This is a genomic window from Streptomyces sp. NBC_01463, assembly GCA_036227345.1.
GTDB lineage: Bacteria > Actinomycetota > Actinomycetes > Streptomycetales > Streptomycetaceae > Streptomyces.
This window is the reverse complement of sequence record CP109468.1, coordinates 5122556-5179027: the sequence shown is the minus strand read 5'-3', so window position 1 is coordinate 5179027 and position 56472 is coordinate 5122556. Positions and strand designations below refer to the sequence as shown.

The window sequence follows — 56472 nt, the reverse complement described above, 5'->3', positions numbered from 1 at the left end:
ACCACTCGGTCGAGTGAATGGCCCCTTCACTCAAGGAGCTTGGCGAGTAGCGTCGATCACGCCAACGGAAAGCCGCTGGCGCTCACACAACTCTCTGAACCGGAGTGAACATGGCCATTCGTCAGGGTGCTACGGAAAACTGGACGAAGTCGTCGTATTCCGGGGGCAACGGCGCCTGCGTCGAAGTCAAGTCCCCTCTTGTGCAGGCGATTGCCGTACGTGACTCGAAGGCCCCCGAAGGCCCTTCGCTCACCTTCGTCCCCGGCGCCTGGAACACGTTCGTGCGCGATGTCGCCAAGGGTGCCGTCGACGCCTGACCGATGTTTCCTTCACGCCGTATCGCCGCATCGATTCAGGTGCTGCCGGCAGCCCTCTCGTCCGGTTCGCCGTCCTGGCCGAGGGGGCTCCCCGCGCGACTGCGGGGAGCGGACCCACCGCAGTCGCACCGCCCGGCACCCGAATCAGTGCGACCGACCGACGCGGCCGATCAGGACAGCTGATCAGCGCAGCTGATCGACATACCGATCCGTGCCCGGCACGGTCGGGACGAACGGCGCCACCAGTTCCACCCGCCCCAGGCCAGATTCCGCAACCGTCGCGTCGAGCCCGGCGAAATGCTCCGCCCAGCACGCCCTCGGGTCCTCCTGGAGGAACCAGAGCAGGGTCAGCCGGGTATCGACGCCCTCGACCTGCTTCACATAGGTCATCCGGTCGCCCGGCAGCGGGGTGGGACGGAACACGGTCACCATCGCCGCGGGCGACCCGCTCAGCCGCTTCGGCAGGTGCCGGGAGCGCAGCCACTCCAGCAACTCCGCCCGCTGTTCGGGCCCTTCGGCGTCGATCACCTCCAGCACCAGCCCGTGGTACGGATGATCGAGCGCGTGGAAGTCCCGGGGCCCCGCGGCCCCGTCCCGGTAGACGGTCGCCTCGTGGTCCTGGAACGCCGTGAAGACATGGGTGCGGTCCTGGTAGACCCGGCCGTCCCGGTTGAGCCGCTTGTTGATCCCGACGGTCCACTTCATGTGGTCGTCGTAGCGCCCGTCCGTCACCCAGTACGTGGACAGATAGCACCCGGCGCCGACCGGCTGGGCGATCGCGGACTTGTCCGGGTAGCGCAGCCCCTGGAGCTCCCGGGTGGCCACCCAGCGGCGGCCCGCGAACATCCAGGGCATGGCCATCGCGCCGGCGTAGTAATGATCATCCTCGTACCATCGGTTGTACGCGAACTCGTGGCCCGGGTGCGGTTCCACCATGGTGATCAGGGCATGGCCGGGATGCACTCCGTACGGCCCCAGCGCGGCCAGTTCGGCGTACGTGTCGCTCCGCGTCCCGCCGCCCTCCCGCACTCCCCCGCCCGGCGCCTCATCGCCCCGCACTCCCTCGTTCTTCGCTCCCTCGCTCATGCCGTTCCCCTTCCGTACTCCGCCGGAGGGACCTACTCTGACGCCCCGTCAGAAGAACTGCCAGAGCCAGGAGGCGCCGATGTTGCTCACGGGGAAGACCGTCATCGTGTCCGGGGTGGGCGCCGGGCTCGGGCACCAGATCGCGGCCACGGTCGTACGGGACGGGGGCAACGCCGTCCTCGGGGCGCGTACCGCGGCCAATCTCGCGAAGTCGGCCGCCGAGATAGATCCCGAGGGCCGCCGCACCGCGCACCTCGCCACCGACATCACCGACGAGGCGCAGTGCGAGGCGCTCGCGGCGCTGGCCGTCGAGCGGTTCGGGGGGATCGATGCGGTGGTTCATGTCGCCGCCTGGGACAGCTACTTCGGCGGGGTCGAGGATGCCGATCTGGACACCTGGAAGGCGGTCATCGACGTCAATCTGCTCGGCACCCTGCGGATGACGCGCGCCTGCCTGCCCGCGCTGAAGGAGCGGGGCGGATCGGTTGTCCTCATCGGTACGCAGTCCGCGGTGGCGGCACCGTCCCAGGTGCGGCAGGCGGCGTACGCGGCCTCCAAGGGTGCGCTGACCTCGGCGATGTACTCCATGGCGTGGGAGTTCGGGGCCCACCGGATCCGGGTGAACACGGTGCTCCCGGGCTGGATGTGGGGGCCGCCGGTGCAGGCCTACGTGCAGTTCACCGCGCACACCGAGAGCGTGCCCGAGGCCGAGGTGCTGGGGAGGCTCTCGGAACGCATGGCGCTCCCGGAGCTGGCCACGGACGGCGATGTGGCGGAGGCCGCGGTCTTCCTGGCCTCCGACCGGGCGCGGTCGATCACCGGGCAGTCCCTGCTGGTCAACGCCGGCGAGCTGATGCGCTGACGCACTGGCACGCGGGCCGGCTCACGTGCGTGACGCACGTGCCGCAGGGAGTTCGGCAAGGTCGGTTCTCCTCCTTCTCGGCCGCACGGGACCCGCATCCCGTGCGGTCTTTCGGCGTTCCTGGGCGTTCGCTTGATTCTCTGCACAGCCTGACGAAGTGCCCGCTCATCGTGTGGCCGCCGTCACGTTCACTACAACGCCCCCGTGGGTCAAGAACGAGTAAAATCGTTCGGCTTACTGATCCGCGTTCACATCTCTGACCGATGGAGACCTTGACCGGGGTACCGAACAGGCGGTTCAATCCCCGAAGTCCCCGCTCCCGCACGGGGGCCCCGCTGAGCGGCCGTACTGACGAAGTGCGTACCCGTTCACAAGGCGGACCCCAGGAGGGGGCACATGAACAGTCTCGACTGGGTCGTGCTCATCGGCTACTTCGGCGTGATGATCGCGATCGGACTCTGGTCCCACAAGCGTGTCGACAACGTCAGCGACTTCTTCACGGCCGGCGGCAAGATGCCGTGGTGGCTTTCCGGCATCTCGCACCACATGTCCGGCTACAGCGCCGTGATGTTCACCGGCTACGCCGGCATCGCGTACCAGTACGGCGTCACGTCCTTCGTGACGTGGTCGCTCCCGATCGCCATCGGCATCGGGATCGGCGCCAAGCTCTTCGCACCCCGGCTCAACCGGCTGCGGTCGCGGCTGCACGTCGCCTCGCCGCTCGAATACCTGAAGAACCGCTACAACATCCAGACCCAGCAGGCGCTCGCCTGGTCCGGTCTGCTGCTGAAGATCGTGGACGTCGGCGCCAAGTGGGCGGCCATCGCCACCCTGCTGTCCGTCTTCACCGGCATCACCCTGACGCAGGGCATCTTCATCACCGGCATCATCACGGCCATCTACTGCACGGTCGGCGGCCTGTGGGCCGACGCGCTGACCGAGCTCGGGCAGTTCGTCATCCAGCTGTTCGCCGGTATCGCGATGCTCGTCACCGCGATGAGCAAGCTCGACGGCTTCAGCACCCTGTGGACGGTCTGGGACAAGCTGCCCGAGGGCCACACGGACCCGACGGCCGGTCCGTACACGGTGACCTTCCTGCTGGCGTACCTGTTCATCAAGACCTTCGAGTACAACGGCGGCATGTGGAACCAGGCCCAGCGCTACATGGCCACGGACTCCGCCGCCTCCGCGACCCGCTCGGCGCGGCTCTCCGCGATCCTGTGGCTGGTCTGGCCGACGGTCCTGTTCTTCCCGATGTGGTGCGCCCCGCTGCTCGTCGACGCGCAGAAGCCGGACGCCTCGGACAGCTACGCGCTGATGACCGAGCAGCTGCTGCCGCACGGTCTGCTGGGCCTGGTCGTCGTCGGGTTCTTCTCGCACACGATGGCGATGTGCTCCTCGGACGCCAACGCCATCGCGGCGGTCTTCACCCGCGACATCGCCCCGGTCTTCTCCAAGGCGGCCCGCAACTGGAACGCCCGGGCCGGTCTGCTGGCCGCGCGGCTCTCCACGCTCGGCTTCCTGGGCCTGTCCATGGCGCTGGCGACCCAGATCAACTCGCCGACGTTCAAGGACATCATCTCGGTGGTCATCAAGTGGGTCGCCGGTCTGATGGGTCCGATCGCGATCCCGTTCATGCTGGGTCTGCTGCGCAGGTTCCGTAAGTCGGGACCGACGGCGGCGCTCACCAGCTGGGCGGCCGGTCTGCTGGCGTTCTACTTCACGAACTACAACTTCGACGGCTCCGTGAAGACGGACGTGGCGCTGCAGTACCAGGTGGCGCTGCCGCTGGCGATCTCGCTCGTGCTCTACATCGTCATCGGCTTCATCAAGCCGGAGGACACCCCGGAGCGCGACGCGATCATCGAGCGGATCAACACGGACGGCGACGGCCCGGCGGCCGCCGCGGCCGTACCGGCCCAGGCCGGTCCGGGGGATGTGACGGTCACGGAGGGCGTGAAGGACTGACGCCTGCGGGTGTACGGGGGTGAGGGGCGGGATTGCGTACGGTGGCGGCGGCCTCCGTGCGTGGACCCGCCCCTCACCTCTGCTCCCGGGGGCCGGCCGCTCTCAGCCCCGCGGGTAGCGGGCCAGCCAGCCGGGAGCGGCGGTGGAGGGGCTGTGCAGGGCGGGTCCCTGTGTCATCTCCATGGCGAAGTCGTCGGCGAGTTCCAGGAGCGTGGCGCGCCCCTCCAGTTCGGCGAGCCAGGCCGGCGGCAGCGCGGTCTCGCCGTGCAGCGCGCCGAGCAGCGCCCCGCACAGGGCCCCGGTGGCCGCGGAGGGCCCGCCGTGGTTCACGGCCAGCCGCAGCCCGTGCCGGATGTCCTCACCGACGAGGGCGCAGTACACGGCGACGGCGAGGACCTCCTCGGCGGAGTCCGTGGCCCCCAGCGACTCGATGAGTGCGGGGCCGGGGATGCCCTGCCGCACGGTGCCGAGGGCCTGTTGGAGTGCCTCGGTGACGGGTTCGTGGCCCTCCCGTTCGGCGAGCAGTCCCAGCGCGTGCTGCACCGAGCCGTCCAGCGTCTCGCCGCGCGCCAGGCCGTGCACCATCACGGCGAGGGCGCCCGCGGAGAGCAGGGCGGTGGGATGGCCGTGGGTCTGGGCGGCGCATTCGACGGCCAGTTGCAGCACGAGCTGGGGCTCCCAGCCGACGAGCAGTCCGAACGGGGCGGAGCGGCTGACCGCCGCCGAGTCGTGCGCGGTGGGGTTCTTGGGCCGGTCGAGGGTCCCCATGACGGTGTCGCCGAAGCCGCCCAGGCACTCCCGGGTGGGGGCGCGGCGGCTGTAGAGCCACTCCTGCCCGGCGAGCCAGCCGTTGTCCTTGCGCCGCTCGTCGGGGCCCCAGTCTCGCTGGGTGGCGGCCCAGCGCAGATGGGCCTGGTGCACGTCGGTGGGCGGGTGCCAGGCGCCGGTGTCGCGGCGGACCTGGGCGCGGATCAGCCCGTCGACGGTGAACAGGGTGAGCTGGGTGACCGCGGTGACGGAGCCGCGCCCTCCGTGGGCGGGGACGAAGTCGGTGACGGCGTCGGCCCCGTGGGCGGCGCGGATCTCCCCCAGCGTGAGGCCGCTGACGCCCGCGCCGAGTGCGTCGCCGATGGCGCCGCCGAGCAGTGCGCCGCGTACCCGGCTGCGGAAGTCCTGCTGCTCGGCACGGCCCCAGACGGCTGTGGTCGCTGAGCTCACCGTGCCCCTTCCCGTCTCCTTCTCGCCCTGTCCAGCGGGCGGCTTCGCAGCACTGTAATCGAACGACCACGGGGCCGAAGGGGCGGAACGGTATGTACGAAGTGGCTCGTTCGGTTCAGTTTTGCGCGGCATTCTCCGGGGATTCCCACCGCGTGCGGCGCCCCTGCCGTGCGCACCGCTGGACCGCGAACCGGCTGCGTCCGTACGGAGCGTCGAGGTGTCGGAGGCCTTCCCCGGGGCGGGTGGCCGGGCCAAATCCCGTTGCTTCGCGCGATCACCCGGCGCGATGATCGCGGGATGGCATCCCCCCACCACGACGGCAGGGCCGGCATCGACGCCGGGCTCGTCCAGCGACTGATCTCCGCCCAGTTCCCGCAGTGGAGCGGCCTGGCGGTGAGACCGGTGGAGGTCGACGGGTGGGACAACCGGACCTACCGTCTCGGCGAGGCGATGACCGTACGTCTCCCGACGGCCGCCGGTTACGTCCCCGCGGTGGAGAAGGAGCACCGGTGGCTGCCGGTCCTGGCTCCGTCCCTGCCCGTCGCCGTGCCTCCGGTCCTCGCCCTGGGTGCGCCGGGCGAGGGCTATCCGCACCCGTGGTCGGTCCGCCGCTGGCTGCCGGGCGAGACGGCTGCCCGGGGCCGTGTCGACGACCTGGCGGGCTTCGCGGTCTCCGTGGCGGAGTTCGTCCGCGCCCTCCAGCGCTGCGATGCGACGGGCGGCCCGCTCGCGGGTGCGCACAGCTTCTACCGGGGCGCCTCGCCCGCCCATTACGACGAGGAGACCCGGCGCTGCCTGGCCGCGCTGGAGGGCCGGGTGGACACGGACCGGGCGCGTGCGGTCTGGGACGCCGCCCTGGCCACCGAGTGGCGCGGGGCGCCCGTCTGGTTCCACGGCGACATCGCCTCCGGCAATCTCCTGGTCGAGGACGGTGAGCTGTCGGCCGTCATCGACTTCGGCACATCGGGGGTCGGCGATCCGGCCTGCGACCTGGTCATCGCGTGGGGGATGTTCTCCGGCGAGAGCCGGGAGGCGTTCCGGCAGGCGGTCGGCCAGGACGGGGGCACCTGGGCCCGCGCCCGGGGCTGGGCCCTGTGGAAGTCGTTGCTGAACCTGACGGGGGACGACGGCACGGATCCGCGGTGGACGGCCGACGAACAGCGCGTGGTCGACGCCGTGCTGGCCGACCACGAACGGTTCGCCTGACCCGGACGCCGGGCCGCGGCACCCCGCTCAGCGCAGGTCGTGCAGATAGATGTGGAACGGGTCGCGCACGAACCCCTCGGCCTCGTACAGCTGTTGCGCGGCGTGGTTGTCGTACGCGGTGTCCAGCTGCACGCCGCTCACCCCCGCCTCACGTGCCCGGCGCAGCACCTCGCGCAGCAGTGTCCGCCCCACTCCGGCGCGGCGGCCGGCGGGGTCCACGTACAGGTCGCTGAGCAGCCATCCGGGTCCCAGGTCGAGCGAGGACAGCACCGGGTACACCTGGGCGAACCCGACCGTTCCCACGTCGGGGACCGAGGCGAGCAGGATCAGCGAGTCGTCCGCCTCGATGCGCTCGGCGAGGAAGGCCCGGGGCCGGCCGGGGTCCTGAGGGGTCACCTCGTAGAAGTCCAGGTAGGCGGCGAACAGCCCCGCGGCCGTGTCGAGGTCCGCTTCGCCCGCGACCCGCACCGTGGCGGGGGCGCTCTGTGATCGCTCCGGCTGCTGACTGCTCACTCGTGTCTCCTCACCCCGGCCGGTCCGGCCGGTCCGGCACCTGTCCGGACGCCGTCGCCCGAGAGGGCCGCCGCACCGTCCGGGACGGAACGGCAGCCTACTCAGACGCCCGGACCTGCGCCTTTCCCCGGCCCCGTCTCTCAGCTCTCCAGCACCGGCAGCAGCTCCGGAAGGTGTCCGTCGGAGGCGGCGGCGGCCGTGACGCGCTCCTGCGGCACCTCTCCGTACAGCGTCGTGCGCGGCTTCGCCGGACGGCCGGCTGCCTCGGCCACGGCGACCAGGTCCTGCACGGACTTGTACGAGCCGTAACTCGACCCGGCCATGCGGGAGATGGTCTCCTCCATCAGCGTGCCGCCCAGGTCGTTCGCGCCCGAGCGCAGCATCTCGGCCGCGCCCTCCGTGCCGAGCTTCACCCAGCTGGTCTGGATGTTGGTGATGTGCGGGTGGAGGAGGAGGCGGGCCATCGCCGTCACTGCCCGGTTGTCGCGGTCGGTCGGGCCGGGGCGGGCGATGCCGGCCAGGTAGACGGGCGCGTTGGTGTGGATGAAGGGCAGGGTCACGAACTCGGTGAGGCCGCCCGTCTCCTGCTGGAGGTCGGCGAGGGTCCTCAGGTGGCCGAGCCAGTGGCGGGGCTGGTCGACATGGCCGTACATCATCGTGGACGAGGAGCGCAGGCCCACCTCGTGGGCGGTCTTGATGACCTCCAGCCAGGTCGCGGTGGGCAGCTTTCCCTTGGTGAGGACCCAGCGGACCTCGTCGTCGAGGATCTCGGCAGCCGTGCCGGGGATCGAGTCGAGACCGGCCTCCTTGGCGGCGGTCAGCCAGTCGCGGATGGACATGCCGGTGCGGGTCGCCCCGTTGACGACCTCCATCGGGGAGAACGCGTGGACGTGCATGCCGGGGACGCGTTCCTTCACCGCCCGGGCGATGTCGAAGTACGCCGTGCCGGGCAGGTCCGGGTGGATGCCGCCCTGCATGCAGACCTCGACCGCGCCGACGTCCCAGGCCTGCGCGGCCCGGTCGGCGACCTGGTCCAGGGAGAGGGTGTACGCGTCGGCGTCGGTGCGCCGCTGGGCGAAGGCGCAGAAGCGGCAGCCGGTGTAGCAGACGTTGGTGAAGTTGATGTTGCGCGTGACGATGTACGTGACGTCGTCGCCGACCACGTCCCGGCGCAGGGTGTCCGCGATCCGGCACAGCTCGTCGAGCGCGGGCCCGTCCGCGTGCAGGAGGGTGAGGGCCTGTGCGTCGGTGAGCTTCGTCGGGTCGGCGGCGGCCTGGCTCAGCGCCCCGCGCACGTCGCCGTCGATACGGGACGGGACCATGCCGGGCGCGGCGGCCTCGCGGAGCGCCTCCCAGTCCCCGTACACCTCGTCGAAGTCGTCGCGGCGGTCGCCGGTGCGGCCCTCGGTGTCGATGGTGCGGTGCAGATCGGTGCGGCCCGAGGCGTTGAATCCCTCGTCGGGTTCCTGCCAGGGCAGTCCGGCGGGGATCGTGCCCTCCTTCGCGAGCCCGGTCTCCGGGTCGGCGAGGGCGCGGACGTGCGGGAGCAGGCGCGGATCCAGCCAGGGTTCGCCGCGCTGGATGAACTCCGGGTAGATGGTGAGCCGTTCACGCAGCGCGAAGCCGGCCTCGGCGGTCTTCGCGGCCAGCTCGTCGATGTGCGGCCAGGGGCGCTCGGGGTTCACGTGGTCGGGCGTGAGCGGCGAGACGCCGCCCCAGTCGTCGATCCCGGCGCCGATCAGCAGCGCGTACTCGGCGTCGACGAGGTTCGGCGGGGCCTGGATGCGGGCGGACGGGCCGAGGATGTGGCGGGCGACGGCGATGGCGGCGGCCAGCTCCTCCAGCTCCGCGTCCGGCATACCGCGCATCGCGGTGTCGGGCTTGGCGCGGAAGTTCTGGACGATGACTTCCTGGATGCCGTGGTAGGCGCGGGCGTTCCGGCGCAGCTCGAAGAGGGAGTCGGCTCGCTCCTCGTACGACTCGCCGATGCCGATGAGGATGCCGGTGGTGAAGGGCACGTTGGACCGGCCGGCGTCCTCCAGGACGCGCAGCCGTACGGCCGGTTCCTTGTCCGGGGAGCCGTGGTGCGGGCCGCCGGGCTCGGACCACAGCCGGGTCGCGGTCGTCTCCAGCATCATGCCCATGGAGGGCGCGACGGGCTTGAGCCGCTGGAGATCGGTCCAGGTCATGACGCCCGGGTTGAGGTGGGGCAGCAGCCCGGTCTCCTCCAGGACGCGGATCGCCATGGCGCGTACGTACGCGAGGGTGCCGTCGTACCCCTCGGCCTCCAGCCACTCCCGGGCCTCGGGCCAGCGGTCCTCGGGCCGGTCGCCGAGGGTGAACAGCGCTTCCTTGCAGCCCAGCTCCGCACCCTTGCGGGCGATGTCGAGGACCTCGTCCGGGGACAGGAACATGCCGTGGCCCTCGCGGCGCAGTTTGCCGGGGACGGTGACGAAGGTGCAGTAGTGGCACTTGTCGCGGCAGAGCCGGGTCAGCGGGATGAAGACCTTGCGGGAGTACGTGATCACGCCGGGGCGGCCCGCCGCCGCCAGGCCCGCGTCGCGCACCCGGGCGGCCGAGGCGGCGAGATCCGTCAGGTCGTCGCCGCGCGCCTGGAGCAGGACGGCGGCCTCGGCCGCGTCGAGGGCGACACCGTCTCGGGCACGCCTGAGGGCACGTCGCATGGAGTTGGTGGTGGGGCGTCCGCGCTGAGGATCGGTCATGAACCGAGCATACGAGCGAGTAGCCGGCCGGTGACCGGCCGGATCTCCCGCAGGTCACCCGCACCCCTGCGGCCCGGGCCGCGCGGCGGCCCGCTCCCCGCAGGCTCGGCCCGTAGGCTCGGCACGGTGATGGAAACGATCGTCTTCGACATCGGCGAGACACTCATCCGCGACGACCGCTACTGGGCGTCCTGGGCCAACTGGCTCGGCGTCCCGACGCACACGCTGAGTGCGCTGGTCGGGGCCGCGGTCGTCCAGGGGCGGGACAGCGCGGACGCGCTGAGCATGCTGCGCCCCGACATGGACGTCAACGAGGCCTCGCAGGCCAGAGCCGCCGCCGGGCGCGGCGAGCACCTGGACGAGTCGGACCTCTACCCGGACGTCCGGCCGGCACTGGCCGAACTGCGCGCGCTCGGCGTGCGCGTGGTGGTCGCGGGCAACGGGACGGTGCGGGCCGGGGAGCTGCTGCGGGCGCTGGACCTGCCCGCGGACGTGGTCGTCACCTCGGACGAGTGGGGCGTCGCCAAGCCGGACCCGGAGTTCTTCGCCCGCGTGCTGGAGGCGTCCGGGGCGGCCCCGCACGCCACGCTGTACGTGGGCGACCACCCGGCGGGCGACCTGTTCCCGGCCAAGTCGTCGGGCCTGCTGGCGGCGCACATCCGGCGGGGTGCGTGCGGGTACTGGTGGGCGGACCACCCGGACGTGGTGGACACGGCGGACTTCCGCATCAACGCGCTGACCGACCTGCCGGCTCTGCTGAACAAGGTCCCGGACCCGCCGCGGCCGAGGGCGTTGCGGGCCCTGTAGCCGCACTTCCCGGCCGGCCCGGCCCCCGTCAGCCGAGGATCAGGGGCAGCCGTCCGGCCAGCGGGCCCAGTGCGGCCGTCTCCGCGTCCGTCGGGGCGCGCCGCCCCGTGCCGGTCAGCAGTGCGTCCTTGTCGGAGAACGACGAGGGGAACGCCGCCCCGGCGATCGCCTCCAGCAGCTCCCGCGACCGGGCCAGCCCCTCGGCCGGCGGGTCCGCCGCGTCCGGGAGAGGGGCGATCAGGTCGAGGTGGTGGAGCGTCCACTCCAGGACGTACGTGGTCAGGTACTCGTCCACGGTGTAGACCTCGTCGCGCGTACTGACCCGGGCCGCCGGATCCGCCAGCCCGGCCGCCCGCCCGGCGGCCGAACCCACGTCGTCCAGGTGGAACTTGAGCAGCCACGGCTCCTCGTACGCCGCCGCCAGCCGCACGGTCAGCGCGTCGAGCGGGTCGTCGCCGGTGGGCGGTGTTCCGGTGACCTCCCAGTACGTGACCGCGTCCCGCGTCGGCTCCGCGTCGGCGGGCGTGGCGAGGGTGATCAGGACGTCCTGGGCATCGATGACGAGGTGGCACACCAGGTCCCGGACGAGCCAGCCGGCACAGCCGGACGGCAACGCGAAGTCCGCGTCGGAGAGTTCGGCGACCGCGGTACGCAGGGCGGCCCATGAGCGCGAGAAGTTTTCCACGGGCGCAAGCTAGCAGCGCGGGGCGCCCGTGTGCATCGCCTGCGGCCCGGCGGGCCGTCGGAGCCGTACCGGTGGGCGGACGCGCTGCCGTACGGCTACCTGTAGCACTCCAGGATCAGGGGCAGGTCCTCGAGCCACTCCTGGAGGCGGGCCCGTTTGCGGGCGGCGAGCAGGCACGGATGGGTGGTGCCGTTGTGGAGGCGGACGACGACCCTGAGGTGTTTGGGGCCGTCGGGCGCGTACTCGACCGCGCTGATCTCGGCCCAGGTGAACTGCAGATCGCCCACCGGCGTGCCGAGCTCGACCCCGACGGCGTCGATCAGGAGAGAGCTGTCCGGAGCGACGGCGATGAAGACGGGATCGGAGCCGGATCCGGCCTGGGAGCTGCCGGGGCCGGCGTGGCCCGCGGGGGTGCTCTGTGTCGCGGCCCGGTGCAGCGGGGCGGCGTCGAAGGGGGCGTAGGAGGGCAGTGGTGGTACCGCCACGGTCGGGGTGTACGCCGGGCCGCCCGGCACGAAGAGGTCCAGCAGGCGCTCCGGGGTGGGCCGCCGGCCGGGTTCCTTCTCCAGGCAAGCCGCCACGACCGGCCGTACGCCCTCCGGCACCGCCGCCAGATCGGGTGCCTCGTGCACCGACCGGTACATCAGGCCCATGGGCGTGCCTGCCCCGAACGCGCTGCCGCCCGCGGCCGCGACCAGCACGGCACCGAGGGCGAACACATCCGCGGCCCCGCTGACTTCCTGCCCCTGTGCCTGCTCGGGCGCCAGGAACCCCGGTGTCCCGAACGCCGTACCGGTGGCCGTCAGACGCGTCGACTCCAGCGCCCGCGCGATCCCGAAGTCCAGGACCCGCGGCCCGTCCGAGGCCATGATGATGTTTCCGGGCTTCAGGTCACGGTGCACCAGGCCGCAGCGGTGGATCGCCGCAAGCGCCTCGGCGAGCGCCGCGCCCAGTTGCCGCAGCCGCGCCTCGCCCATCGGGCCCTCGGCCTCGACCAGCCCGGCGAGCGTGGGCCCGGGGATGTACGCCGTGGCCAGCCAGGGCGCCGCAGCTGCCGGGTCCGCGTCCACCACCGGTGCCGTGTGGAAGCCGCCCACACTCCGCGCGGCCTCGACCTCGGCACGGAACCGCTCCCGGAAGTGCGGGTCGGTCGCGAGCTCCGAGCGCGCCACCTTCACGGCGACCGCGCGCCCCCCGCGTGATCGCGCCAGGTAGACGACGCCCATCCCGCCGGCGCCCAGCTCCCGCTCCACGACGTACCCGCCGATGCGCTCCGGCAGGCCCGAACCGTCCGCCCCGTACCCCATGTGCTGGCCGCCTCCCCCAGTGATCCGGCGGCTCAGTATGGCCCAGCCCTCGCCCCCGGGGTCAGCCGACGGGAGTCTCGTCCACCTTGAAGTCCATGCTGACCTTGCCGTTGACGACCGACTTCGCGGTGACCGTCACGCCGTACTGCTTGCCATCCGCCGCCAACTGGCAGCGGATCACGGCGTTCACCCGCGCCGGGAGGTCAACGGGGCAGGAGAACGCGTCGGGTGCCTGGCCGACCTGAGCCGTCAGGGCCGCCTTCCCCTGCCGGGCGACCTCCGTCCTGCTCACCGACGGCCCGCCGGCACCCGCGCTCGCCGAGTCGCTGGGCTGCGGATCCGCCGAGTTGCCGGCTGCCGGAGCGTCGTCGACCTTGAAGTCCATGTCGACCTTGTCGCCGTCGACCGACTTCGCGGTGACCGTCATCCCCTGCTTCGTACCGTCCGCGGTCAGCTCGCAGCGCACGGTCGCACCGACCTCCGCCTTGAGATCGTCCTTGCAGGTGACGTCGTCCGGCTGCCGGCCCACCTTCTTGCCCAGGGCGGTCGAGGCCTGCTGTGCGACCTCGTCCTTCTTCACGACCTTCGAGCCCACACTTGCCGAACAGCCCACGGCGAACGCCACTGCGAGCAACACCCCTGCCGCTCGCACGGTGATCCGCTTACCCGTCGGCTGTCGCACTGGGCCCCCAAGTCAAAAGTTGTACATGTCAAGCACCTGGACGCGCAGAATCGCAGTTCCGGTTCCCGGCCCCGGCCTGCGTGATCGCGATACGGGATCCCTCCGCCGGAGGTGCGTCCGCAGGGCGGCCAGGCGCAGAACCCGCGAGCAGGCGGGGTCGCTGTCCGTGTGAGCCACGGGCCGCGGATGGCGCTTCTGCCTGATGCTGAGCGCGACCCAGGCGACGAGGGACATCCCGGTCACGCCCCAGAGACACGTAGGGCCACCACGCGGGCGAGGCACCTCGGTCGCCGTCGTCGACACCGGATTCAACCGTGAACCCGGGGGCACCCTGAACTCCATGACCCGTGGGAGGGGGAAGAACTTCTGCTACCTGACCGACGCACTCGGCAGCGTGGTCGCCATGACCGACGACACCGACACGGCGGCAGGAGCTTCTAGGGGGCTATCTTCTGGAATTGCATCCGAAGCCCGCCTGTTCGCACTGCTCGATATGGTCACACGAGGGCTGCTGGGGCTAGTCGTGCCGCGGGGTTGGTTCGCGTCTGACCGATAGTGATACCCGCTCGGAAAGTAGGGCGCCGGTACATCCTCCTGCCGCCGCAGGGCATCACCCTGAGATCATCGGAGGGCTTTTTCCATGTTTAAGAGTTTCAACTCATGAGACTTTCGGCCATAATGCCTCCCTCGGCCGCAGGGCTTCCATCCTGGGGTATAGCACTCGTGATTATTGTGTTCGTCCTGGCGGTTGCCTTTGTCCTGACGCGTCGTCGATGAAGTTAGGTCGGTCGGCGAGGTCGGCCAACCACGGGCGAGGGACCGTGCGATGCGTCCAGAACCGCGCCCCGGACGGTGCGCGGCCGCAGGAAAGACACCACGCTGCGCGGATCGTGGCAGTACTGCTACGGCCCTGCCGGTCGTGAGCCGGGACAAGGGTCCACTCGAGCTTGCCGGCCTGCACGCCAACCTTGCGGCAAGGCCGGTGAGCGACGATCAAGCTGTTGTCAGCCGCTGAATCTAAGGTCGGCCCTATGACATCAGACCTGGTCCCGGACTCATGGAATCGCATAGACGCGTGGCTGCGCGAGCACGCGCCCCGCACTTCTGCCACGCTTCGGCCGCCCGCAGGAGACGGGGAGATCGCAGCAGCGCAACAGGAACTGGGGGTCACCTTTCCTCCGGACCTGGTCGCTTCACTCCTCCGGCACAACGGGGCGCTGGAGGGGCCTGAGGCTTTCCGGTTCAGTACGGGTGACCGGCTGCTCGGAGTGAGCGGAATCCTCGGGGATACCGAGTTCATGCGCGGCATCGAACAAGGCCCCGACGGGGAGGCCGAGGACTACTGGCTCCTCGGCTACGTAAAGTTCGGTTCCTATGACGGGACGTCGGACGGTCTCCTGATGGATTGCCGTACCGAGCGGGACCACTTCGGTGCGATCGGACGGTTCTTCGACGAGACCGGCACCAGGTTTGGGCAGGCCGGCTCGCTGGGTGGGTATCTGGCCGAACTGGCCGACTTGCTTGAGCGCGGCCAGGAGGCTGGTGTCGTCACCTTCAACGGCCGACTGTTCTGGGAGGCGCCTCTGCCTGCCAGGCCGCAGCGCAGTGCCGACGAGCCCCTTCCCGCACCGGATGAGCAGCTGCCAGAGCTGGACCTGTCCCACAGTCCCACCGACCTCCTCCACGTGAGCCACCTGGACGGACATGAGGAACTCGGTGCACTGATCGCAGTCCTGCCGTATGAGCAGGTGGTTGAGGCCGCGCGGAAGCAGCTGCGCAGACTGGCGGTCGAAACGGGGCTGAACAACTACCCGGAGATCAAGACAGCCCTGGACGCGTGGGAGCGTGGTGTGGCCGTACCGCGCCCGGACCAAACCAGCCCGCTCGCCTTGCGACTCCGCGCGGTGCTCGCACAGGCCGACACCGGCAGAGACGTCACTCGCAGATGGGCCGCGGAGAAGATAGCCCTCGGGCTCTGGGGATCCCCCTACAGATCCGTGTGCGAGAGCGCGGAGACCCGGAGCCACTTCACTCTCGACTGGCGTGCGGATCTGCATGCGGACTTGGGTAATCCGTCACTGCCTCCGATACCTGACGACCGATTCTGGGGGGCGCTGCGCAACCCCGCCATCGACTCCAGTTGGTACGCGGCTCAGCACACCCGAGATCAGGACTGACCCCAGGGGTTTCGTTTCCGCGTGAGCGCTTCATGCGGCGGTCATCGCCAGACGAAGCGCTCAATTGAGCGGCAACCCCGAGCCTGCCGGCGTTACTTGTTGTAGTTCTTCCCGATGGGCCTGCCGGGGATCGGCTTGCCGATGAGAGCGATCGGGACGAACAAGCAGAATTGGCCGATCGCCGTGGTGAGCGTCCAGATCTCCTCATCGTCGTAGAGGGCCGCTGCTTTGGCGAACAGCTCGCAGGCCTGGGACGCCAAGGACATCGGCGCTCTCATCGGCCTCCTCGACCCGGCCGTCACGGCAACCGGCGACGGCGGCGGCCTCGCCACCACCGCGCGCTCCAGGGCGCCGAGCAGCTCGCGCGCGGCCTCGTCGCTCTCGCCGGCAGGCTGGCCGACCTGACGCTCCTGGAGCGCACCGTCAACGGTCAGCCCGGCCTGGTCGCCAAGCAGGACGGCGTCATCGTGACCGTGTACGCGTTCGACATCGCAGACGACCGGATCACTCACATCTGGGCCGTACGCAACCCGGAGAAGCTCCGGCCGTGGACGGTGGGCCACAACACTGGAACCGAACACTCTCGACCGCGCCATTAGGTCGTGTCCGCAAAGGCTGGGGAGCCGGAGTCGCAGGCAGGCGAGAGTGACCATGGCCTTGAAGTGGAGGGTGCGCTTCTCGTAGCGGGTGGCGAGGCCTCTGTTCTGTTGGAGCCGGCCGAAGCAGCGTTCTATGACGTTGCGGCGGCAGCAGATCTTGCGGTCGAGGCGGCCCTGTCCGTCCCAGGCCAGGTGAACTCTCGCAGTCAGTCCGCCCCTGAGGGGCTCAACGGCCCCATCGGCCTGACCTGTGCTTCAACTGCCGGTGTCGACACGGGATTCAACCGTGAACCCGGGGGCACCCTGAACTCCATGACCCACGGGGGAAGAACTGAAGGACGTAAAACTCGAGAAAGAGCTGCCCGCGCCGATGACGTGAGGCAAGGGCGTGAACTGAGCAGACCTCTGACGCCCAACCGCGCCTGCCAACCATAAGGAACACCATGCCTAACGTCGGATGGACAGTCGAGCAGCAAGCGGCAATAAAGCGTTACTGGCTATTCACTAACATCTTGACAGTGGTCGGAGTCATTCTGTCAATTGCTTTCATCATCTCCGGGAACACGGGGGGATGGATTGTTCTCGCAATGATCGCCTGCATTTACGGAGCATGCTTTCTCTTCATTCGCAATAAGGCGAAAAGTCAGCCCTGAAATGAGATCAGGCTCCAGAATACCGTTCGCCATTTCAGGGGCTATTCTTTCCCTGGTTGTCGGAGCGATTGTGTGGGCTGAAGTGATCGATGCTGATGTAACTACCGCAGTGAGAGAAGTCGGATTCTCTCTCATAGCCGTGGCGGCCCTGATCGGCACCATCAAGTTGATGAGACGGTCGAAACGGCGTCCGGATTAGGGCGCCAGCCGACTCGAATGGGGCGCGAACGTCGTCACCAGCCCCAACTGCACCGCCGTCGTCGCAGGGCGTGCATGTGGGCTTTGAGGGAAGGCGGATGTGGACAGGGGAGGCATACATGGCGCAACTTCCTGATCCCTCCACCCCGCCGGGATGGACTGAGCCGGGTAATCGATGGGGACCCTGGCTCTACTGGCCGATGCTGTGCATAGGTGTCGGATTGCTGGTGTGGCGGGTGAGTGCCGGCGCGAGCACCGGACAGATCGCACTGGCTGCCGCGCATGTTCTCTTGTGGATCTGCCTTCTGACGGCTAATCGATCCACTCACCGACGACGATCCACACCATGACCTCCGTCCGGCCCGCGCCAGCGGGAGTCAGAGTTCTGGACTCCGATCCGGTCCTCACTCGGGTAACCCCCCTTCCCATCCTCTTTGCTGTCGATGCCCGGCCAGGCCGGCACGGCGGCAGCAGGCTCACTCAGTCGCGAAACGAAAGCGAGCGCTCATGAAGGGCCTTACGGCATTGGCTGCCGCTGGACAGGGCGGGCCGGAACTTCCCACCTGGGGGATCGTGATATTCCTGGCGATCGCCGCATTGGCGGGAGTCTTTATCCTGCTGAGGAGATCCAGGGGACGCCGGTAATGCGCAATCCGGCTGCACCTCCTGCAAGGGGGTGGTACCGGTGTATATGCGTGAGGCCTCCTCGCCGTAGGTGACGTCTCGAATGTGGTGTAGGGCCTCAACTGACCAGTGATTACTGGCCAGTTCGTCGAGGTCGGCGAGTTGTGGCGGGCCAGACCGCCCGGGCGGCAGGCTGCCTTGCGGGTTGATGCGGTGACCAACCGAGAAGGCGGCGGTGCCGCTTGCTGTGGCGTCGAGAGGTCAGGCGCGGAGCAGGTCGGTCGAGACCGTCCAGAGGCGCTTGGCGGTGGCGGGATCGAGCGCCCATTCCTTGACCCCGTGCGGGTGCTGCGCGAGGGCGGCGTCGTTCGGCACGGTGTAGGCCTCTTGTGAATCGTCGAGATAGTGACCTTCTCCTCGAAGGAGACTCTGTTCCGTGCCGCGGTCACCCAGGCCCTGGAGCGGGACATCACAGCGGTTGAACACGTCCTGGCCGACCCCAGCCGCCCACTTCCAGAGCGCCTCGTCGAAGCGTTCGACCAGTGGGCGGGCCGCTACATCGGCCCGCTGACGCGCGATGTCGCGGTGGTCATCGAGGACAACCCCGACCTCCTCGGAGAGATCGCCGAGAGCACGCCGCGACGCTTCGAGGAACTGATCACAGAAGCGATCGCCGTCGAGTCACAACAAGACGCGGCCCCTCTTGTCGCACAGACGATGATCAGCGCGTCGATCGGTATCAAGCATCAGGCCGCATCGCGGGAGTTCTACCTCGAACGGCTGTCGGTCGCCATCGATCTCCTGGTGCGCTGAAGGTTCTCGCTGAAGCCGCAGGAGAGAGCCCGGCTGAACAGCCAGGTCCTCCCGCCCGGCCAACCGGCGCTGTCCCCGCCACCCACCAGAGTGCCGTCCACGATGAGCACGGTGCCCTTGACGAACCGCTTGCGGGCGGGAGCGCGAGCATCGGCCCGAGGTGGTCGATGATCCGGTCCGCCGCCGACTTCGACACCCCGAAGAGCGGTGCGAGCTGCCGCATGGTCAGGTTCGTTCGCCAATAGGCTGCGACCAAAACCATCTCCTGTGGCGGGGGAGCTCTGGACCACGTCGTATGGAATCCGATGGTGCTGCACGACGCCGGCGTGAAGAATCGGCGGATGCATGAAGTGAGGCTGTCCGACGGGAGCATCACCCTGTCGCCGCTGCGCCTGGACGACGTGGAGGCGCATCTCACGGGGGAGGACGAGCTGCTCGTTCGCTGGCTCAACGGCGGCCCCGGCACGCGCGAGGGCGTTGAAGGATACTTCCGGCACTGCCGCGAACAGTGGGACACGGCCGGGCCTCTCCGCGCTTTCGGCATCCGGGTGGGCGCCACCGGCGAGGCACTCGCGGGGACGATCGACTTGCGGTTCGCAGGAGAGGGCTTGGCCTCCGGCCAGGTGAACGTCGCCTACGGCCTCTATTCGTCCTGGCGGGGCCGCGGTCTGGCTACCCGCGCGGTCCTCCTGGCGTCCCAGTACGCGGCAAGTGAGGGCGGAGCGGAGGCGGTGATCCAGGTGGACCCAGAGAATCCCGCATCCGCCGCAGTCGCGCGGCGGGCAGGATTCGCCCCCGGCAAGCAGCGGTACAGCAAGGACGGCACACGGTTTGACTGGTACATCCGAGACCTGCGCGTCGCTCCCCAGTGACGCCCAGCAGTTACGGGACAACCCTGAGCCGGTACCGGCGTCGGAATCTCAGTTCCGATTCCCCGTTCCGGATTCAGTTCCGACCTCCGCCCACACCGTCTTCCCGACCACCCGCTCCGTCACGCCCCACTTCGCCGCCAACGCCTCCACCAGGCGAAGCCCGTAGCCGGATTCCGCGACGGTCTCCTGCTCCTCCGACTCCTCTGCGCACAGCTCCGGCCAACGCTCGCCTCGCGCGTCCGACACCTCGATACGGAGCCCGCGCACCCCTGCCGTCAGCCGCAGTTCGAAGTCGCGCCCCGGTACACGCCCATGCGCCACCGCGTTCGTCGCCAACTCCCCCACGATCAACGCCACGTCGTCGGACAGCCCGCTCCCGTACGGCACTCCCCACGCGTCCAGCTCGTGCACCGCGAGCCTGCGCGCGAGCCGCGCCCCTCGACGGGTGGCGCTGAAGCGCTGGACGAACTCGGTTCCCACGGGGGTGATTTCGGCGTTCATGTGACTCAGCGTGGCGGCGTGATCGTACGCTGACCAGGAGTGACACCACGACGCCGTGAAGCTGTACGGGCCCGCCCGCCCGGCTGTACGGGATGTCGGCCGTGACCGGACGGACAGAGGCGGTACGGGGCAGATGGCGAACACGGAGCGAGAAGAGCGACCGGAGCGGCCGGCTGAGTCGGACGGGACCGCCCACCTGTTCAGGGCACTGGGCAGACAGATCAAGGTCCTGCGCGAGCGCGCGGGTCTGAGCCAGCGGGAACTGGGGCTCGCAGCGCACTGCGGGGAGGACCTGGTGTCCGCGGTGGAGCGGGGTGTACGGACGCCCCAGCCTGACTTCCTTGAGCGCCTGGACGAACTTCTATCCGCAAACGGCGTGCTCAAGGCGGCCGTCCCCGATGTGCTGGACGCACGAAAGCAGGCGCGTAGCCGGCATCCGGAGTGGTACCGCGATTACGCGCGGCTGGAAGCAGAAGCGGTGCAGATCTACGTCTACACCAATCAGTCCGTGCCAGGACTACTCCAAACCGAGGCCTATGCGCGTGCTGTGTTCACCCAATGGCGCCCCCTCCTAGGGGAGGAGACCATCGACAAGCGGGTCGCCGACCGGCTCGACCGACAGCAGGTCTTCGCTCCGTGGCCATCGCCCACATTTCACTTCGTCTTGGACGAGAGTGTCCTGCTCCGCCCCATCGGCGGTCGGAACGTTCACCGGGAGCAACTGCAGAAGCTCCTGCACATCGGCGGTCTCCGGACTGTTCAGCTTCAGCTGATGCCACTCAACCGAACCGAACAGCCCAGCCTTGACGGCCCGTTCACCCTGCTTACCCCGAAGGGTCGACAGCAGGTGGCGTACCTGGAGATCCATACCTACCCGCGGCTGATCACGGACATGGAGGAGGTCCGCATGCTCGCGGTGCGCTATGGAATCATCCAGTCTGCAGCTCTCACGCCACGGGAGTCGCTGGCCGCGATCGAGAAGATGCTGGGAGAGCGATGAACACGGAGCAGCTGCACTGGTTCAAGAGCAGCTACAGCAGCGGCGGCGGCGGCGAGTGCGTCGAGGTCGCCTTCGACTGGCGTAAATCCAGCTACAGCGGCGGCGAGGGCGGAACCTGCGTCGAGGTCGCCGCCTCCCCCACCCTGATCCACATCCGCGACTCCAAGGACATCCAGCGCCCCCACTTCGACGTCGCCCCGACCGCCTGGTCCGCCTTCGTCGCGTACGCCCGCCAGGGCTGATCCGGAGCGCACATCACCGGGTCGCGGGAATCCGCGACCCGGTCCGCCGCGTCTCGGCACTCCGCGTCACGGCGGCCCACGACGTAAAGGCTTTTAAAGCACTTGGGAGAGAACTTCTTACCCACCCGACCCACCCGGCGGCCCCGTCACCCGCACGGGTGAGGTTCGCCAACTGGGCTGGATTTGCACCGGGTTGCCTGGCATATGCTCGCCGCACCAAACTTCAGACCTCTGACGGCCCCCGCCGGGACTGCGAATCCCAAAGCGGGGGCCTCACCAACACGGAAGTAGACCCTTCCTGATGGCTACCTCGCAGGCTATCGCGGGCTCCTACGCCCCGCCCTCCGGTATCGAGCACGTCAACGTCCGCCACGCCGACCGCTTCACGGTCGTGGGCAATCACCTCAGCCAGCACCGCGAGCTCTCGCTCGCCGCGCGAGGCCTCGCCCTGCACATCCAGTCGCTGCCGCCCGGCGCCAGGATCGGCATCAAGGTCCTGGCCACCCGGCTGCCCGACAGCGAGCACCGCATCGCCGGGGCCCTGCGGGAGTTGGAGCAGCACGGCTATCTGAAGCGCACCCGGGAGCGTTCGCCCGACGGCCGGATCTACACACGGACCGTCTCGTACAACCACCCGGACCCCGCCGCCCGCGACAAGGCGCAGACGGTCGCGCCACGGCCCAGGCCCCGGCCGGCTCCGGCCCCCGCGGCTCCCCCGGAGCTCGCGCCCGCACCCGCGCCCACACCCCGCGTCACCGCACCCCGCGTCCCCGCACCCACCGCGAAGAAGCCCCCGCGTCCGCCGCTTCCGCAGCCGCTCCATCCCCTGCCGCAGCTCCTCCAGGCCGCCGCGCTCCTGCTCGTCGGGCTCCAGCGCCAGGACGCCGAACTCCGGCTGACGGAGAAGGAGATCGACCTCCTCGCGCCCGGCGTCGCCGCCTGGTTCGAGCGGGACGCCTCGCCCGCCGACGTACGCAAGGCGCTGACCGAGGACCTGCCCCGGCCGGTGCGGTTCCCGGCGCAGTTGCTGAGGCACCGGCTGACCGTCTCCCTGCCGTCCGGGCACTCCCTCCCGGCAGCCTTCCGTCCCGTACCCATGCAGAACTGCGACGACTGCGACCGCGCCTTCAGGGCCGCCGAACCGGGCCGCTGCGACGCGTGTGAGGACGCGCAGGGGTGGGCCTCGCCCAGGCCCTGACGTCAGCGGTAGGCGGCCAGGAAGGCGCGGACTCCCTCGGTGGCGTAGTGGTCCAGCTCGGCCTGCGTGTGGCGGGGGCCGCCGTGGAACATGGCCTTGTTCACCGGGACCCACAGCAGCAGACCCGAGAAGTGGTGGGCGGCCAGGGCCGGTTCCTCGATGCGGAGCAGTCCTTCGTCCGCGAGCCGCTCGAAGGTGGCCGCCAGCGTGGCCAGGACCCGCTCGAAGCCCTGCCCGTACCAGGCCGCGCCGAGTTCGGGGAAGGCGTCGGCGTTGGCGATGACCAGGCGCCTCAGCTGGAGCACCTGGGGCTGTGTGAGCGCGTCGAGGAACCGGCGGGCGAGCCGGGTCAGGTTCTCGTCCAGGGCGTCGGCGTCGGACGGGATGTCCGCCACCAGGTCGACCATGCCGTCGATGCGGTCGCTCGTGGCGAGGATGATCTCGGCGAACAGCTTCTCCTTGTCGGAGAAGTGCTTGTAGACCGTCTGCTTGGACACCGCGGCCAGTCTCGCGATGTCGTCCATGCTCGTGCCGGAGTAACCCTTCTCCATGAAGGCGCTGGTCGCGGCCTCCATGATGGCCTGCCGCTTGCGCGCCGACCGGCCCTGCTCGGCTGCTTCCACGCCGCCTCCTCGCGCTGACAGTACTGGACAGTCCAGTTCTTCCATGGGTACTGTACCGTCCAGTTCCCATCGGTACTACACCGTCTAGTTCCCGTTACGGGTATCGACGGCCCAGGAGGACTGCATGACCGGGACCAAGACCGGGACCAAGACCGGAAGCAAGACCAGCGCCGAGACCAGAACCGACGCCGGGGCCAGGACCGGGACCCTGTTAGCCGGCGGCATCGTCGCGGGCCCGCTGTTCCTCGTGGCGAGCCTCATCCAGGGCCTGACCCGCGAGGGCTTCGACTTCACCCGCAACGCCTTCAGCCAGCTCAGCCTGGGCGGCCTCGGCTGGATACAGGTGATCGTCTTCCTGCTCACCGGACTGCTGGCCATCTCCGGGGCGATCGGGATGCGCCGCGTCCTGCGCGGCGCCCCCGGCGGGGTGTGGGCCCCGCGGCTGGTCGGCGTCTTCGGCGCCTCGTTCGTTCTCGCCGGGGTGTTCACCGCCGATCCCGGCGACGGATTCCCCGCCGGGACGCCGAAGGGGTCCAGCGGCTCGGTCAGCGCGCACGGAGCCGTTCACCTGGGCGGCGCCACCGTGGGTTTCCTCGCCCTGTGCGCCGCGTTCCTCGTCCTGGCCACGTACTTCGCCGACCGGGGACAACGCGGCTGGGCCCTCGCCTCCCGCCTCGTACCGGTGGGCGTCCTGGCCGGCTCCTCGGCCTCCTCCGTCAGCGTCCTGGCCTTCACCGCGGGTGCCGCCCTCGGCCTCCTGTGGCTCAGCGCGGTGACGGTCCGGCTGCGGGCCACGACGCCGCCAACCCAGCACACGCCGCAACGGTGACCGTCACCGACGCAACCACGACGACCGGCACACAGAAGAACGGGAAACTGACGACATGACCGAACCGGTAAAGGGCCCCGCGAGCTACTTCCCCTCGATCGAGAAGAAGTACGGCCGCCCGATCGCGGAGTGGAAGGACCTCGTCCGTTCCTCGCCCCTGACCAAGCACATGGAGCTCGTCTCCTGGCTCAAGACGGAACACGGCATGGGGCACGGACACGCCAACGCGCTCGTCGCCCACACCCTCGCCGAGGACAGCGCCGGGTAACGCCGGACAGTGCCGGGCAGCACCGGGCAGCACCGGGCAGCGCCCATGGGACCATCCGTCGGTGACTCCTGACGAGATATGGGACACGGCCGGTCCTGCGGAGCGTCGTCTGGCCGGTGTCGCGCTCAACCCGGCCGCTCCCGTCGACGTCCTGCTGCGGCTGCTCGCGGGCGGGCCGGCCGCCGTGCGGATGGTGCTGTGCCGGGACCGGGTACTGCCCGCTCCGGTGGTGGATGCGGTGGTGGCCCACCCGGACCGGAACACCCGCAGCTTCTTCGCCCGGAACCCGTACGCGGATCCGGAGCAGCGGGCGCGGCTGGTGGACGACCCGGAGTGGTTCGTCCGGGCGCACCTGGCGCACGAACCACGGGCCGACGACGTGTGTCTGCCCCGCCCGCTGCCCGACCGCACCGTCGTCCGGATGATCAAGACCTACGACGACGAGTCGCTGTCGGCGCTCGGCCGGCAGGTCTCCCCCGGTCTGCGGCGTGCGATGCCCACCCATCCCGAGGCTCGGGTCCGCCTGACGGGAACCAGCTCCTGGGATTCTCTGGCACCCGCGGTGCGGGCCGCTCTGCTGGCCGATCCGGATCCTGCGGTACGGGAGGCGGCCGCCCGCAACAGCCGGTGGCACGAACGGCTTCGCGACCCGGACGCGGTGCGGGAGGAACTCCCCGCGCACCACTGCCACGCACGCACGCACCTTCTGATGTACGGGGCGCTGGCCCCCGATGTCATTGCGGAGGCGCTGTCACAGAACGCGTGGCTGATCGCCGGCAACACCAGCACGCCCGCCGCGACCGTGGGCCTGCTGGCCGGACACCCCGATCCCGAGGTCCGCGCCCGCGTCGCCCAACGGCCCGATCTGGGACCGTCCGAGCGCCGTGCCCTCGCCGTCGATCCTGACCCGGCCGTGCGGCTCGCCCTCTCCGTGCATCCCGCACTGAGCGAGGCGCAACGGGCCGACATCGACTACGAGGTGACGCAGGAGACCCGCTATCCCCACACCCCGCCGTACGACCCGGCCTCGCTGCCCGGCCAGGAGGAGCTTCGCGGGCTCGCAGGGTCGGCGCACCCGCTCCTGAGGCGCAGCGCCGCCGGGGTCCCCACACTCCCCGCCGACCTGGTCGCGCGCCTCGCGGACGACACCGATCTGGGGGTACGGGTCCTGCTCGGCCAGAACCATCCCGACGCACCGGCCGCACTGCTGCTGCGCTGCTTCCTGGAGTACACCGGCCCCGACCGGTGGCATCTCACCGGCCGGCCCCACTTCCCCCGCACCGGGCTCGCAGGGTTCGCCGGTGACCAGGATCCCGAAGTCCGGCGTCTGGCACTGCTGGACACCGGACTCGCACCGGACACCGCCGACCGGCTCACCCACGACCCGGACCGGCGGGTCCGCGCCGACGCCGCCCGCCACCCGCGGCTTCCGAGTGACCGGATCACCGCGCTGCTCGACGACGGCGAACTCGCGTCCCGGGCAGCCGCCAACCCGGCGCTGCCCGTCGCGACGATGCACCGGCTGATCGACAAGGCCGGGCAGCACGGGGCCTGACAACGTCCGGCCCCGGCTACAGGTACTCCGCGTACGCGTCCAGCGTCCGCAGGACCTCCGCCTCGCCCGCCGGGGGCAGTTGGAGGACGACCTCCTCGATGCCCAGGTCCTCGTAGTGCGCCAGTTTGCCCGGGGTCGGCTGAACCGCGTACGGGACCACCTGGAGGTCCTTCGGGTCGCGTTCCGCCGATTCCCAGGCCGCGCGCAGCTTCGGGAGGGACTCCGACAGGCCCCGGCCGCCGATCGGCATCCAGCCGTCCGCGTACTCCGCGATGTGCGTGAAGAGCTTCGGGCCCGCCGCGCCGCCGATCAGGGTGCGCGGGCCGACCACCGGGCCGCGCGGCCGCTGGAACGGCTTCGGGTGGACGTGGCTCGCTTGCACCGAGCCGAACTCGCCCTCGTACGCCGTGGGTTCATCGGCCCACAGGGCGCGCATCAGTGCCATCCGGTCGCGGCCGAGCTCCCGGCGCGTCGACCAGGTCACCCCGTGGTCCGCGGCCTCCTCCACGTTCCAGCCGAAGCCGATGCCGAGGGTGAAGCGGCCGCCGGAGAGGTGGTCGAGCGTGGCGATCTGCTTGGCCAGATCGATCGGGTCGTGCTGGGTCACCAGGGTGATGCCCGTGCCGAGCGCCAGCCGTTCCGTCACCGCGGAGGCCTGGCCCAGGGCGACGAACGGGTCCAGGGTGCGGGCGTACTCGGGCGGCAGGTCGCCGCCCATCGGGTAAAGAGTTTCCCTGCTCACCGGGATGTGCGTGTGCTCCGGAAGATAGAGCCCGGCGAATCCCCGCTGCTCAAGCTGGTGCGCGAGCCGCACCGGTGTGATCGTTTCGTCGGTGAGGAAGATCGTCGTGGCGATCCGCATACAGGACACCTCCGTCGTTGTCTGGTGGCGGCTCAAACGTATGCCGTACGGTGCGCAAAGCCGAGACCTCGGCGACTTCGGGGGAGGTCAGTCATCATGATCCGTACGCGCACACGCACCGCGCTCACCGCACTGCTCCTGACGGGCGTGCTCATCGGCGGCGCACCCGCCGCGGAGGCGGCCGCAGCACCCGCGGTCTCCCGCACCGCGTCCGTGCAGAGCGCCGGGCACACGAGTGCGGGCGCCGCCGTCCACACCGGTGTGCGCGAGGCCGCGCACACGTACAAGAGCAAGAGCAAGAGTAAAAGCAAGAGCAAGAAGCGGCGGAAGCACGGGTCGAGCGGGTTCGGCGGCGGACTGATCCTGGGGATCGTGCTCGCCGTGATCGTCGTCGGCATCATCGCGTTCGTGCTCGTCTCGCGGGCCCGGCGCAACTCCTAGCCGAGCGCGGGGGCGGCCGGGCACCTGTCCGGGGCAACTACCTTTGCCACAGCCAGATTTGCTCGGGCTCGCCCTGCGTTCATGCCGCGTTCACTGGGCACCTTCACCGTGAGGGACACGGAGACCTCGTCTCGGTCCACGACGCCCCGGGGAGCCCTCGCATGCCCGCACCGCATCCCGCGCACCGCCCGATCGCCAGGCGCGGCCTGCTCGTCGGAACGGCCGCCACCGCCCTAACGTTGTCGACCGTGAGCTTCGCCGACGCCGATGCCGAGGACGACCGGGAGGGCGCGACCCGCACCCGTACCGTGCGCGGGGTCCTGCCCACCGGGTCGCCCGACTACGTCTACCTGCCCGTCGACGTGCCGCGCGGCATCGCGGAGATCGCCGTCTCGTACGCGTACGAGAAGCCGCCCGTACCCGCCGGCACACAGGGCAACGCCCTCGACATCGGCATCTTCGACGAGCGCGGGACGGAGCTGGGCGGGCCCGGATTCCGGGGGTGGTCCGGCGGGGCGCGCGGGAGCTTCTTCATCCGGGCCGACGGGGCGACCCCCGGCTATCTCGCGGGGCCGGTACGGGCCGGGACCTGGCACGTCGTCCTCGGGCCCTACACCGTCGCGCCCGAGGGGCTGCCGTACGAGGTGACCGTCACCCTGCGGCCGGGCCCGGCCGGATCCACGCCGGAGCCCGGGTATCCGCCGGAGCGCGCCAAGGGGCGCGGGCGCGCCTGGTACCGGGGTGACTGTCATCTGCACTCCGTCCACTCGGACGGCAGGCGGACCCCGGCCGAGATCGCCGCCGCCGCCCGCGCGGCCGGGCTCGACTTCATCAACAGCACCGAGCACAACACCACGTCCGCACACGGTGACTGGGGCGGGCTGTGGGGCGACGACCTGCTCGTCCTCACCGGTGAGGAGATCACCACCCGCAACGGGCACGTGCTCGCGCTGGCCACCGAGCCGGGGACCTGGATCGACTGGCGCTACCGGGCCCGGGACAACCGGTTCGGGCACTACGCCAGGGCCGTGCGCCGGGCCGGCGGTCTCGTCGTGCCCGCCCATCCGCACGCCACCTGCATCGGCTGCCACTGGAAGTTCGGCTTCGGCGGGGCCGACGCGGTGGAGGTGTGGAACGGGGCGTACACCCCGGAGGACGAGATCGCCCTCGCCGAGTGGGACAACTCCCTCGTCGCGGCCACACGTTCGGGGCAGGCGTGGGTTCCGGCCATGGGCAACAGCGATGCGCACCGGGAGCCGGACAAGGTCGGGCTCCCGCAGACCGTCGTGCTCGCCGACGAACTGTCCCGGGAGGCCGTCGTGGACGGCATCCGGGCCGGGCGCTCGTACATCGCCGAGTCCTCGGACGTCACCCTCGCCTTCGGCGTCTCGGGCGGGCGCGGGCAGCATGCCGGGATCGGCGGGCGGCTGCGGGTGGCGGGTGACGACACCCCCGTCACCGTACGGCTGGAGGTCACCGGCGCTCCGGGCTGCACGGCCCACTTCGTCACCGACCAGGGCACACTGTTCACGGCCACGCTCCCCCCGTCAGGGGCGGGGACGGTCCAATGGCGGACCACGCCGGCCTACGCCGCCTACGTCCGGGCCGAGGTCCGGCACCCGGTCACGGTGCCGGGACTGCCCGGAGCCCTCGCCGCGCTCACCAATCCGGTGTTCCTGGAGGGATAGGGCGTAGACCCAGGACCTCTTGTCCGGATCAGCCCGGCCAGACGATCGCCTGGAGTTCGCTGTACGCGTGCAGCGCGTACGAGCCGACATCGCGGCCGACACCGCTCTGCTTGAACCCGCCGAACGGGGCCTCCATGTTCCGGCCGATCGTGTTCACGCCGACCCCGCCCGCGCGCAGCCCGCGCGCGACCCGGAAGGCGCGGGCCACGTCGCCGGACCACACGTAGTCGATCAGGCCGTAGTCGCTGTCGTTGGCCAGCGCGACGCCCTCCTCCTCGTCGTCGAAGGGGACGACCACCACGACCGGTCCGAAGATCTCCTCCCGCACCACGCGCATGTCGTTGGTGCAGTCGGCCAGCAGCGTCGGGGCGACGTAGAAGCCGCGGCCGGTCGGGTCGGGGCGTTCGCCGCCCGTGACGACCCTCGCCCCTTCCTTGCGGCCCAGCTCCACGTACGACTCGACGCGGTCGCGGTGGGCGGCGGAGATGACCGGGCCGACGACCGTGCCCTTCGCCGTCGGATCGCCGACCGGCAGGTATCCGGCGTACGCGGTGAGCTTCTCGACCAGCGCGTCGTGCACGGCCCGTTGGACGAGGACGCGGGTCGGAGCCGTACAGATCTGGCCGCTGTAGAACGAGAACGTCGTCCCGATGCCCGCGACCGCCGAGTCGAGGTCCGCGTCGTCGAGGACGACGGCGGCGCCCTTCCCGCCCAGCTCCATCAGCTGCCGTTTCATGCTCCGGCCGCAGACCTCGGCGATGCGCTGCCCGACGGACGTGGAGCCGGTGAAGCTGACCATGTCGACGTCGGGCGAGTCGACGGCCGCCTCGCCCACTCCGGGGGCCGAACCGCTCACCACGTTGACGACGCCGGCCGGGACGCCCGCCTCCGCGAGGGCCTCGGCCATCCGGTAGACGGAGAGCGGGTCCTGCGGGGCCGGTTTCACCACGACCGTGTTGCCCATGGCGAGTGCGGGGGCGATCTTGCCTGCCGGGTTGGCCCAGGGGTTGTTGTACGAGGTGATGCAGGTGACGACGCCGACCGGCTGGCGGACGGCGAGCGCCCCGAAGATCCCGGCCCTGCCCATCGGCCCGGCCTCGTTGATCTGCGGCGGGATCGCCTCCTCCACCGGTTCCAGCGCTCCCTTCGCGTACCGCCGGAAGCGGGCCGCGCCCACGGCGACCTGCATGCCGCGGGCCGTTCCGGTGGTGGCGCCGCTCTCCGCCTGCGCGAGCGCGGCGTTGGCGGTGAAGTCGCGCTGCATCAGGCCGGCGGCGCGGTCGAGGATCGCGGCGCGCTCCTCGGGGCGGGTGCGGGACCAGGTGGCGAACGCGTCGCGGGCCGCGGCGGCCGCCTCGTACACCTGGGCGCGGCTCGCCTCGGGGGCGAGGCCGACGGTCTCCTCGGTGGCCGGGTTGACCACCTCGTAGTGGCCGTCGGCGGGTTCGGTCCACTCGCCGCCGATGAAGAGGCGTTGGGGTGAAGGGGTCACAGCGTGCTCACCGTCCGGGTGTCGCGGCCGGAGCGGAGCACCGTGCCGGGGACCGCGCCGGTCACCTTGTCGTCGCGCAGGGTCTCCACCCCGTTGACGCGGACCGACACGATGCCGAGCGCCTTGGAGTCCAGCCGGGGGCTGTCGCCCGGCAGGTCGTGGACGAGGGTGGCCGGGCCCGCGTCGATGCGTTCGGGGTCGAAGAGGACGAGGTCGGCGTGGAAGCCCTCCGTGACACGGCCGCGGTCGCGCAGACCGAACAGGCGGGCCGGGTCGTCGGTGAGCATCTTGACGGCCTGCTCCAGCGGGACGAGCTTGCGGCCGCGCAGGCAGTCGCCGATGAAGCGGGTGGTGTACGGGGCTCCGCACATCCGGTCCAGGTGGGCGCCCGCGTCCGAACCGCCGAGCATGACGTCCTCGTGCTCCCAGGTCCGCTGCCGCAGCGCCCACGAGTCGGGGTCGTTGTCGGTGGGCATCGGCCACAGGACCGTCCGCAGTTCGTCGGCGGCGCAGATCTCGACGAGGCAGTGGAAGGCGTCCTGGCCGCGCTCGGCCGCGATGTCCTTGACGACGCGCCCGCTGAGGCCTTCGTTCGCCTCGCTGTAGGTGTCGCCGATGACGTACCGGCCGAAGTTCGCGAGGCGGCGGAAGACACCGGCCTCCTTGCTGTTGGCGCGGCGGAGCATCTCGGCGCGGGTGTCGGCGTCGCGGAGCCGTTCGATGCGCTCGGGGACGGGCAGGGCGAGGATGTCGCCCCAGCCGGGGATCAGGTTGAGGGCGCAGAACGTGCCGAGCGACATGTTCATCGGGGTGAGGATCGGCATGGTGAGCGCGACGATCCGGCCTCCCGCGCGACGGGCGCGTTCGCTGGGGATCAGCTGGCGCGGTACGCGTTCGGGGACGGCGGCGTCGATGGTCAGGACGTTCCAGTTGAGCGGGCGTCCGGCCGCGGCCGTCATGTCGACGAACAGGTCGATCTCGTCGTCGGAGAACTGGTCCAGGCAGCCGGCGACGATCGCCTCGATCTGCGTGCCCTCGTGTTCGCCGACGGCCCGGGAGAGCGCGAGGAGTTCCTCGGGCAGCGCGTGCCGGGAGGCGACCGGCTGTCCGTCGCCGTCGGCGTGGGTGGAGGACTGGGTGGTGGAGAGCCCCCACGCCCCGGCGTCCATCGCGTCGTGGAAGAGGGCGAGCATGGCGTCGAGTTGGGCGGGGGTCGGCTGTCCGCCGACCGCGTCGGCGCCCATGACGTGCCGGCGCAGGGCGCAGTGCCCGACCATGAACCCGGCGTTGACGGCGATCCGCCCGTCGAGCGCGTCGAGGTACTCGCGGAAGCTGGACCAGCTCCAGTCGACGCCCTCCTCCAGCGCCTTGAGGGCCATGCCCTCGACCCGCGACATCATGCGCCGGGTGTAGTCGGCGTCCTCGGGCCGGTCCGGGTGGAGCGGGGCGAGGGTGAATCCGCAGTTGCCGCCGGCGACGGTGGTGACGCCGTGGTTCATCGACGGGGTGGCGTACGGGTCCCAGAAGAGCTGGGCGTCGTAGTGGGTGTGCGGGTCGACGAAGCCGGGGGCGAGGACGAGGCCGGTGGCGTCCTCGGAGGTCGCGGCCTCCTCGGCGACGGTGCCGGGCTCCGCGACGACGGCGATGCGGCCGTCCCGGATGCCGACGTCCGCGCGGAAGGAGGGCCCGCCGGTGCCGTCCACGACGGTCGCTCCGCGGATGAGGTGGTCGAGCATGACGGGGTCCCTTCCGTGGTGTCCAAACGTGGTGTGCGCCGGGGTGCGCACGGCCGCGGTACGCACCCCGGCTCGCGGAGCGGCGGTCCGGGAAGACGCCGCCCGCAGATTGAGCCCCTCCGGGCCGCATCAGGCCCGGCCGGGCGATATCAGCCCCTCCGGCGATTGAGGAGCAGGGGTGCGGGGGCAGCGCCCCCGCGACTACGCCGCGTCGCGGAACCGCGTCGTCCGGTGCACCGGGTCCGTGTCGATCTTCGGGATCACGTGCTCACCGATCAGCTTGATCGAGTTCAGCGTGTCCTCGGGACTCATCCCGATCGGCAGCCCGAAGCTCAGCTGGTCCGCCCCGGCCTGCTCCCAGCGCCGGCACTGCCCCAGCACCTCGTCCGGGTCCCCGCAGATCATCAGCTCCTCGGCGATCAGCAGCTCGATGATCTCCTCCGAGTACTCCGGCAGCAGCTCCGGCCACTCCGGGATGCCGTCCGGCCGCGGGAACGTGTCGTGGTAGCGGAACAGCAGCGACTGGAGGTAGTTCAGCCCGCCGCCGACCGCGATCTCGACGGCCTTCTTGTGGGTCTCGGCGCAGATCGCCGTGGACGTGACCATGACGTTGTCGTTGACGAAGTCACCGATCGGTTCGGCGTCCTTGACCGCGTTCTTGTAGGACTCGACGACCCACTCCATGTCGGAGACCTTCTGCACGCTGAAGCCCAGCACGCCGAGCCCCTTCTTCCCCGCCATCGCGTACGAGGGCGGCGAGCCGGCCGCGTACCACATCGCCGGGTGCGACTTCCCGTACGGCTTGGGCAGGATCTTGCGCGGCGGCAGCGACCAGTGCTTGCCCTGGAAGCCGACGTACTCGTCCTGGAGCCACATCTTGGGGAACTCGGCGATGGTCTCTTCCCAGAGTTCCTTGGTGTGGTTCATGTCGGTGATGCCCGGCATGAACCCGAGGATCTCGTGGGTCCCCGCCCCGCGCCCGGAGCCGAACTCGAAGCGCCCCTCCGAGAGGTGGTCCATCATGGCGACCTTCTCGGCCACCTTCACCGGGTGGTTGACCGGGGCGAGCGGGTTGAAGATGCCGGATCCGAGGTGGATGCGCTCGGTGGCGTGCGCGAGATAGCCCAGGTACACATCGTTGGCCGAGAGATGCGAGTACTCCTCCAGGAAGTGGTGCTCGGAGGCCCAGGCGTACTTGAAGCCGGACTTGTCCGCCTGGATGACGTACTCGGTCTCCTCGATCAGCGCCTTGTGCTCTGCCCCGGGGTCGACCTTGGCCCGCGCGGCGGGCACATACCCCTGTACAAAGAGCCCGAATTCCAAGGGGGTTCACCGTCCTCAATCGTTTCTGACACACCGTCAGATTCTGATGCGTCCGACTGTTCCACCGACGCCCCGACCCGTCAATACCTGACGCTTCGTCAGACATGCGGGATGGGCGGCAAGGTCAGAACAGACTGACGCCCGCCAGCCAGCCGCCGTCGATGACGAACGGCTGCCCGGTGATGTACGAGGAGTCGTCCGAGGTCAGGAACAGCGCCAGGGCCGCCACCTCCTCGGGCCGGCCGATCCGCCCGAGCGGAACGAGCTTGCTGTAGTACGCGTCGAGCGCCTCCGAGGACTCCGACACGTCCGCGGCCGGGTCCAGCAGCGCCGGATTGCTCATCGCGGTGTCCACGGCCCCGGGGCAGACGGCGTTGACCCGGATCTTCTTGGCCGCCAGCTCGATGGCCGCCACCTTGGTGAGGCCCAGGACGGCATGCTTCGTCGCGGCGTACGCGCCCACGAAGGCCATGCCGGTCAGGCCGGTGAACGAGGAGGTGTTGACGATGGTCCCGCCCCCCGCGGCCTCGATCTCCGGCGCGACGGTCCTGATCCCCAGGAAGGCCCCCACCTGATTGACCTGCACCACCTGCTGGAACTCCTCCAGCGGCGTGGACAGCAGCTCGTTGAAGCGCAGGATGCCCGCGTTGTTGACGAGCCCGTCGATCCCGCCGAAGGCCTCCTTCGCCGCGGCGACGGCGGCCTGCCAGTCCGCCTCCACACTCACGTCCAGGTGCACGAAGAGCGCGTTCTCCTGACCCAGTTCCTTCGCGAGCGCCTCGCCCTGCTCGTCGAGCACATCGGCGATCACCACCCGCGCGCCCTCCGCGACGAAGAGCCGCGCCTCCTGCTCGCCCTGCCCGCGCGCCGCGCCGCTGATCAGCACGGTCCGGCCGTCCAACTTGCCCATGGCCTGTCTCCTACCTGTCGAGGTGGTCGAGGTGAGGTGCGACTTCGGCGGCGAACGCCGCCATCTGATCAGTGAGTTCGGTCCGGCCGCGGCTGCGGAACCGCACCTGGATCTGGTGCACGCCCATGGCCGCGTACTCCCGCAGCGACTCGGCGATGGCCTCCGGCTTCCCGCTGAGCGTGCGCCGCCCCACGGACCAGCCCGGCTCCCCCACGTACAGCGGCTCGGTGATGGCACCGACGACGATCGGGTCCTCGACCCCCGCCTCCTCGCGCAGGGTGTGCAGCCGGGCGATCTGCGCGGGCAGCTTCTCCCGCGGGTCCCCCTGCGGCAGCCAGCCGTCCCCGCGCACGGCGGCCCGGCGCACCGCGGCGGGCGAGGAGCCGCCCACCCAGACCGGCACCCGTTGCTGGGCGGGCCTCGGCAGCTGCCCCAGCCCGGAGAAGGAGAACCGCTCCCCCGCGAACTCCGGGTACTCCTCGGGCCCGAGCGCGGCCCGCAGAGCGTCGATGGTCTCGTCGAGCACCGGGCCGCGCCCGTCGAAGTCCGCCCCGAGCGCCTCGAACTCCTCGCGCACGTGCCCGGCCCCGACCCCGAGGATCAGCCGGCCGCCGCTGAGGTGGTCGAGGGTGGCGTACTGCTTGGCGGTGGCCAGCGGATGGCGCAGCCCGACGACGGCGACATGGCTCATCAGCAGCACACGCTCGGTGACGCCCGCGAGGAAGCCGAGCGTGGCCACCGGGTCGTACCAGACGGTGCTCATCCCCTCCGCGAGCCGGCGCGGGATGGCGACATGGTCGCAACTGGCCAGATAGGTGAATCCGGCCCGGTCGGCGGTGCGGGCGATCTCCGCGAGGTCCGCGGGGGTGGCCGCGGCCTCCCACGGCTCCGCGTAGATGGCGCTCTGCGACTGGATCGGGAGCTGCATCCCGTACGACAGCGGTCCGGCGGGCAGTATCGGCACCGAACGGCCTCCTTCCCCTGGGTGACCCTGACACGAATCTGACGACTCGTCACATAGCAAGCGGGGTCATCGTCGTACCTGACGCATCATCAGGCAAGGGGTGGATGGGCAGAAGGAGTTCGGGGACCGCAGATCGCGTTGTCGCCGCCGCATCAGAGCGACTGGACGCCCCACGACAGTGCGAGACCCGCCAGCGTGAGAAACAGCAGTGCCTGGACTGCCATCGTGAGCCACAGCTTGCGGCGCCACGCGATCAGGGCGACCAGTGCCGGAGCGGCCACCGCCACGGCCGCCGCCCCCAGAGCCACCACCCACTCGCCGGAGCTCGTGCGGGGATAGTCCCCTCCGGACATGCTCGCTCCCAACACCCCCAGGGCCGCCAGGAGGCCGAGGAACAGACCCACCAACGCCGTCAGGACCGCCAGCGCCGCGTCCTCCCACATCGCTCTCATACCGTGAGCCTGCACTCCCCGACGGGACCGGGCCTGAGTACCCGTACCCAGTTCCCGCCGGACAGACTGCTCCACGGATCACTTTGTCGCGCCGCGCATCACGGGTTCTGGAGGTCGATCGCGCAGGTGCTCTCAGTCCAAGGCGAACTTCAGCGCGGGAACCGCAGACCCGGAGTCGCTCGCGGGGATCTTCCAACGGAAGGCGGTGCCGTCGCCGTCGACGTAGATGAGCGTGCCGCCCCGCTCGGCCGCGGCGATGTCGAAGACCGCCACGTCCTGGTGGCCCACCTCGGGGGGAAGGGCCGCTCCGCCTTCGCTGAATCCGATGGGAACCACGCCTGTCGCGGCCTTGCTGTTCCTGTCCGTGACCGTGCGCCCGTCCGCGGTCGTCCATCGCAGGCCGCCCTGCCCGGCTGTCGTCGTCACACGCGACGTGGTCCGGTTCCTGGACTGGTAGGTCACGACAGCGAAGAGGCCGTGCTCCGGGGCGCCGAAGCCGGTGCGGTCGGTGTAGACGACCGTGTCCGGGGTGATCCGGGCAGCCCCCCGGCCACCGACACCTGCGGTGTCCGCGCTCTGCCCCAGCCTGAGCGTGGGGCGCGGGCTCGGCTCGGGCGTACTCCGGTCGTCGCTGCCCCCCGTGCAGGCCGTCAGGCTCAGGCAGCAGGCGGCCGCGAGCGTGGAAGCGGTGACGAGGTGGCGCATGATTCCCCCCAGCAGGAACAGGCAAAGGGAGCAGAGTCTGCCACAGCCGGCCGCCCCCTGGGGGAACTCCCGTCCCCACCAGGGGCGTCGACCCGCCCTACTTCCGGTACAGCTCCTCGATCTCCGCCTCGAAGTCCCGCGCGATCGCGTCCCGCTTCAGCTTCAGCGACGGTGTCAGATGGCCGCCCTCCTCGGTGAAGTCCACCGTCAGGACGGTGAACTTACGGATCGACTCGGCCCGCGAGACGAGCCGGTTGGCCTCGTCCACCGCGCGCTGCAGGGAGGTGTGCAGCTCCTCGTCGCGGACGAGTTCGCTCATCGGGACGCCCTGCTTCTTCTTCATCTGCCGCCAGTGGGAGAGCCCGTCCGGCTCCAGGGTGATCAGGGCGGTGATGAACGAGCGGTTGTCGCCGACCACCATGCACTGGCTGACCAGCGGATGGGCGCGCAGCCAGTCCTCCAGCGGGGCCGGGGTGACGTTCTTGCCGCCCGAGGTGATGATGATGTCCTTCTTGCGGCCGGTGATCGTGAGGTAGCCGTCCTCGTCGAGCGCGCCCAGGTCACCGGTGGCGAACCAGCCGCCGTCCAGCACTGGGACGGCCGCGCCCCGCTCGGTGTCCCAGTAGCCCTGGAAGACCTGGCCGCCGCTGAGCAGCACCTCGCCGTCCTCGGCGATGCGCACGGCGGTGCCCGGCATCGGCCAGCCGACCGTGCCCAGGCGCGGTTTGAGCGGCGGGGTGACGGTGGCGGCCGCGGTGGTCTCCGTCAGCCCGTAGCCCTCGAAGATCTCGATGCCGGCGCCCGCGTAGAAGGCGGCGAGCCTGCTGCCCAGCGGGGAGCCGCCGCAGATGGCGTACCGGACGTGACCGCCGAGCGCGGCCCGGATGCGGCGGTAGACCAGCGGGTCGTAGAGCGCGCGGGCCAGCCGGAGCCCGGGGCCCGGCCCGGGGCCGGTGCCGTGCTCGGCGGCCTCGACGGCCTGCCCGTACCGCTGGGCGATCCGGGCGGCCCGGTCGAAGGAGGAGGCGCGGCCCATCTTCTCGGCGGTGGCCCGGCCGGTGTTGTAGACCTTCTCCAGGACGTACGGGATGGCCAGCAGGAACGACGGCTTGAAGCCGGCCAGGTCGGCCAGGAGGTCCTCGGTCCGGATCGAGGGGGCGTGTCCGAGGCGGACCCGGGCGCGCAGACAGCCGATCGCGACCATCCGGCCGAAGACGTGGGACAGCGGCAGGAACAGCAGGGTGGACGCCGGGTACTTGCTGACCGACCGGAACACCGGGTGCAGCAGCTCGATGGCGTTGTCGACCTCGGCGAAGAAGTTGCCGTGCGTCAGGACGCAGCCCTTGGGGCGGCCGGTGGTGCCCGAGGTGTAGATGAGGGTGGCCGGGGTCTCCGGTTCCAGGGTGGCACGTCGGGCGGCGACGGCGTCGTCGGGGACGTCCCTGCCGAGCTTCTTCAGCCGGCCCAGCGCGCCCGTGTCGAACTGCCAGAGGTGGGTGAGGTCGCCGAGCTGTTTGCGTTCCTGGCTGATGATGCGGCCCTGCTCCGCCGTCTCGACGGCGCAGGCGACCGCGCCGGAGTCCTGGAGTATCCAGCGGGCCTGGAAGGCGGACGAGGTCGGGTAGATGGGGACGGTGACCAGACCGGCGGCCCAGGACGCGAAGTCGAGCAGCGTCCACTCGTACGTCGTACGGGCCATGATCGCGATGCGGTCGCCGCCCCGCAGGCCCTCCGCGATCAGGCCCTTGGCGACGGCGAGGACCTCGGCGGCGAACTCCGCGGCCGTCACGTCCTGCCAGCCGCCGTCCGGCTGCTTGCGGCTGAGCACCGCGTCGGCGGGCGCCTCGCGGGCGTTGTCGAACGGGATCTCGGCGAGCGAACCGCGGCGGACGGGCGCCGCGAACGCCGGTACGGAGACCTGCTGGACGGTGCCGTCGGCGGCCCTGACCTTCGTCGGCTCGACCAGGACGGGCGTGGCGGGTGCGGGGGAAGGGGCGGGTGGCGTGGACACGTGCGGCTCCTCGGCGTCGGGGTCGGGCGGTTCACCTGGTCCGTCCGGCGACAGGCCCTGCTGCCGTCGCCGGACCGTGCTCAACTTCTGTGCCGCTCAGGCGCGTTCGAGGATCGCCGTGACGCCCTGGCCGCCCGCCGCGCAGATCGAGATCAGTCCGCGTCCCGGGGCGCCGCGCTCCGCGAGGAGCTCGGCGAGGGTGGCGACGATCCGGGCGCCCGTCGCGGCGAACGGGTGCCCGGTGGCGAGGGACGACCCCGCCACGTTGAGCTTCTCCCGGTCGACGGGTGCGAGCCCCTGCTTCTCCCAGGCCGCCAGGGTGGCGAGCACCTGCGAGGCGAAGGCCTCGTGCACCTCGAAGAGGTCGAAGTCCTCGACGCCGAGACCGGCCCGCTCCAGCAGCCGCGGCACGGCGTAGGCGGGCGCCATCAGCAGCCCGTCCTCACCGCCCACGTAGTCGACCGCGGCCGTCTCGTACAGCGAGAGGTAGGCCAGCGGCTCCAGTCCGTGCCGCTCCGCCCACTCCTCGCTCGCCAGCAGCACCGTCGCGGCGCCGTCCGTGAGCGGCGTGGAGTTCCCCGCGGTCATCGTCGCGTCCGGGTGGTCCGCGCCGAACACCGGCTTCAGCGTGGCGAGTTTCTCCACCGTGGAGCCGGGGCGCAGGTTCTGGTCGCGCTCCAGCCCGAGGTACGGGACGACGAGGTCGTCGAGGAAGCCCCGGTCGTAGGCGGCGGCGAGCCGCTGGTGGCTGGTGGCGGCGAGCAGGTCCTGCTCCGCGCGGCCGATGTCCCACTGCCGGGCGGTGACCGCCGCGTGGTCGCCCATCGAGAGTCCGGTGCGCGGTTCGGCGTTGCGCGGGATGTCCGGGACGAGGTGGCGGGGACGTACCCCGGCGAGAGCCGCCGCCTTACCGCCCGCCGACTTCGCGCGCCGCGCGGCCAGCAGCAGCCGGCGCAGCTCGTCGTTGACGCCGAGCGGCGCGTCGCTGGTGGTGTCCGCACCGCCCGCGACCGCTGAGTCGACCGCCCCGAGCATGATCTTGTTGGCGGCGGCGATCACGGCCTGGAGGCCGGTGCCGCAGGCCTGCTGGATGTCGTACGCGGGAGTGCGCGGGTCGAGTTCCGAGCCGAGGACGGTCTCCCGGGCGAGGTTGAAGTCCCGGCTGTGCTTGAGGACCGCACCCGCCGCGAACTCGCCGACCTGCTGCCCCTGGAGCCCGAAGCGCTCGACCAGACCGTTCAGCGCGGCGGTGAGCATCTGCTGGTTGGAGGCCTGCGCGTACGGGCCGTCGGAGCGCGCGAAGGGGATACGGCTGCCGCCGATGACCGCGACCCGGCGGGGCTGCGGGAGTGCGAGGGGGATCATCGCGACCAACTCATCTCGACCTACTCCTGACTCTTGAGTAACCTTACTCTGGAGTAAATCTACGACCGAGCAGGGAGTCTGGACAATGGCCGACCGCTATCTGCACCTCACCGGCACAGCAACCGGCCGCTTCGTGACCCGGAAACTTGGCCTGCCGCAGCCCGCCCGGCTGCGCCGCTGGACACTGGAGACCCCGGCGCTCACCGGCCCCGTCCTCCATCTCACGGCCGGGGACTCCGCCGTCACGGAGGAGCTCGGCGCCGTCCTCGCCGTCTGCGGACCGGAGGTCGTGGCACGCGCCGACCGGCCCGCCGGAATCGTCCTGGACGCGACGGCCGTCGACACCGCCGCCGGACTCGGAGCCGTACACGCCGCACTCCACCCGGTCGTCCGCTCCCTCGCACCGGGCGGCCGCGTCGTCGTCGTCGGAGTGCACCCGTCCCCGGACGACCACCACCAGGCAGCCGCCCAGCAGGCCCTCGAAGGCTTCGTGCGCTCACTCGGCAAGGAGATCGGCAAGGGCGCCACCGTCCAGCTGCTGCGCATCGCACCCGGCGCGGTCGCCGGCGCCGAGTCCACCCTGCGCTTCCTGCTCTCCCCCCGCTCCGCCTACATCAGCGGCCAGGTCATCGAGGTCACCGCGGCCGCCCCCGACCCGGTCGCCGACTGGGCCGCCCCGCTCACCGGACGCACCGCCCTGGTCACCGGCGCCGCCCGCGGCATCGGCGCCTCGGTCGCCTCGGTCCTGGCCCGGGACGGCGCCCACGTCATCTGCCTGGACATCCCGCAGGCCCAGGAGGACCTGGTGCGCACCGCGGACCGGCTCGGCGCCACCGCCCTGCCGCTGGACATCACCGCGGACGACGCCGCCGAACGGATCGCCGCCGCCGCCCCGGACGGCCTCGACATCCTCGTCCACAACGCCGGCATCACCCGCGACCGGCGGCTCGCCAACATGTCCGCCGACCGCTGGGCCTCGGTCATCGACGTCAACCTCGACAGCGTCCTGCGCACCACCGACGCCCTGCTGAAGGCCGGCACGGTCAACCGCGGCGGCCGGATCGTCGCCACCGCGTCCATCGCGGGCATCGCGGGCAACAACGGCCAGACCAACTACGCGGCCAGCAAGGCGGGCATCATCGGCCTGGTCCGCTCGCTCGCCCCGCGCGCCGCCGCCGACCACGGCGTCACGGTCAACGCGGTCGCCCCCGGCTTCATCGAGACGAAGATGACCGCGGCCGTCCCCCTCTTCATCCGGGAGGCCGGCCGCCGGATGAACTCCCTCTCCCAGGGCGGCCTCCCGGTCGACGTCGCCGAGACGACCGCCTGGTTCGCCCAGCCCGCGTCCAGCGCCGTCAACGGCCAGATCGTCCGGGTCTGCGGCCAGAGCCTGCTGGGGGCGTGACCGGATGCCGAGCCTGATCCTCTCCCTGGCGCGCGGCGCCCTCACCTCCCCGTTCAAGAAGGCGGGCAGGCCCGGTGCCGCGCTGCCGGCCGACCGGCCGCACCTCCCGGCCGCACCCCTCGCCGCCGGGCCACTGGCCGCGTACAGCAGGATCTGCGGCTTCGCCGAATCGGGCACCCTGCCGGTCACCTACCCGCACGTCCTGGCCTTCCCCCTCGCCATGCGGCTGATGACCCGCCGGAACTTCCCGCTGCCGGTCACCGGACTCGTCCACACCTGGATCGAGATCACCGCACACCGCACCCTGCACCCCACCGACCGGCTCGAACTCACCGTGTACGCAACGGAACTGACCCCGCACCGGCGCGGCACCGAGGTGACGGTGGTCACCGAGGCACGGCTGTCGGACGAGCTGGTGTGGGAGTCGCGCAGCGGCTACCTCTCCCGGCACGCCCCCCGTACGGAACCCGCACCGCCGCCCCCGCCCGCCGCTCCGGAACCGGCTCCCCCCGCCGTCACCGAGTGGCGGCTGCCCGCCGACCTCGGACGGCGCTACGGAGCAGCGTCGGGCGACCGCAACCCGATCCACCTCCACCCGCTGACCGCCCGGCTGTTCGGCTTCCCCCGCGCCATCGCCCACGGCATGTGGACCGTCGCCCGCTGCCTCGCCGAGTCCCCGCAGCCGCACCTGATCCGCTCGGTCCGGGCCGACTTCAAGGCACCCGTCCTGCTGCCCGGCACCGTCACCTACGCGGCGGACGGCACCGCCTTCCAGCTCCGCGGCGACGACGACCGCGTCCACCTGACGGGGACGGCGGGGCTCCGGACCTGACCGCCCGGCGACGTCCCCGGTCCGGCGGGTTCAGCGGACACGGGCCGTCCGGTGGGCCCGGGTGCTGATCCGCACCCGGCCGACGATCCGGCCCGGACCGCGAAAGCTGCGGCTGCGGCTCCGGGCACCGGCCTACGAGGCCCTCCAGGGACGCCCGTTCATCAGGTTCTCCAGGCCCGCCCAGGAGAAGTTCATCAAGGTGGCCGCGGCCTCCTTGGACGAGACGCCCGGAGTCTCGTTGGCCCAGCCGGCGAGCGCCTCCGCGGCGCCCACCAACGCCTGCGCGAGCCCCGCCACATCGCGGTCCGCGAGCGCCGGATCGTCGTGCACCTCGCGCGCCGCGGCCCCGATCAGACCCGTCACGAACGCAACGATCTCCTCGCGCATCACGTTCACCTCGGTGGCGAACGGCTCCCCGTGCGTCCGCGCCTGCCGGTACAACACCGCCCAGCCGTCCGGGTTCTCCGCGGTGTGCGTGAAGAACGCCCGGAGCCCCGACCACAGTTGCCGGTCCGCGGGCAGCCCCGGCTCCGCCGCCACCCGCACCGCGTCGACCAGGGCGTTCGCCTCACGCCTGATGCAGGCGGAGAAGAGTTCGTCCTTGGAGTTCAGATAGAGATAGACCAGCGGCTTGGACACCCCGGCCAGCTCGGCGATCTCGTCCATCGAGGCCGCACGGAATCCGCGCTGCCCGAAGATCTGTACCGCGGCATCCATCATCTGCTGCTCACGCACCGCGCGTGGCATCCGTTTGCTCTTCACAGCACCCACGTCGACTTCCTCCCACCCCCGCTGCGCTACTCCTCGGTAAGACTACGGCGCGGGCCATCGGGCCGTCGTACGGAGCAGTCGCCGCACGCCCGAACGGCCGGAAGTGGCCGACTCCGCGAGGCGGGCCGGGGGTGGCCTCGACGCACAGGAGCGCCCCCGGTCACCGCGGACCGGGGGCGCTCCTGGCGTCGTGCGTGCGGGGTTACGCGGCGACCGCCACGCGCTCCGGCTCGTTCTCGCGCACCTCGACGTCGTCGACCGGGGAGGCCGAGGCCGAGTTGTACGCGTCGTGGTCGAGGATCTTCTCGCGGGCCGAGACGATCACCGGGACGAGCGCCTGACCTGCAACGTTCGTTGCCGTCCGCATCATGTCCAGGATCGGGTCGATGGCCATCAGCAGGCCGACGCCCTCCAGCGGGAGGCCCAGCGTCGACAGCGTCAGGGTCAGCATGACCGTGGCGCCGGTGAGACCGGCGGTGGCCGCCGAGCCGATCACCGAGACGAACGCGATGAGGATGTAGTCACCGACACCCAACTGCACGTCGAAGATCTGCGCGATGAAGATCGCGGCGAGTGCCGGGTAGATCGCGGCGCAGCCGTCCATCTTGGTCGTCGCGCCGAACGGGACCGCGAAGGAGGCGTACTCCTTCGGGACGCCGAGGCGCTCGGTGACCTTCTGGGTGACCGGCATCGTGCCGACCGAGGAGCGGGAGACGAAGGCCAGCTGGATCGCGGGCCAGGCGCCCTTGAAGAACTGGATCGGGCTGACCTTGGCGACGGTGGCGAGCAGCAGCGGGTAGACGCCGAACATCACCAGGGCGCAGCCGATGTAGACGTCGGCGGTGAAGGTCGCGTACTTGCCGATCAGGTCCCAGCCGTAGTCGGCGATCGCGTAGCCGATGAGGCCGACGGTGCCGAGGGGGGCGAGGCGGATGACCCACCACAGGGCCTTCTGGAGGAGCTCCAGGATGGACTCGCTGAGGGTGAGGATCGGCTGGGCCTTCTCGCCGAGCTTCAGTGCGGCGATGCCGGCGACGGCGGCCATGAAGACGATCTGCAGGACGTTCAGCTCGGTGAACGGCGTGATCACGTTGTCCGGGATGATGCCGGTCAGGAAGTCGAGCCAGGAGCCCGCGTGCTCGGGGGCCTTGCCGTCCTTCGGCGTGAGGCCGGTGCCGGAGCCCGGGTTGGTGATCAGGCCGATCGCGAGGCCGATGGCGACCGCGATCAGTGAGGTGATCATGAACCAGAGCAGCGTGCGGGTGGCCAGCCGGGCGGCGTTGTTGACCTTGCGCAGGTTGGTGATCGACACCAGGATCGCGAAGAAGACGAGGGGCGCGACGGCCAGCTTCAGCAGCTGGACGAAGATGTGGCCGACCTTGTCGAGCGTGGTGTAGAGCCACTCGATGTCGTAGCTGCGGGTGAGCCAGCCGAGCAGGACGCCGAGGACGAGACCGGCGACGATCTGGGCCCAGAACGGGACCTTGGGTATGCGGAAACCGGAGCCGGAGGGCTCGTCGGTGGTGGCGGACGCGGGATTCGCGGACACGGACACACTCCAGATGTGACGCATCGGGACGCACGGGGACGGTGCGGGGGACGGGGGTGCGGCGCCCGCGTCAGGGGCGGCGCCGCTGCATGATGCCGGTATCAGACGTTGCGGCAACAGACCGCGGACATACAGCGGCAGAGATCGACATGCAGGCGCTCCACGAGCGGGATGCTCGCGGCAGGTCGGAGGCGCACAGCTGTCTTCATGTCGAACACGTTAACACTTGAACTTTGAGAACCTCAAAGGTCTTCTTTGGGCTCTCCCGGCCCTCCGATACGGGCCGGGCGGCCCGTGTTCCCGTGCGGGGAACGCGAAAACCCCAGTACAGGAGCCGTCGCTCCGGTGCTGGGGTTTCGAGAAGAAGAGGGGTGAGTGTGAGGAAGCTTACAAATTCCCTACGCGGCCCTCACCGAATCACTACTGGGTGACGCTGTCCTCGCGGGTGCGGTTCGCTTCGAGGCGGGCCTTGGCGCGGTCGACCGAGGACACGATCTGCTCGGACATCTCGTCGCGCTGCTTGCGCAGGAGTACGTAGCTGAGCGGCGCGGAGAGCACCAGCGCGAGCAGGACGACCCAGATGACGTTGGATCCTCCGGCGCCGGAGGGGAGGAGCCCGAAGTTGACGGCGATGGCGGCGACGACGAGGCAGCCGACGAAGATGCTGAGACGCATCGCGGTGTACCGGATCGTTGCGCTCGGCTTGGCAGCGGACACAGCTGGCCTTCTCTCTACGTGCGACAGTCCTGCCCGACCAGTGAAGCATGCCCCGTAATCGATCAGTTCGGAGGGCCGGGATCGGCGCGTGCCGGGCGGTCCCGCGGGGCGGGTTCAGCCGAGCGGGAGCAGCATGATGATGTCGTCGCGGTCGTCGCCTTCGGCCACCCGGATCGCGTCCGGCACCCGGCCGACCTCCTTGTATCCGCAGGCGGCGTAGAAGCGGTCGGCGCCGGTGCCGCCGCGGCAGGTGAGCCGGACGGCCTCGATGCCGTCGATGCCGCGCGCGGCGTCGGCGGCCGCGGCCATCAGGTCCCGGCCGTAGCCGCGGCCCTGGTGGCGGGGGTGGACCATCACGGTGTAGAGCCAGAGCCAGTGCGTCATCAGGCGGTGGGAGTTGAGGGCGAGGAAGGCCGTGGCCGCGACGGCGCCGTCCTCGTCGTAGCCGACGAGCAGCCGGGTCCGGCCCTCGGCGATGGCCACGAGGTGCTTGACCAGCTCGGGCCGGATGTCGTCGGCGGTGACGGGCGGCACGAAGCCCACGGCGCCGCCGGCGTTGGACACGTCGGTCCACAGCGCGACCACGCCGTCCCGGACGGAGCGGTCGAATGCGGGGTCCAGTTCAAATGTAAGCGCCATGGACGCAGATTAACCATTACTCATCGTCGGCTCAACCGGCGTCCGGAACGCGAGAAAGCTCCGGCCGGGGACGGCGGCCGGAGCTTTCGTGGAGCGCTTTTCGTGGAGCTGTACAGCGCTGCGCGCGCCGCGGGGCGCGCGCCGGGTCAGACCCGCATCGGCTGCGGCGACTCGCGCCGCTCCGCGTCCGGGCCCGGGTACTCGCGGATGATCTCGTACCGGGTGTTGCGCTCCACGGGCCGGAAGCCCGCGTCGCGGATCAGGTCCAGCAGATCCTCACGGCCGAGCTTGTTCGGCGTGCCGTAGTTGTCCGCGTCGTGCGTGATCTTGTACTCGACGACCGAGCCGTCCATGTCGTCCGCGCCGTGCTGCAGCGCGAGCTGGGCGGTCTGCACGCCGTGCATCACCCAGAAGACCTTGACGTGCGGGACGTTGTCGAAGAGCAGCCGGGAGACCGCGAAGGTCTTCAGCGCCTCGGCGCCGGTCGCCATCGTCGTGCGCGCCTGGAGCTTGTTGCGGACCTTGCCGTCCTTCATGTCCACGAAGTCGTGCTGGTAGCGCAGCGGGATGAAGACCTGGAAGCCGCCGGTCTCGTCCTGGAGCTCACGCAGCCGCAGCACGTGGTCGACGCGGTGACGGGGCTCCTCGATGTGCCCGTACAGCATCGTCGCCGGGGTCTTGAGACCCTTCTCGTGCGCGAGCCGGTGGATGCGCGACCAGTCCTCCCAGTGGGTGGCGTGGTCGACGATGTGCTGGCGGACCTCCCAGTCGAAGATCTCCGCACCGCCGCCGGTCAGCGACTCCAGACCGGCCTCGATGAGCTCGTCGAGGATCTCGGAGGCGGAGAGCCCGGAGATGGTCTCGAAGTGGTGGATCTCGGTGGCGGTGAACGCCTTGAGGGAGACCTCGGGCAGCGCTTCCTTGAGCGCGCTCAGCGAGCGCGGGTAGTAGCGCCACGGCAGGGTGGGGTGCAGCCCGTTGACGATGTGCAGCTCGGTGAGGCTCTCGCCCTCCATCGCCTTCGCGAGGCGGACGGCCTCCTCGATGCGCATCGTGTACGCGTCCTTCTCCCCCGGCTTGCGCTGGAAGGAGCAGTACGCGCACGAGGCGGTGCACACGTTGGTCATGTTGAGGTGACGGTTGACGTTGAAGTGGACGACGTCGCCGTTCTTGCGCGTACGCACCTCATGGGCCAGTCCGCCCAGCCAGGCCAGGTCGTCGGACTCGTAGAGCGCGATCCCGTCCTCGCGGGACAGCCGCTCGCCGTCCCGGACCTTCTGCTCCAGCTCGCGCTTGAGTCCCGCGTCCACTAGGGCGCCTCCCATTTTCTCTCCGTAACAGACTCAGATCACCGTACGCCTAGCTCTCTTCGGGGAGGTCTCCGACCCGGTTCTCCCACTTGGTGGAGAGCACGATCGTGGTGCGCGTGCGCGAGACGCCCTTGGTGCCGCTGAGCCGGCGGATGGTCTTCTCCAGGCCGTCCACGTCGCCGACCCGGACCTTGAGCATGTACGAGTCGTCGCCCGCGATGAACCAGGCGTCCTCGATCTCGGCGAGGTCCTTCAGCCGGCGGGCCACGTCCTCGTGGTCGGCGGCGTCCGAGAGCGAGATGCCGATGAGGGCCGTGACCCCGAGGCCGAGCGAGGCCGCGTCGACGGTGGCGCGGTAGCCGGTGATGACACCGGCGGTTTCCAGCCGGTTGATGCGGTCGGTGACGCTGGGCCCGGAGAGCCCCACGAGCCGTCCCAGCTCGGCGTACGAGGCCCTGCCGTTCTCCCTGAGGGCCTGGATGAGCTGCCTGTCCACCGCGTCCATGTGACTGAAACCTTCCATTGTTCAGCAGTATCGCGAGTCTACGTGTAGAATCTAAGGCGTGCAGGCTTGAACGCCTGCAAATCTTTCCGAACTTCCAAAAAATGCTTTCGAATCTTCAGGAGTGGATACACCGTGTACACGATCGAGATGGCCTACGCCCGGATGCGCGAGCTGCAGGACCTGGCCAACCGCTCGCGTGCCCACCAGCCGGCCGCGGCCCACCGGGTCGACAAGACCCGTAACCCGCGCACCCCCAAGTAGCACCGGCCCCGGCCGGTTCAGCCGCGGGAGCCACCACCGAGCTCCCCCTCCCAGCGGCGGTACAGCCGGTGCGGCACCCCTGCCGCGTCCAGCACCCGCCCCGCGACGAAATCCACCAGATCCTGGATGTGCGTCGCACCCGCGTAGAACGCCGGAGAGGCGGGCAGCACGACCGCGCCCGCCTCGTCCAGGGTCACCAGATGCTTCAGCGTCTGACCGTTCAGCGGCGTCTCGCGCACCGCGACGACCAGCTTCCGCCGCTCCTTGAGCGTCACGCTCGCGGCCCGCTGCAGCAGGTCCTTCGAGAGCCCCAGCGCCACCCCGGCCACGCACGCCGTCGACGCCGGCACGATCAGCATCCCCTTCGCCGGGTACGACCCCGAGGACGGACCCGCGGCCAGATCGCCGGCCGCCCAGTGCCGCACGCCGGACACGTCCACGTCGAAGGTGTGCGGCTTCCCGTCCGCCCCCCGCGCCAGCCAGCCGGCCAGGTCCTCCTGCCAGTGCGCGTCGCGGAACGCGATCCCCGTCTCGTCCAGCAGCGTGAGGCGCGAGGCCCGGCTCACCACCAGATCGACGCTCTCCCCCGCGGCCAGCAGACCGCGCAGGACGGCAGCGGCGAATGGGGTGCCCGAAGCGCCCGAAACCCCGACAATCCAAGGCTGTCGCCGCTGCTGACTCACTGAAGTCCCGGAATCCACACCCCCGAGCCTATCCGGCAGCCCGTACCACCGACGCGTCAGGAGTTCCGGACCGTCGCGGGTGCTACACCGTCAGGCCCCGCACCAGCAGGTCCAGCAGCGCGCACGCGAACAGTGCGATCCCGATGAACCCGTTGACCTGGAAGAACGCCCGGTTGAGCCTTGAGAGATCGTGCGGCCGCACCACCCGGTGCTCGTACACGAAGGCCACCGCGACGATCACCATGCCGATCCAGTAGAAGAGCCCGGCCTCCGTGGCCAGACCGAACCAGACCAGCAGGCCCGTCGTCACCGCGTGGCAGACCCGCGCCCCCCACAGCGCCGCCGGCACCCCGAAGCGCGCCGGGACGGACAGCACCCCGTGGGCGCGGTCGGCCTGCACGTCCTGGCAGGCGAAGATCAGGTCGAAGCCGCCGATCCAGACGCCGACGGCAAGACCCAGGATCACCGCGTCCCACGACCAGCTGCCGGTCACGGCCAGCCAGGCGCCGATCGGGCCCATGGCCTGGGCGATGCCCAGGATGGCGTGCGGGTAGTTCGTGAACCGCTTGCCGTACGGGTAGACGACCATCGGGATCACGGCGACCGGGGCCAGCGCCAGACAGAGCGGGTTCAGCAGGGCCGCGGCCCCGAGGAACACGACGACGGCGACGAGCGCCCCCGTCCACGCCGACTTCACCGACACCGCACCGGTCACCAGCTCACGGCCCGCGGTGCGCGGATTGCGGGCGTCGATCTCCCGGTCGATGATCCGGTTCGCGGCCATGGCGAACGTCCGCAGCCCGACCATCGCGATCGTGACGAGCAGCAGCGTGCCCCAGTGGATGCTCTCGTCCACCCGGAACATCGCGGTCAGGGCGGCGATGTAGGCGAAGGGCAGCGCGAAGACCGAGTGCTCGATCATCACGAGCCGCAGGAACGCCTTGACCTTGCTGTTCGGTTGCGCGGGCCCGGAGCCCAGGGTCGCTTCGGCGGCGCTCACAGTCCGTATTCCTTCCAGCGGCGGTCGACCTTCGCCGCCGTGTCCGGGTCGGACTCGACCATGTCCGGCCAGCCCCCGTCCCGGGTGTAGCCCTCCTCGGGCCACTTCTTCGTCGCGTCGATGCCCGCCTTGCCGCCCCAGAACTGCTGGTAGGAGGCATGGTCGAGATGGTCGACGGGCCCCTCGGCGACGGTGAGGTCGCGCGCGTAGTCGGTGTTGCCGAGGGCCCGCCAGGACACCTCGTGCAGATCGTGGACGTCGCAGTCGGAGTCCACGACGACGATCAGCTTGGTCAGCGACATCATGTGCGCGCCCCAGATGGCGCTCATCACCTTCTGGGCGTGCTTCGGGTACTTCTTGTCGATCGAGACGATCGCGCAGTTGTGGAAACCGCCGGACTCGGGCAGGTGGTAGTCCACGATGTCCGGCACGATGATCTTGAGCAGGGGCAGGAAGAACCGCTCGGTGGCCCGCCCCAGCGGCCCGTCCTCGGTCGGCGGCCGGCCCACCACGATCGACTGGAGCAGCGGGCGCTTGCGCATGGTCACGCAGTCGATGGTCAGCGCGGGGAACGGTTCCTGCGGGGTGTAGAACCCGGTGTGGTCGCCGAACGGCCCCTCGGGGAGCATCTCCCCCGGCTCCAGCCAGCCCTCGATGACGACCTCGGCGTTGGCCGGGACCTGGAGCGGCACGGTCTTGCAGTCGACCATCTCGATGCGCTTGCCCTGGATGAAGCCGGCGAAGAGGTACTCGTCGATGTCCCCGGGCAGCGGCGCGGTGGAGGCGTACGTGACCGCGGGCGGCGCCCCGAAGGCGATGGCGACCGGCAGCCGCTCGCCGCGCTTGGCGGCGACCTGGTAGTGGTTGCGGCTGTCCTTGTGGATCTGCCAGTGCATCCCGATGGTGCGGCGGTCGTGGCGCTGGAGGCGGTAGAGCCCGAGGTTGCGGACGCCGGTCTCGGGGTGCTTGGTGTGCGTGAGGCCGAGGTTGAAGAACGAGCCGCCGTCCTTGGGCCAGGTGAACAGCGCGGGCAGCCGGTCCAGGTCCACGTCGTCGCCGGTGAGGACGACCTCCTGGACGGGGGCGTTCTCGCTCTTCACCTTCTTCGGCGGTACGTGCACCATCGTGCCGAGTTTGCCGAAGGCCTCCCGGACGCCGACGAAGCCGTGCGGCAGCTCCGGCTTGAGCAGTCCGCCGATCTTGTCGCTGATCTCGGCGTAGGACTTCAGCCCGAGCGCCTTGAGGAGCCGCTTGTCGGTCCCGAAGACGTTCATGGCCAGGGGCATCGAGGACCCCTTGACGTTCTCGAAGAGCAGCGCGGGACCGCCGGCCTTGTTGACCCGGTCGACGATCTCACCGACCTCCAGGTAGGGGTCGACCTCGGCCTTGATGCGCTTGAGCTCGCCCTCGCGCTCCAGAGCCCGGAGGAGGGATCGAAGATCGTCGTAAGCCATGCCGTCCAGTATCGGCCACCCGCTACCCTGGGCCCGTCACCGGGGCGGGACATTGCCCCGCCAACTCTCCTCTGGGGGACTTTTCCACCATGCTCCGGGCCCTGATCTATCTCCTGCCTCTGGCGCTGACGATCTTCGCGTTCATCGACTGTCTGAACACCCCGGAGGACGAGGCCAAGCACCTGCCGAAGATCGCCTGGGTCTTCATCATCCTGCTCTTCTGGATCGTCGGCCCGATCGTGTGGCTGGCCGCGGGCAAGGTGCGCCAGGCGCCCGCCGGAGGCCGTACGCCCTCCGAATGGCATCGCGGCCACCGGCAGCAGTGGGTGGCGCCGGACGACAATCCCGACTTCCTCAAGTCGCTGAAGGACGAGAACCAGAAGGACGAGGCCGTCCTCAAGGACTGGGAGGCGGACCTGCGCCGCCGCGAGGACGAGCTGAAGCGGCGCGAGGGCGGGCCGGAGGAGTCGGCCCCGCCGGCTTCCTGACCGGTCGGCCCGTTCCGGGCCGGATCACGCGCGGAGCGCCGCGTCACGCGTAGAGCAGCTGCCCCAGCCGGTTGAGCAGGGGCAGCAGGGCGGTGCGCTCCTCCGGGGTGAGCGCTTCGAGTGCGCCGTGCACGGCGCGCATCTCGGCGCGGAGGGTGTGGGCGAGCTCGGTGCCCTCGGGGGTGCGGCTCGCGACCTTGGAGCGGCGGTCGCCGGGGGCCGGGGTGCGGCGGACCAGGCCGCGGGCCTCCATGCGGCCGACGAGGCCGGTGGCGTTGGAGGCGTCGCAGACCAGGTGGGCGGCGAGCGCGCTCATCGGCATGGGCGCGTTGAGTGCGATGAGCGCGCGGGCCTGCGAGGTCGACAGGCCATGACGGGCGGCGACGGCGGTGAGGTCGTCGTGGTGGCCGCGGACGACGACGGCGAGCGGCTCCAGGAGGTCGTCCGGGGTCGGCACGGGTCGATCGTCCGGAGCAGTGGCGGCGCGGGGCGTCGGTTCGGTGGTCATGGTCGGCCATTCTTCGATCGGCATCCGCCGACATTTATTTGACTTGCTCAACTTCTGGCAGTTACATGAAGTGAGTTGCTTGAGCATATCAAGCTTCGGGCCCGGCGCACATGCCGAGCAGCGCATCACGCGCACCGCATCACGTACACCGCATCACGCGCACCGCATTCCGCGCACCGCGTCCCGCCGTCCGCAGGGAGTACCCCCATGCCCTCCGTCCTGTTCGTTCTCACCGGCGCCGACCACTGGACCCTCGACGACGGCACCGCCCACCCCACCGGCTTCTGGGCCGAGGAGCTGGCGGCACCGCACCGGGTCTTCACCGAGGCCGGGTACGCCGTCACCCTCGCCACTCCCGGCGGCGTCACCCCCACCGTCGACGCGGGCAGCCTGACCGCCGCCGCCAACGGCGGCCAGGAGCAGGCCGACGCCGTCGCCGCGTACCTCGGCACGATCGGCCCCGAGCTCCGCACCCCGGCCCGGCTGGAGGACATCCGCCCGGACCGCTACGACGCCGTGTTCTACCCGGGCGGCCACGGCCCCATGGAGGACCTGGCCGTCAGCGAGCTCTCCGGGCGACTGCTGACCACCGCGCTCGACTCCGGTACGCACCTCGGCGTGCTCTGCCACGCGCCGGCCGCCCTGCTCGCCGCCCGGCGCGAGGACGGTTCCTGGCCCTTCGCCGGCTACCGCATGACCGGCTTCAGCAACGCCGAGGAGTCCATCGGCGGCCTCGCCGACAAGGCGCCCTGGCTGCTGGAGGACCGGCTGGTCCAGCTGGGCGCCGACTACACGGCCGCCGCCCCCTTCGCCCCGCACACCGTCACCGACCGCACCCTGCACACCGGCCAGAACCCGGCCTCCTCCGAGCAGCTGGCCCGCGAGATCGTCGCCGCGCTGGCCCCCGTCGAGACCCCGGCCGAGACCGTCGACCGGCTGCGCGCCACCTTCCGTACCGGCCGCACCAAGAGCCTCGACTGGCGCACCGGACAGCTCCGGCAGCTGCGCTCGCTGCTCACCGAGCACGGGGACGAGCTCGCCGACGCGCTCCACGCCGACCTCGGCAAGAGCCGCAAGGAGGCGTACCGCACCGAGATCGACTTCACGATCCGCGAGATCGACCACACGCTGGAGCGCCTGGCCGACTGGCTGCGCCCCGAGCCCGCCCCCGTGCCGGCCTCGCTCGGCGGGGCGACGGCGCACACCGTGCAGGACCCGCTCGGCGTCGTCCTGGTCATCGCGCCCTGGAACTACCCGGCGCAGCTGCTGCTCGCCCCGGTCGTCGGCGCGCTGGCCGGGGGCAACGCGGTGGTGGTCAAGCCGAGCGAGATGGCGCCCGCGACCTCAGCCGCCGTCGCCCGGCTGCTGCCGCGCTTCCTGGACACGGACGCGGTCGCCGTCGTGGAGGGGGGCGTCCCCGAGACCACCGCTCTGCTCGCGGAGCACTTCGACCACATCTTCTACACCGGCAACGGCACGGTGGGCCGCATCGTGATGGCCGCCGCGGCGAAGAACCTCACCCCGGTCACGCTCGAACTGGGCGGCAAGTCACCCGTGTTCGTGGACCGGGACACGGACCTCGGGGCGGTCGCGGGCCGGCTGGCGGCCGGCAAGTTCCTGAACGCGGGCCAGACGTGCGTCGCCCCCGACTACGTGCTGACCGACCCGGAGACCGCCCCCGCTCTCGCGGACGCGCTCGCCGCCGCGGTCGAGGGGCTGTACGGGGCGGACGCCTCGGCCCACCCCGAGTACGGCCGGATCGTGAACCGCCGCCACTTCGACCGGCTCACCGGGCTGCTCGGCTCGGGCCGCACGGTGACCGGCGGGACGTACGACCGGGACAGCAAGTACATCGCCCCGACCGTGCTGGCCGACGTGGCTCCGGACGCGCCCGTGATGCGGGAGGAGATCTTCGGCCCGGTGCTCCCGATCGTGACGGTCGGCGGGCTGGACGAGGCGATCGCGTTCATCAACGACCGCGACAAGCCGCTGGCGCTGTACGCGTTCACCGAATCGGACTCGGTACGCGAGCGGCTGATCGCCGAGACCTCGTCGGGCGCGGTCGGCATCGGGCTGCCGCTGGCCCATCTCACCGTCTCCGACCTGCCGTTCGGCGGCGTCGGCGAGAGCGGGATGGGGAACTACCACGGCCGGTACTCGCTGGAGACGTTCAGCCACCGCAAGGCGGTCCTGGACACCCCGATGCCCTCATGAGCGCGGCCGGCCGGGACGCCGCATGGCTGGCCACCGCCCTCGACGAGGCCCGGACCTCGCTCGCCGGGGGCGGCATCCCGATCGGCGCCGCGCTCTACGGTGCGGACGGCGTGCTGCTCGGGCGCGGCCACAACCGCCGGGTGCAGGACGGCGATCCGTCCGTGCACGCGGAGACGGCCGCGTTCCGGGCGGCCGGGCGGCAGCGCTCGTACCGCGGCACGACGATGGTGACGACCCTGTCCCCGTGCTGGTACTGCTCCGGTCTGGTGCGGCAGTTCGGGATCTCGCGGGTGGTGATCGGCGAGGCCGAGACCTTCCACGGCGGGCACGACTGGCTGGCCCGGCACGGCGTGGAGATCGTGCTGCTCGACGACGAGGCCTGTACGGAGCTCATGCGCGGTTTCGTACGGGAGCACCCCGCACTGTGGAACGAGGACATCGGCGAGGACATCGGCGAGGGCTGAGCCGCTCCTTGTCCCGTACCTCCCACGGCCCGCCGGCGTCGATCGTTCGAAAATCTTCACTCGCCTCCAACACCCTGCCGATATCCTGATGTTGACGGTGTGACAGACCGGGGCGGGCGTCGGCGCTGGGGGTGCTGTGGAACGAGAGCTGTACGGGCGCGAGGCGATCTTCGGGGACGACGGACTTGCGGCGCGCCTGACCGGCCTCACTCCGCACGGCTCCCGCCGGATCGTCTGCGAACACGACGACGATCCGCCCGTCGCGGTCCTGACCGGCGGCCGCGGCATGGGCAAGACCGCCGTGCTGAAGCAACTGCGCCATCTGTACCGGGAGATCACCCCGATCGCCCTGGTGGACTGCGAGGCCGTACAGCCGCCCGCGGACCCCGGACCGGGCTGGACGCCGGTGACCGGGGTGCTGCCGGAGCTCGCCACCCAGCTCACGGCCCGGGTGCACGCCGCCCGCCCGGTGCCCTTCCCCCGGCTGAGCCTCGGCCTGGTGGCGGTCGCCTCGGTGTCCTGGCGGCGGGAGGACGAATCGCGGGCCCAGCGCGATCTGCAGTCGCTCGGCCCGGTGCTGGCCACGGTCGACACCCGCGGCGACGCCGCGACGGGCTGGGTCACCAAGGTGCTGACGAAACTGGCGGCGGGGGCCTTCGACTCGGTGGCGCCGATGGCCGGCATGGTCGCGGAGGCGACCGTGGAGACGGTGCTGGAGGAGACGTTCAACCGGTTCCAGCGGCGGGCCGCGGACTGGTACGGGACGTATCCGCACGCCGGCGGCAACGGCCGCATCGGGCTGCGGCAGCTCGCGGTCGACTTCGAGCGGGGCGGTGACCTGCGCCGCCGCGCCGAGGACCATCTGGTGCTGGCCCTGGTCGCCGACCTGGTGCGGGCCTACCGCGGGATGGCCCGCGGCGCCCGGCGCGGCCGCCGCCCGGTGCTGCTCCTCGACAACGCGCACACCCCCCTGGGCCGGCAGCTGGTCGAGCCGCTGCTGCGGCAGCGCGCGGCCGGGGCCCGGGACCAGATCGCGGTCTTCGCGACCTCCCGCATCCATGACCACACCGGCCTGAGCCACGCGGTACGCCGCCGGCTGCCGGAGGTGGCGCACGCCTCGCACTGGGCACGGGGCACCGAGATCACCTCGGGAATCCTCGCCGTCGGCCTCACCCCGCTGGACGCGGGCCATGTCCGGTCAGCGCTCGACCGGCACGACCCGCGCGGCCGCACCCCCGCCGGGCTGGCGCGCGGGGTGCACCGGCTGACGGGCGGCCGCCCGCTCGGGGTGGCGCTGCTGGCGCAAGCGGCGGGCGAGGCGGACGCGCCGGGCACCCTGGTCCCCGGTGCGCTGCTGGACTGCACGGTGGAGGTCCGGGAGGACCGGCCGCCGGTCCGGGTCGCCGGGGAACTGCTGGAGCGGCTGCTGCCCGGGCAGCGCCCGGACGTGCTGAGCGTGCTGGCCGCCGCGCACGGCGAGGAGTCGGCCCGGCTGCTGGCCACGACCCGGCTGCGCGGGGCCTCGCTGGACGGCGATGTGGCGCTGCGGGTGCGTGACGCGCTGCGCTCGGAGGACTGGCCGGTGGGGCCGGACCACTTCGTCGCCGATCCGCTGCTGCGGGCGCTGCTGCTGCACCGGCTGCGGTTCCAGGACGACGATCCGCCGTACTACGCGGTGTGGCGGGCGGTGCACGAGACGCTGCGTTCGGCGTACGCCACCGGGGGCGCCTGCCCGAGCGAGCCGCACCGGCTGCACCAGGAGCTGGTGCTGGGCAGGACGGAGGACTGCGTGACGCATCTGCGGGTGCGGTTCGCCCTCCCCGGCGTACCGGCCTGGCTCGACGCGCTGCGGTTCATCGCCTCGGCTCCCTTCCCCCGCCCGCCCGGCAGCACCGGACCCGATCCGCGGCGGGCCGTCGCGCTGGGCCGGGAGGCGGCGTCGGACGAGGAGCGGGACGCGCTCACCGGGCTGGACGAGCGGGCCGCCGAACTCCATTTGCAGCTGCGGCGGTTGCTCCACGCCGTCTGGCTGCTCTCCGATCCGCTGGCCCTGCCGGACGAAGAGGTGATCGACAAGATGGCGCACGAACTGCGGCAGTTGTCCGGCCGGCACCCGACGGGGCACGCGGTGCTCTGGGACGCGGCGACGCACTGGCCGCGCGATCTGCGGGAATGGCGGGAGCTGTCCATGCCACCG

At 70.8% G+C, this 56472-nt stretch carries 53 protein-coding genes and 5 pseudogenes (1 of these 58 running past the window's edge); 25 read left to right on the top strand and 33 right to left on the bottom strand.

Features of this window, described 5'->3' with window-relative positions; all coding sequences use genetic code 11:
• Window positions 1-110: 110 nt before the first annotated feature.
• A complete protein-coding gene (locus OG521_23000) occupies window positions 111-317 on the top strand; it encodes a DUF397 domain-containing protein (GenBank protein WUW23487.1) in 207 nt (68 codons plus the stop codon).
• Between the two features lie 183 nt (window positions 318-500).
• Here OG521_23000 and OG521_22995 read toward each other — a convergent pair whose 3' ends face one another.
• On the bottom strand, window positions 501-1403 hold the full coding sequence (locus OG521_22995; GenBank protein WUW23486.1) for a hypothetical protein: 903 nt from the start codon (window positions 1401-1403) through the stop codon (window positions 501-503).
• Window positions 1404-1482: 79 nt separating this feature from the next.
• On the opposite strand from OG521_22995, the gene OG521_22990 reads away from it, so the two are divergent.
• Both OG521_22990 and OG521_22985 read left to right on the top strand, forming a co-directional pair.
• A complete protein-coding gene (locus OG521_22990) occupies window positions 1483-2265 on the top strand; it encodes an SDR family oxidoreductase (GenBank protein WUW23485.1) in 783 nt (260 codons plus the stop codon).
• A 396-nt stretch (window positions 2266-2661) separates the two neighbouring features.
• Window positions 2662-4233, top strand: a complete 1572-nt coding sequence (locus OG521_22985; protein ID WUW23484.1) for a Na+:solute symporter — start codon at window positions 2662-2664, stop codon at window positions 4231-4233.
• 102 nt (window positions 4234-4335) lie between these two features.
• Here OG521_22985 and OG521_22980 read toward each other — a convergent pair whose 3' ends face one another.
• Window positions 4336-5451: an ADP-ribosylglycohydrolase family protein gene (locus tag OG521_22980; protein WUW23483.1), complete on the bottom strand. Its 1116-nt coding sequence runs from the start codon at window positions 5449-5451 to the stop codon at window positions 4336-4338.
• 297 nt (window positions 5452-5748) lie between these two features.
• Here OG521_22980 and OG521_22975 point away from each other — a divergent pair, with 297 nt between their 5' ends.
• Window positions 5749-6657, top strand: a complete 909-nt coding sequence (locus tag OG521_22975) for an aminoglycoside phosphotransferase family protein (protein WUW23482.1) — start codon at window positions 5749-5751, stop codon at window positions 6655-6657.
• Between the two features lie 27 nt (window positions 6658-6684).
• Here the strand turns inward: OG521_22975 and OG521_22970 are convergent, their stop codons facing one another.
• Together OG521_22970 and OG521_22965 are read right to left on the bottom strand one after the other, a co-directional pair.
• Window positions 6685-7170: a GNAT family N-acetyltransferase gene (locus OG521_22970; protein ID WUW23481.1), complete on the bottom strand. Its 486-nt coding sequence runs from the start codon at window positions 7168-7170 to the stop codon at window positions 6685-6687.
• A 140-nt stretch (window positions 7171-7310) separates the two neighbouring features.
• Entirely contained in the window at window positions 7311-9893 is a 2583-nt protein-coding gene (locus OG521_22965) for a bifunctional FO biosynthesis protein CofGH (GenBank protein WUW23480.1), read from the bottom strand.
• A gap of 129 nt (window positions 9894-10022) precedes the next feature.
• On the opposite strand from OG521_22965, the gene OG521_22960 reads away from it, so the two are divergent.
• Window positions 10023-10700, top strand: coding sequence for an HAD family hydrolase (locus OG521_22960; protein ID WUW26771.1), 678 nt, complete (start codon window positions 10023-10025; stop codon window positions 10698-10700).
• Between the two features lie 28 nt (window positions 10701-10728).
• Here OG521_22960 and OG521_22955 read toward each other — a convergent pair whose 3' ends face one another.
• The 3 genes from OG521_22955 to OG521_22945 all read right to left on the bottom strand — a co-directional run bounded on the left by OG521_22955 (window position 10729) and on the right by OG521_22945 (window position 13329).
• On the bottom strand, window positions 10729-11385 hold the full coding sequence (locus tag OG521_22955; GenBank protein ID WUW23479.1) for a maleylpyruvate isomerase N-terminal domain-containing protein: 657 nt from the start codon (window positions 11383-11385) through the stop codon (window positions 10729-10731).
• Window positions 11386-11480: 95 nt separating this feature from the next.
• On the bottom strand, window positions 11481-12692 hold the full coding sequence (locus tag OG521_22950; GenBank protein ID WUW23478.1) for a serine/threonine protein kinase: 1212 nt from the start codon (window positions 12690-12692) through the stop codon (window positions 11481-11483).
• Window positions 12693-12753: 61 nt separating this feature from the next.
• A complete protein-coding gene (locus OG521_22945) occupies window positions 12754-13329 on the bottom strand; it encodes a DUF4333 domain-containing protein (protein WUW23477.1) in 576 nt (191 codons plus the stop codon).
• Between the two features lie 1076 nt (window positions 13330-14405).
• Between OG521_22945 and OG521_22940 the strand changes: the two genes are divergently transcribed.
• A complete protein-coding gene (locus tag OG521_22940; GenBank protein ID WUW23476.1) occupies window positions 14406-15551 on the top strand; it encodes an SMI1/KNR4 family protein in 1146 nt (381 codons plus the stop codon).
• Window positions 15552-15643: 92 nt separating this feature from the next.
• Here the strand turns inward: OG521_22940 and OG521_22935 are convergent, their stop codons facing one another.
• A complete protein-coding gene (locus OG521_22935; protein ID WUW23475.1) occupies window positions 15644-15817 on the bottom strand; it encodes a hypothetical protein in 174 nt (57 codons plus the stop codon).
• Here OG521_22935 and OG521_22930 point away from each other — a divergent pair.
• Window positions 15795-16150, top strand: a pseudogene (locus OG521_22930) (RNA polymerase subunit sigma-24). The gene OG521_22935 and the pseudogene OG521_22930 overlap by 23 nt on opposite strands.
• 18 nt (window positions 16151-16168) lie before the next feature.
• Here the strand turns inward: OG521_22930 and OG521_22925 are convergent.
• Both OG521_22925 and OG521_22920 read right to left on the bottom strand, forming a co-directional pair.
• Window positions 16169-16321, bottom strand: a pseudogene (locus tag OG521_22925) (transposase).
• 1565 nt (window positions 16322-17886) lie between these two features.
• Window positions 17887-18036 (bottom strand): annotated as a pseudogene (locus OG521_22920) (oxidoreductase).
• Here OG521_22920 and OG521_22915 point away from each other — a divergent pair.
• Window positions 18031-18438, top strand: a complete 408-nt coding sequence (locus OG521_22915; protein ID WUW23474.1) for a TetR/AcrR family transcriptional regulator — start codon at window positions 18031-18033, stop codon at window positions 18436-18438. The pseudogene OG521_22920 and the gene OG521_22915 sit on opposite strands and share 6 nt — an antisense overlap.
• Window positions 18439-18521: 83 nt before the next feature.
• Here OG521_22915 and OG521_22910 read toward each other — a convergent pair.
• Window positions 18522-18697: pseudogene (locus OG521_22910) on the bottom strand (transposase family protein).
• A gap of 46 nt (window positions 18698-18743) precedes the next feature.
• Between OG521_22910 and OG521_22905 the strand changes: the two are divergent.
• Window positions 18744-19310 (top strand): GNAT family N-acetyltransferase, encoded by a 567-nt coding sequence (locus tag OG521_22905; protein ID WUW23473.1) that lies wholly within the window; start codon window positions 18744-18746, stop codon window positions 19308-19310.
• Window positions 19311-19358: 48 nt separating this feature from the next.
• Here the strand turns inward: OG521_22905 and OG521_22900 are convergent, their stop codons facing one another.
• Window positions 19359-19811, bottom strand: a complete 453-nt coding sequence (locus OG521_22900; GenBank protein ID WUW23472.1) for an ATP-binding protein — start codon at window positions 19809-19811, stop codon at window positions 19359-19361.
• Between the two features lie 133 nt (window positions 19812-19944).
• On the opposite strand from OG521_22900, the gene OG521_22895 reads away from it, so the two are divergent.
• The 3 genes from OG521_22895 (at window position 19945) to OG521_22885 (ending at window position 22251) form a co-directional block, all read left to right on the top strand.
• On the top strand, window positions 19945-20811 hold the full coding sequence (locus tag OG521_22895; protein ID WUW23471.1) for a helix-turn-helix domain-containing protein: 867 nt from the start codon (window positions 19945-19947) through the stop codon (window positions 20809-20811).
• Entirely contained in the window at window positions 20808-21053 is a 246-nt protein-coding gene (locus OG521_22890; GenBank protein ID WUW23470.1) for a DUF397 domain-containing protein, read from the top strand. Before OG521_22895 ends, OG521_22890 begins: the two co-directional genes overlap by 4 nt.
• A 301-nt stretch (window positions 21054-21354) precedes the next feature.
• A complete protein-coding gene (locus OG521_22885) occupies window positions 21355-22251 on the top strand; it encodes a helix-turn-helix domain-containing protein (protein ID WUW23469.1) in 897 nt (298 codons plus the stop codon).
• Between the two features lie 2 nt (window positions 22252-22253).
• Here OG521_22885 and OG521_22880 read toward each other — a convergent pair whose 3' ends face one another.
• Window positions 22254-22874, bottom strand: coding sequence for a TetR/AcrR family transcriptional regulator (locus OG521_22880; GenBank protein ID WUW23468.1), 621 nt, complete (start codon window positions 22872-22874; stop codon window positions 22254-22256).
• 124 nt (window positions 22875-22998) lie between these two features.
• Here OG521_22880 and OG521_22875 point away from each other — a divergent pair, with 124 nt between their 5' ends.
• The 3 genes from OG521_22875 to OG521_22865 all read left to right on the top strand — a co-directional run bounded on the left by OG521_22875 (window position 22999) and on the right by OG521_22865 (window position 25526).
• Window positions 22999-23703 (top strand): DUF998 domain-containing protein, encoded by a 705-nt coding sequence (locus tag OG521_22875; protein WUW23467.1) that lies wholly within the window; start codon window positions 22999-23001, stop codon window positions 23701-23703.
• A gap of 55 nt (window positions 23704-23758) precedes the next feature.
• A complete protein-coding gene (locus tag OG521_22870; protein WUW23466.1) occupies window positions 23759-23971 on the top strand; it encodes a DUF4287 domain-containing protein in 213 nt (70 codons plus the stop codon).
• A 61-nt stretch (window positions 23972-24032) separates the two neighbouring features.
• Window positions 24033-25526 carry a hypothetical protein gene (locus OG521_22865; GenBank protein WUW23465.1) on the top strand — a complete coding sequence of 498 codons (1494 nt, stop codon included), beginning with the start codon at window positions 24033-24035 and terminating at the stop codon, window positions 25524-25526.
• A gap of 16 nt (window positions 25527-25542) precedes the next feature.
• On the opposite strand, the gene OG521_22860 is transcribed toward OG521_22865, so the two are convergent.
• Window positions 25543-26388 carry a TIGR03619 family F420-dependent LLM class oxidoreductase gene (locus OG521_22860; GenBank protein WUW23464.1) on the bottom strand — a complete coding sequence of 282 codons (846 nt, stop codon included), beginning with the start codon at window positions 26386-26388 and terminating at the stop codon, window positions 25543-25545.
• Window positions 26389-26484: 96 nt separating this feature from the next.
• Here OG521_22860 and OG521_22855 point away from each other — a divergent pair, with 96 nt between their 5' ends.
• Both OG521_22855 and OG521_22850 read left to right on the top strand, forming a co-directional pair.
• Entirely contained in the window at window positions 26485-26829 is a 345-nt protein-coding gene (locus OG521_22855) for a hypothetical protein (protein ID WUW23463.1), read from the top strand.
• Window positions 26830-26990: 161 nt separating this feature from the next.
• Entirely contained in the window at window positions 26991-28517 is a 1527-nt protein-coding gene (locus OG521_22850; protein WUW23462.1) for a CehA/McbA family metallohydrolase, read from the top strand.
• Window positions 28518-28545: 28 nt separating this feature from the next.
• On the opposite strand, the gene OG521_22845 is transcribed toward OG521_22850, so the two are convergent.
• From OG521_22845 to OG521_22805, 9 genes are all read right to left on the bottom strand, one after another.
• The gene (locus tag OG521_22845) at window positions 28546-30009 is read right to left on the bottom strand and encodes an aldehyde dehydrogenase family protein (protein ID WUW23461.1); all 1464 of its coding nucleotides are present in this window, start codon (window positions 30007-30009) and stop codon (window positions 28546-28548) included.
• Window positions 30006-31745, bottom strand: coding sequence for a D-aminoacylase (locus tag OG521_22840; protein ID WUW23460.1), 1740 nt, complete (start codon window positions 31743-31745; stop codon window positions 30006-30008). The genes OG521_22845 and OG521_22840 overlap by 4 nt, the downstream gene beginning before the upstream one ends.
• Before the next feature lie 201 nt (window positions 31746-31946).
• The gene (locus OG521_22835; GenBank protein ID WUW23459.1) at window positions 31947-33068 is read right to left on the bottom strand and encodes an LLM class flavin-dependent oxidoreductase; all 1122 of its coding nucleotides are present in this window, start codon (window positions 33066-33068) and stop codon (window positions 31947-31949) included.
• A gap of 124 nt (window positions 33069-33192) precedes the next feature.
• Window positions 33193-33978, bottom strand: coding sequence for a glucose 1-dehydrogenase (locus tag OG521_22830; GenBank protein WUW23458.1), 786 nt, complete (start codon window positions 33976-33978; stop codon window positions 33193-33195).
• Between the two features lie 10 nt (window positions 33979-33988).
• The gene (locus OG521_22825) at window positions 33989-34942 is read right to left on the bottom strand and encodes an LLM class F420-dependent oxidoreductase (protein ID WUW23457.1); all 954 of its coding nucleotides are present in this window, start codon (window positions 34940-34942) and stop codon (window positions 33989-33991) included.
• A gap of 152 nt (window positions 34943-35094) precedes the next feature.
• Window positions 35095-35394 (bottom strand): hypothetical protein, encoded by a 300-nt coding sequence (locus tag OG521_22820; GenBank protein ID WUW23456.1) that lies wholly within the window; start codon window positions 35392-35394, stop codon window positions 35095-35097.
• Between the two features lie 132 nt (window positions 35395-35526).
• Window positions 35527-36099: a hypothetical protein gene (locus tag OG521_22815; GenBank protein ID WUW23455.1), complete on the bottom strand. Its 573-nt coding sequence runs from the start codon at window positions 36097-36099 to the stop codon at window positions 35527-35529.
• 97 nt (window positions 36100-36196) lie between these two features.
• The gene (locus tag OG521_22810; GenBank protein WUW23454.1) at window positions 36197-38110 is read right to left on the bottom strand and encodes an AMP-dependent synthetase/ligase; all 1914 of its coding nucleotides are present in this window, start codon (window positions 38108-38110) and stop codon (window positions 36197-36199) included.
• A 96-nt stretch (window positions 38111-38206) separates the two neighbouring features.
• A complete protein-coding gene (locus OG521_22805) occupies window positions 38207-39475 on the bottom strand; it encodes an acetyl-CoA C-acetyltransferase (GenBank protein ID WUW23453.1) in 1269 nt (422 codons plus the stop codon).
• Between the two features lie 85 nt (window positions 39476-39560).
• On the opposite strand from OG521_22805, the gene OG521_22800 reads away from it, so the two are divergent.
• Both OG521_22800 and OG521_22795 read left to right on the top strand, forming a co-directional pair.
• Window positions 39561-40880 (top strand): 3-oxoacyl-ACP reductase, encoded by a 1320-nt coding sequence (locus tag OG521_22800; protein ID WUW23452.1) that lies wholly within the window; start codon window positions 39561-39563, stop codon window positions 40878-40880.
• Window positions 40881-40884: 4 nt separating this feature from the next.
• Window positions 40885-41712 (top strand): MaoC/PaaZ C-terminal domain-containing protein, encoded by an 828-nt coding sequence (locus OG521_22795; GenBank protein WUW23451.1) that lies wholly within the window; start codon window positions 40885-40887, stop codon window positions 41710-41712.
• Window positions 41713-41844: 132 nt separating this feature from the next.
• Here OG521_22795 and OG521_22790 read toward each other — a convergent pair whose 3' ends face one another.
• From OG521_22790 to OG521_22765, 6 genes are all read right to left on the bottom strand, one after another.
• Entirely contained in the window at window positions 41845-42459 is a 615-nt protein-coding gene (locus tag OG521_22790) for a TetR/AcrR family transcriptional regulator (GenBank protein WUW26770.1), read from the bottom strand.
• A gap of 226 nt (window positions 42460-42685) precedes the next feature.
• Window positions 42686-44032, bottom strand: a complete 1347-nt coding sequence (locus OG521_22785; protein WUW23450.1) for a dicarboxylate/amino acid:cation symporter — start codon at window positions 44030-44032, stop codon at window positions 42686-42688.
• 420 nt (window positions 44033-44452) lie between these two features.
• Window positions 44453-44707, bottom strand: coding sequence for a DUF4229 domain-containing protein (locus OG521_22780; GenBank protein ID WUW23449.1), 255 nt, complete (start codon window positions 44705-44707; stop codon window positions 44453-44455).
• A 156-nt stretch (window positions 44708-44863) separates the two neighbouring features.
• Entirely contained in the window at window positions 44864-45388 is a 525-nt protein-coding gene (locus OG521_22775; protein ID WUW23448.1) for a GNAT family N-acetyltransferase, read from the bottom strand.
• Between the two features lie 146 nt (window positions 45389-45534).
• A complete protein-coding gene (mqnE, locus tag OG521_22770; protein ID WUW26769.1) occupies window positions 45535-46698 on the bottom strand; it encodes an aminofutalosine synthase MqnE in 1164 nt (387 codons plus the stop codon).
• Between the two features lie 49 nt (window positions 46699-46747).
• Window positions 46748-47203, bottom strand: coding sequence for an Lrp/AsnC family transcriptional regulator (locus tag OG521_22765; protein WUW26768.1), 456 nt, complete (start codon window positions 47201-47203; stop codon window positions 46748-46750).
• A 132-nt stretch (window positions 47204-47335) separates the two neighbouring features.
• Here OG521_22765 and OG521_22760 point away from each other — a divergent pair, with 132 nt between their 5' ends.
• Window positions 47336-47464 carry a hypothetical protein gene (locus tag OG521_22760; protein ID WUW23447.1) on the top strand — a complete coding sequence of 43 codons (129 nt, stop codon included), beginning with the start codon at window positions 47336-47338 and terminating at the stop codon, window positions 47462-47464.
• A 17-nt stretch (window positions 47465-47481) separates the two neighbouring features.
• Here the strand turns inward: OG521_22760 and OG521_22755 are convergent, their stop codons facing one another.
• The 3 genes from OG521_22755 to OG521_22745 all read right to left on the bottom strand — a co-directional run bounded on the left by OG521_22755 (window position 47482) and on the right by OG521_22745 (window position 50601).
• Window positions 47482-48147, bottom strand: coding sequence for a UbiX family flavin prenyltransferase (locus tag OG521_22755; GenBank protein ID WUW26767.1), 666 nt, complete (start codon window positions 48145-48147; stop codon window positions 47482-47484).
• Window positions 48148-48229: 82 nt separating this feature from the next.
• Window positions 48230-49147, bottom strand: a complete 918-nt coding sequence (locus OG521_22750; GenBank protein ID WUW23446.1) for a 4-hydroxybenzoate octaprenyltransferase — start codon at window positions 49145-49147, stop codon at window positions 48230-48232.
• The gene (locus OG521_22745; GenBank protein ID WUW23445.1) at window positions 49144-50601 is read right to left on the bottom strand and encodes a menaquinone biosynthesis decarboxylase; all 1458 of its coding nucleotides are present in this window, start codon (window positions 50599-50601) and stop codon (window positions 49144-49146) included. The genes OG521_22750 and OG521_22745 overlap by 4 nt, the downstream gene beginning before the upstream one ends.
• A gap of 89 nt (window positions 50602-50690) precedes the next feature.
• Here OG521_22745 and OG521_22740 point away from each other — a divergent pair, with 89 nt between their 5' ends.
• Window positions 50691-51089 carry a PLD nuclease N-terminal domain-containing protein gene (locus OG521_22740; protein WUW23444.1) on the top strand — a complete coding sequence of 133 codons (399 nt, stop codon included), beginning with the start codon at window positions 50691-50693 and terminating at the stop codon, window positions 51087-51089.
• 43 nt (window positions 51090-51132) lie between these two features.
• Here the strand turns inward: OG521_22740 and OG521_22735 are convergent, their stop codons facing one another.
• Window positions 51133-51597: a MarR family transcriptional regulator gene (locus OG521_22735; protein ID WUW23443.1), complete on the bottom strand. Its 465-nt coding sequence runs from the start codon at window positions 51595-51597 to the stop codon at window positions 51133-51135.
• Between the two features lie 207 nt (window positions 51598-51804).
• Here OG521_22735 and OG521_22730 point away from each other — a divergent pair.
• The 4 genes and pseudogenes from OG521_22730 to OG521_22715 form a co-directional block, all read left to right on the top strand.
• Window positions 51805-52497 (top strand): annotated as a pseudogene (locus OG521_22730) (type 1 glutamine amidotransferase domain-containing protein).
• Window positions 52483-53811, top strand: a complete 1329-nt coding sequence (locus OG521_22725) for an aldehyde dehydrogenase family protein (GenBank protein ID WUW26766.1) — start codon at window positions 52483-52485, stop codon at window positions 53809-53811. The pseudogene OG521_22730 and the gene OG521_22725 overlap by 15 nt, the downstream one beginning before the upstream one ends.
• A complete protein-coding gene (locus OG521_22720; GenBank protein WUW23442.1) occupies window positions 53808-54275 on the top strand; it encodes a nucleoside deaminase in 468 nt (155 codons plus the stop codon). The genes OG521_22725 and OG521_22720 overlap by 4 nt, the downstream gene beginning before the upstream one ends.
• A gap of 136 nt (window positions 54276-54411) precedes the next feature.
• Window positions 54412-56472: the 5' portion of a hypothetical protein gene (locus OG521_22715; protein ID WUW23441.1), read on the top strand. 57 nt of this gene lie beyond the right edge of the window; only the first 2061 of its 2118 coding nucleotides appear in the window; its start codon is at window positions 54412-54414; the stop codon falls past the right edge of the window.

Bases quoted from the DNA above. Each gene is read 5' to 3' on its own strand.
- OG521_23000 (WUW23487.1), top strand. From the start codon at position 111: ATGGCCATTCGTCAGGGTGCTACGGAAAACTGGACGAAGTCGTCGTAT.
- OG521_22995 (WUW23486.1), bottom strand. From the start codon at position 1,403: ATGAGCGAGGGAGCGAAGAACGAGGGAGTGCGGGGCGATGAGGCGCCG.
- OG521_22990 (WUW23485.1), top strand. From the start codon at position 1,483: ATGTTGCTCACGGGGAAGACCGTCATCGTGTCCGGGGTGGGCGCCGGG.
- OG521_22985 (WUW23484.1), top strand. From the start codon at position 2,662: ATGAACAGTCTCGACTGGGTCGTGCTCATCGGCTACTTCGGCGTGATG.
- OG521_22975 (WUW23482.1), top strand. From the start codon at position 5,749: ATGGCATCCCCCCACCACGACGGCAGGGCCGGCATCGACGCCGGGCTC.
- OG521_22965 (WUW23480.1), bottom strand. From the start codon at position 9,893: ATGACCGATCCTCAGCGCGGACGCCCCACCACCAACTCCATGCGACGT.
- OG521_22960 (WUW26771.1), top strand. From the start codon at position 10,023: ATGGAAACGATCGTCTTCGACATCGGCGAGACACTCATCCGCGACGAC.
- OG521_22950 (WUW23478.1), bottom strand. From the start codon at position 12,692: ATGGGGTACGGGGCGGACGGTTCGGGCCTGCCGGAGCGCATCGGCGGG.
- OG521_22940 (WUW23476.1), top strand. From the start codon at position 14,406: ATGACATCAGACCTGGTCCCGGACTCATGGAATCGCATAGACGCGTGG.
- OG521_22935 (WUW23475.1), bottom strand. From the start codon at position 15,817: ATGTCCTTGGCGTCCCAGGCCTGCGAGCTGTTCGCCAAAGCAGCGGCC.
- OG521_22905 (WUW23473.1), top strand. From the start codon at position 18,744: ATGGTGCTGCACGACGCCGGCGTGAAGAATCGGCGGATGCATGAAGTG.
- OG521_22900 (WUW23472.1), bottom strand. From the start codon at position 19,811: ATGAACGCCGAAATCACCCCCGTGGGAACCGAGTTCGTCCAGCGCTTC.
- OG521_22895 (WUW23471.1), top strand. From the start codon at position 19,945: ATGGCGAACACGGAGCGAGAAGAGCGACCGGAGCGGCCGGCTGAGTCG.
- OG521_22890 (WUW23470.1), top strand. From the start codon at position 20,808: ATGAACACGGAGCAGCTGCACTGGTTCAAGAGCAGCTACAGCAGCGGC.
- OG521_22885 (WUW23469.1), top strand. From the start codon at position 21,355: ATGGCTACCTCGCAGGCTATCGCGGGCTCCTACGCCCCGCCCTCCGGT.
- OG521_22875 (WUW23467.1), top strand. From the start codon at position 22,999: ATGACCGGGACCAAGACCGGGACCAAGACCGGAAGCAAGACCAGCGCC.
- OG521_22870 (WUW23466.1), top strand. From the start codon at position 23,759: ATGACCGAACCGGTAAAGGGCCCCGCGAGCTACTTCCCCTCGATCGAG.
- OG521_22860 (WUW23464.1), bottom strand. From the start codon at position 26,388: ATGCGGATCGCCACGACGATCTTCCTCACCGACGAAACGATCACACCG.
- OG521_22855 (WUW23463.1), top strand. From the start codon at position 26,485: ATGATCCGTACGCGCACACGCACCGCGCTCACCGCACTGCTCCTGACG.
- OG521_22850 (WUW23462.1), top strand. From the start codon at position 26,991: ATGCCCGCACCGCATCCCGCGCACCGCCCGATCGCCAGGCGCGGCCTG.
- OG521_22840 (WUW23460.1), bottom strand. From the start codon at position 31,745: ATGCTCGACCACCTCATCCGCGGAGCGACCGTCGTGGACGGCACCGGC.
- OG521_22830 (WUW23458.1), bottom strand. From the start codon at position 33,978: ATGGGCAAGTTGGACGGCCGGACCGTGCTGATCAGCGGCGCGGCGCGC.
- OG521_22820 (WUW23456.1), bottom strand. From the start codon at position 35,394: ATGAGAGCGATGTGGGAGGACGCGGCGCTGGCGGTCCTGACGGCGTTG.
- OG521_22815 (WUW23455.1), bottom strand. From the start codon at position 36,099: ATGCGCCACCTCGTCACCGCTTCCACGCTCGCGGCCGCCTGCTGCCTG.
- OG521_22805 (WUW23453.1), bottom strand. From the start codon at position 39,475: ATGATCCCCCTCGCACTCCCGCAGCCCCGCCGGGTCGCGGTCATCGGC.
- OG521_22800 (WUW23452.1), top strand. From the start codon at position 39,561: ATGGCCGACCGCTATCTGCACCTCACCGGCACAGCAACCGGCCGCTTC.
- OG521_22795 (WUW23451.1), top strand. From the start codon at position 40,885: ATGCCGAGCCTGATCCTCTCCCTGGCGCGCGGCGCCCTCACCTCCCCG.
- OG521_22790 (WUW26770.1), bottom strand. From the start codon at position 42,459: ATGCCACGCGCGGTGCGTGAGCAGCAGATGATGGATGCCGCGGTACAG.
- OG521_22780 (WUW23449.1), bottom strand. From the start codon at position 44,707: ATGCGTCTCAGCATCTTCGTCGGCTGCCTCGTCGTCGCCGCCATCGCC.
- OG521_22775 (WUW23448.1), bottom strand. From the start codon at position 45,388: ATGGCGCTTACATTTGAACTGGACCCCGCATTCGACCGCTCCGTCCGG.
- OG521_22765 (WUW26768.1), bottom strand. From the start codon at position 47,203: ATGGACGCGGTGGACAGGCAGCTCATCCAGGCCCTCAGGGAGAACGGC.
- OG521_22745 (WUW23445.1), bottom strand. From the start codon at position 50,601: ATGGCTTACGACGATCTTCGATCCCTCCTCCGGGCTCTGGAGCGCGAG.
- OG521_22740 (WUW23444.1), top strand. From the start codon at position 50,691: ATGCTCCGGGCCCTGATCTATCTCCTGCCTCTGGCGCTGACGATCTTC.
- OG521_22735 (WUW23443.1), bottom strand. From the start codon at position 51,597: ATGACCACCGAACCGACGCCCCGCGCCGCCACTGCTCCGGACGATCGA.
- OG521_22720 (WUW23442.1), top strand. From the start codon at position 53,808: ATGAGCGCGGCCGGCCGGGACGCCGCATGGCTGGCCACCGCCCTCGAC.